Origin of the sequence: Kistimonas asteriae, assembly GCF_018263925.1 — a bacterium.
Taxonomy (GTDB): Bacteria; Pseudomonadota; Gammaproteobacteria; order Pseudomonadales; family Endozoicomonadaceae; genus Kistimonas; species Kistimonas asteriae.
The window spans coordinates 1-57,671 of sequence record NZ_JAEVHF010000006.1 but is presented as its reverse complement, the minus strand read 5'-3'; the positions used below and the strand labels follow the sequence as shown (position 1 = coordinate 57,671).

Below are 57,671 nucleotides of genomic sequence, written 5' to 3'. Positions count from 1 at the left end.
GTGCCGGTTCACGTTTCAGTACTCGCAGCGGTGTAATCCCGCCCAGTCGCAATAGGGGGGCAAGGGCAAAACCGAGCAGTACAATCATGCCGGTGGCCGCGCCCATGAGTATCGGCGAAATGCCGGCAACTGGCAGCCAGGCGGGCAGCAGGTCTTTCAATAGCAGTACAGTGCCTTCTGATAGAAGCCATCCCAACAGTAGTGCCGGGGGAATGGCAACTGGGAGGATCAGTAACAGCTGAAGAATGGCCATGGTCAGGATATCTGAACGACTGGCGCCAAGGCAGCGAAGTACAGCGACCGTATCATAACGACGTCGTGCAAAGCGGCGCGCCGCCATGGCGATGGCAATGCCTGCCAGCAATACGGCCAGTTGACTGGCCAGGGCCAGAAATCCCGTCACCCGGGTCAGGCTCCGGTTTAGTCCACGACTATTATCTTCTAAATCAAGCAGGCGGTAGTCCTTGGGAAGGTTTTCTGCCAACCAGCCCCGGAAGGGGGCGAGCGCGCTTTCCGGCCCGGCATACAGGTTGCGCCAGGCGACCCGGCTGCCGGGTTGTATCAGGTTGGTGTCATCCAGATCCGCGAGGTTAAACAGTAAGCGGGGAGAAAAACTGTAGAAGCCTTTGCCCCTATCGCTTTCCAGTGTAATGGCGCGGGTAATGCGGAGTTCTTTTTCGCCGAGGGTGACGGTATCACCGATGGCAATATTCAGCAGGGGGAAGAGTCGCGGTTCCAGCCAGGCTTCACCGGAGGCGGGAATCGCATGGGTGGCTTGATCCGGCCCGAAAGGTTGATCGGCGATACGCACCTGCCCACGCAGGGGATATCCGCTTTCCACCCCTTTGGCGGAGATCATCTGCAATTCATCGCCGGCAAGAATGACGCTCGGAAATTCAATGGTTCGGCTATGCCTGAGTCCTGTTTCCGAGGCTTTCTGGTCAATCATCGCATCGACGGGGCGTGAACCCTGAATAAGCAGGTCAGCACCCAGAACGGCAGCGACCTGTCGTCCAAGTCCCTTTTGCAGTCGATCACCGAATAGACCAATTGCAGTACTGACCGTCACTGCCAGCACCAGGGCGACTAATAGCAAATTTAGCTCGCCGCTGCGCAGATCCCGGTGCGTCTGCCGCCAGGCGGTGTTGAATAATGAAGCAAACGTCATGCGACGTCCTCCATCCTTCCACCGCTGAGCGTCAGCCTTCGCTGGCAGCGTTGCGCCAGGGTAAGGTCATGGGTCACCAGAACCAGCGTGGTGCCCTGTTCCTGGTTCATGGAAAAGAGCAGGTCAGAAATACGCGCACCGGTTTTCTGGTCAAGGTTGCCAGTCGGTTCATCGGCAAACAGGAGTTGTGGGCTGGCGACAAAGGCCCGGGCAATGGCGACGCGCTGCTGTTCTCCTCCGGACAGTTTGGCCGGGTAATGGGTCATCCGGTCTGCCAGGCCGACCCGCTCAAGCCAGTGTTCAGCGCTTGCCCGTGCATCAGGGTTACCGGTTAGCTCCAGCGGCAGCATGACATTCTCGAGCGCCGTCAGTGAAGGTAACAGGTGGAAACTTTGAAACACGAAGCCAGTCGTTTTTGCCCGGAGGGCGGCCCGTTGATCCTCATCCAGGTCTTTGAGCGATTGCCCTGCGAGCGTCACCGTACCGGTACTGGGTTGATCCAGCCCTGCCAGCAACCCGAGCAGTGTCGATTTGCCGGAACCTGATGTCCCGACAATGGCAACTGTTTCTCCTGTCTTGATTTCGAGGGACACGTCGGAGAGGATAGCCAGATGTCCGCCACCCGGATTATCAACCTGCTTGCACAGGGACTGGGCCCCAACCATGATGTCACTGACCTGTTTGTTATCACGCATTCGCCGATCCGGATTGTTATTGATCTGTTGTCTGGTATTGGCTGCGCAGGCTCACGCATCCGCGCTGCCAGACCAGAAAATACTGCTGGTCTTTGGCGACAGCCTGAGTGCTGCATATGGCATTGATTCTCGCAAGGGATGGGTCGCATTGCTACAGGAAAAACTGGCAGAGACGCATTCTGAGTGGCAGGTTGTAAATGCCAGTATCGGTGGTGAAACAACGTCGGGAGGGTTAAGCCGGTTACCCGAGGCACTGGAAACCCATACCCCTGATCTAGTGCTACTTCAACTTGGCGCCAACGATGGATTACGCGGTTTGCCGCTTAAGGGAATGAAGAACAATCTTTCCCAAATGATTGCATTGTCACAGCAGCAGAATGCAGACGTTCTTTTATTCGAGATGCGTATCCCACCTAATTACGGGCCAGTGTACAGCCGACGTTTTCAGGGTGCTTTCAGTGAGATTGCTGATCAGTATGATATCCGATTATTGCCGTTTTTCCTGGATGGTGTCGCGGGGCATGTCGAAAAAAATCAAGCTGATGGTATACACCCAAAGGCATCAGCACAGCATGAGCTATTGGAGAATGTATGGGCAGTACTTGCATCAGAATTGTAGCTGAATAATACGGCAGTCAAACGCGGCTTCGCATCGTTTACTCCTGTTGTTTAGAGTTAAATGTAATGCAATAAAATCATGGTTAATGGTCGTTTTATGAGATTCAGATGGCTGGGTTTACGAAGGTCAAAAATGCAGGCGCTTCTGCTGCCAGTATTGAGAATTGAGTGATGAGACCTCCATATGATGTTAGATCCTGATTCTGGAAAGCGACCTGCAATCAAACAAATCCGAACCGCATTTCAACAATGGGATCATGAATGGGTTGTATGGACATAATATTAGATCCTCAACCGGCATTTTCTGCCTGGCGGAAGCGCCCTTCATAATCAAACAGCTTTTCACGAATGCGCCAGAAGGCCTTCTTTTCCTTGTAGGCAATCACAAAATCCGGCTTTCGAAATTTCTTCTGTTGATCAATCACGGCCTGAACCGATGACGCACGGAACGTTTCTCCCCGGTTAATCAGTGCGTGTTTACCAAAGTGATGGTAGAACGCCCCTTGTTGAGCCGGGGTATCCAGCCGAAAGTGTTCCTGCAGCTCTGCACCGTCCTCATCGTAATAGGTAATGGTTATTCGTTCTTTCCCCTGACGATCGGCAGTGGATACCATCGTCATGCCGGCGCATCGAATGACCATGCAATGGTGCAGGTTCAGTGCTTCCCGCAGTTTTTTATCCGGATCAACCAGTGCCTTGCCGCAGTCATGGCATTTGCGGGCGGCGATATCATTTTCAGCCTGGCACTGGTCGCACTCCTTGAACCGGTAGCGGAAATCACAGCGTATCCGTTTGCCGCCGTATTCCTCAAAACCCTGACAACGTCGCCCATAGTGCTCAACCAGGTCGCCGTCGTTGTCGACCAGTCCCCAGAACTGATTATCGAAGCGACAGGCCGGGCAGGGAATCGTGACTGGCACTGCACGGGAATCCGGTCTGGCGGAACCAATTTCAGGGCTGAATAGGTCAAAATGATTACCGGCAAAATCCATGACCAGACAGTCTTCCTTACCGGGCGAAAGACGTAGCCCGCGGCCGATAATCTGCTGATAGAGGCTGACAGACTCCGTGGGACGAAGGATGGCAATAAGGTCAACATGGGGAGCGTCAAACCCGGTGGTCAATACAGCCACATTGACCAGGTATTTCAGTTGTTTGTCTTTGAATGCACTGATCCGTTTTTCGCGTTCTGCTCCGGGCGTATCGCCGAGTATCAGTGCCGCTTCATCGGGTGGCAGGTAACCGATAATTTCCCGCGCATGATCCGTCGTAGCCGCGAAGATCATCACACCCTGTCGGGTTTCCGCTTCCGCGATGACTTGCCTGGTGATCTGGGCGGTGGCGCGGCCTTTTCCCTGCAGGAGTTGATTGAGATCGGTTTCACGGTATCGGCCGAACGGATCCCTTGGAAGACGGCTGAAGTCGTAAAAAGCAACCGGGGCATCCAGAAGAGTGGCCGGCGTAAGAAAACCCTCCCGGATCATATGGGATAAGGGCAGTTCGAAAATACAGTCCTGAAACAGGCGTTCATCGTCGGTTCTGACTGCACCTTTGTGGTGATACTGATATAGCCAGCCGAGCTCCAGTCGATAGGGGGTGGCGGTCAGACCAAGAATGCGCAGCGTCGGGTTATGGGATTGCAGGTGCTGAATCACCTTGTGGTAGCTGCTGTCTTTTTCCAGGGAAACCCGGTGGCATTCATCGATGATGAGGAGGGTAAAGTGGCTGTCTGAAAAGGCGTCCAGGTTGCGGACGACCGACTGGACGCTGCCAAACACCACTTGCTCAACGGCATCCTTTTTCCCCAGGCCCGCGCTGAATATCGACGCCTTCACCCCATAACTTTCGTACTTGGCATGGTTCTGTTCCACCAGTTCGCGGACATGTGCAAGCACCAGCACCCGACCTCTGGCGATGCGGCCAAGTTCACTGATCACGAGACTTTTGCCAGCACCGGTTGGCAGCACAATGACCGCCGGTGCGCAGGTTTTGCGAAAGTGCTGGATAGTGTGGGTAACAGCGTCTTGCTGATAAGGGCGAAGTTGATAGGCCATGGCCGGATTATACCTGAGCCGAAAAGACGCACGCAGGGGGGATAATGAAATATTCCAGCTTTTAAGTAAGAAAATTCAGGAAATTTTTCTGTCATCAACCATACTCTCGGCCTTCAAACTGAAATGAAGACGATAAATAGACGATTTCAATGGATACAGGTAGCTGAAGGCTGCTGGACACAAGGGAACTGTCATCGCCGGATAGTAACCGGTCAATACAGCTGAAAGAGGCTGCCGTGATGACTCGCCAACTGGGTGCGTTTCAGATCTGCTTCTGGGTTGTTGCAACAATTCAGGGGCTGACGGTGTTTGTGCCGGCGGCCTCTCTGGGCGTATCGGTGTTCTGTTGGTGGCCTGTGATTGCCTTGCTGTTTCTGCTGCCTTACCTGGCGATTTTGTGTGAACTCGGTACGACCTGGCCCAGTGCCCAGGGCATCCATTACTGGGTGACACTGGCCTTCGGTTCCCGCTGGGGAGCCCGGTTCAGCTGGTACTACTGGTTGAATCTTCCAGCGTGGTATCCGTCAACCTTTCTCGTCTGTTCAGGGGTATTGGCAGAGCTGTTTTATCCGGAGCTGCCGTTGTGGGGGCATGTCACTGTTGCCATTGTATTGAGCTGGGTGTCTGTCTGGCTGGTAAATTGCGACCGTGACCTGACCCGTGTCCTGAATACCGTTGGCATGCTGACCCGGCTGATGATTGTTGTGACATTGATTGTTGGTGGAATCTATCATGCCGTTACCCAAGGGATGGCTAATCCGGTGAACTTGGAGACACTGTCCCCCCAGCTGGATAACGCCATTATGTATTTGCCAACCCTGGTGTTCTCTGTGATTGGCGCGGAGTTGATTGCCAACCTGATTTTCCGTGTCGGAAATCCCCGGCATGATCTCCCGATAGGGCTGTTTGGCGGCATGCTGTTTTTGCTGTTTCTGCATGCTGGCGGCACCTTTGCGGTGTTGTCGGCGGTTCCCCGTGATCAGCTTGGGCTGGTATCCGGACTGGTTCAGACGTTTCGGATTATTTGCGGCAGTAGTTTTGTGGGGCAACTTTTGACTTGCCTGCTCGGTCTGGCGACCGTGGTGACGTTTGTCTGTTATATGAGTCTTTGGGCTCTGGGAGGCTCGGAAGCTGCGGCTGCCGGTGCAGAAAATGGTGAAATGCCCGGCTTGTTTGCACGACGCAATCTGCATACCTGGCAGCCGGCTGGTGCGGTATTTCAGACAGGCTTGTGGTCGACGCTGCTGTTGATTATTTATGGTTTCATGGCGGATACGGCTGATGATTTGTTCTGGTCTATCTTTGCATTTTCCATGGTGCTGTACTTTTCAACGTATTATTTTATTTTTGCCGTATTTCTACGGTTACGTCGCACGCAGGCGGACACGTTTCGACCCTTCCGTGTACCTGGGGCATTCGCTGCATGGCTGTCAGTCTTGTCCGCCAGTACAGTCCTTGGCTTGAGTATTTTTCTGTTTATTTTTCCCGATATCTTTACGCTTGAAATTGACTGGTGGCACAGTCTTCCGATTCTTCTGGGCGTAGCCCTGGCTGTAGGGCTGCTTGAGTATTACGTACGCAGTCAACCTATCGGTAAACAGGATGACAACCGTCTGTAGAAATTAACGACTGCTGTCTATCATTAAGCAGTTGCCCGGGTTTTCCGGTACTGGCTTGGCGTCATGCCGGTCCAGCGTTTGAAGGCGCGACTGAAACTGCTCTGATCCACAAATCCCAAGGTAAACGTCAGTTCTCCAATACTCATGTTGGAGACTTCCAGATAGCCCAACGCCAGTTCATGGCGAATGGAATCCAGCAGCTCCTTGAAGGAATTACCTTCATCAGCCAGTTTGCGATGCAGGTTTCTGGCGCTCATGTTCAGCGAGGAGGCAATGTACTCCTGGTTAAGGTGCTCAGTGCCGAGCAGGCGCATGATCTCCTTGCGTACCCGAAGGCTGGTCGTTTCATTATTCATGCGCTGGAGGTATTCATTCAGGATCTGGTCATTCACCCGGGCCAGTTCAGAGTTGGCGCTGGGCAGGGGCGATTCAATGGCCGCTGCATCCAGAATGATTTCATTGTTTTCAGACGAGAACAGGATCGGGCAGGCAAAGAACTGATCGAATAGAAGGCGATCGTCTGGTTCAGGACGGCACAGGTGTATGCTCTGGATACAGTCATAATCGCCCGGCTCCAGAATATCGCGAATGACTTTCACGACAACGGCCATTAAGGCATCCACCGGTTGAAACGGGCGCTCGGGCTGTTCGCTGGAATGCATGCGGATGGCAACCTGTTGCTCGCCGTATTCAATGGAAATCATACCAATGGTTGATACCACACGGGCATAGCGCACCATGCGTTCAATACAGTCCTGCAGGGTGCTGCTGGCCTGCAGGGCAAACATCAATGCGTTGAGGTGAGTCGGAAAGATGGTTTCCGCCACCCGGATGCCAATCGCTTCATTGCCGGTTGCTGCAACCGCTTCCCGCCACAGGCGCCACATGGTGGTCACGGGGATACGGGCTTCCGGTTGACGCAGGTGCTCCTTGTCAATGCCGGCGGCTGCAAAGATGGCAGCGTTGTCTGCGCCTTCTTTCTGCAAGGCGCGTTCAATCGCCAGTGCCCAGCTGGCGAGAGTCGTTTGGGTCTCTGCGTTGTTGTTCATGTACGACCGGCTTGTGTCTGAAAAGATCAAAAACTTGGCCTGTGCGGGCCAGCAGGACAAATCGGGAAACGTTATCGTCGCTATTCTAAGGGAAGCGCGTTGTTTGGCCACAACGTTTTGTAACGCCTTCCCGCCATAACAATAAAGAAAATAGCGAGAGCCTTTCCATGAAGTACCCTTTCCGTACGCGAACGGGTCAGACGACGCTGCTTGCCCTTGCGATCAGTCTGAGCGCCGCACAATCCTCCCCGGTTAACGCACTGACTTTTGAACTGGCCGATGGTGACATCCAGGGCCGCCTGAATACGACGCTTTCCATTGGTACCAGCTACAGCACGGCAGCACCGGATAAGGATCTGATGCCAACGGCTTATGGTGGCCGGGCGGGCGGCATTAACAGCAACGATGGCCGCCAGAACTTCGACCGTGGTGATGCCATCTCCCGGATTTTCAAGGGATCCACTGAACTGTCACTGAGCTATGAAAACTATGGCGCCTTTGTCAGCGCCAAGTACTGGTATGACGATGTGCTGGAAAACGGTAAGGGGCGTTTCAAGGACTTTGACGACAGTGGTTTTGATTCGCTGGCGAAGTTCTCCGGTGTTGCGCTGATGGATGCCTACGTCTGGGGGGAATTCGAAGTGGCAGACCGGCCTCTGGATATCCGTTTCGGGCGACAGGTCTTGAGTTGGGGCGAAAGCACCTTTATCCAGGGCGGCATTAATGTCATTAACCCGATTGATGCCAATGCTATAACGCGTCCGGGGGTAGAGCTGAAAGAAGCACTACTGCCCGTCAATATGCTTAGTGCGTCATTCGGACTGACGGAAAACCTGTCGGCAGAAGCCTTCTATCAGCTGGAATGGCAAAGTACGGTGTTGCCCGGTTGCGGTACCTTTTTTTCGCAGTCTGATGCTATCCAGCCAGGGTGTGGACCGCTTTATGCGGTATCCGGTTTGACGGAAGAGCAGCAGGAAGATATGTCACTGGTTAATCCAGCCCTGCCTGATACCGCCAACATGGTGTTGCAGCGCCGAGCAGATGACACCCCCAGCGACAGTGGTCAGTGGGGGCTGGCGCTACGTTATTTTGCTGAGTGGCTGAATGACACGGAGTTTGGCCTTTACGTTATTAGCTACCACAGTCGTTTGCCTTATGTCGGTGCTATCACGGCGGACTATGATGACCGCCCCGGTAATGGTTTTTTCCTGAACGGTGTTACCAATAATCCTGCTTACTGCCCGCCCCCCGGCGCTCCCTGTAGTCCTTTTGCACAGGGACCGGAATACCTTGCGGCATTTCCTGAGGATATTCTCCTGTATGGCCTGAGTTTCAATACCAGCGGACCGTTCGGTATGTCGCTGTCCGGTGAGATTAGCCATCGCCCGGATATGCCGATTGCTATCAACGGACAGGATTTCCTCTACGCCACCGGTTTCCTGGATACCGAATCACCGATTGTGGATGAGATTTTCGACATTACGTTGCCGTCTGCGGGTTCAGGGCCAATTATTGCCCGTAACGAAGGGCTTTATGGGATGCGGGTAGACAGCTACCGCAAAAAGCCGGTCACCCAGATGCAGGTCACGATGATCCAGACCTTCAGCGATATCCTGGGCGGTGATCGTCTGAGTGTGGTTGCCGAGGTCGGCGCCATCCATGTGGGTGATCTGGAAGATGACAGTGAGATCAAATACGGCCGTTCCGCCCTGTTTGGTTCCGGCGAGGAAGGGGTGGCGATCGCCTGTCAGAACGACGACATGAATGCCGAATACTGCACGCTGGATGGCTTTACCACGGACTGGTCCTGGGGTTACCGGGTCAAGTCGAAGCTGATGTACAGCAATGTGTTCAAAGGCATCAATATCACGCCGGGTGTCGCCTTTAAACACGATGTCAGTGGTTACTCCTATGCGCCAGGCAGTCAGTTTGTTGAAGGACGCAAGGCCGTCACTGTATCTGTCAACCTGGATTACCTCGGTACTTACAACGCGGGTCTGAGTTACACAGATTTCTTTGGTGGCGAGTTCAATACCCAAACCGACCGCGACTTTCTTTCCATGACCGTTGGCATGAAGTTTTAACAGGTGGCTTGATGATGTTAGATAAAACCCGAAAGACCATGTGTAAACTCAGCGCTCTCAGCCTGATGCTCCTGGCGGTTAACGGCCATGCCAAGGTATCAGAACAGGAAGCACAGAAACTGGGGACTGAATTGACCTGGATGGGCGCTGAAAAAAGTGCCAATGCGGATGGATCAATACCGGCGTGGGAGGGTGGTTTTGAGCCAGACGATAAATCGGATTCGCTGGACAATCCTTTCGCAGAAGACGCCATTCTGTTCACTATTGATCAGAGCAATATTGAGCAATACCGAGACAAATTATCACCTGGCCAGCAGGCGCTGATTGCGAAATACCCGAACTTCAAGATCAATGTGTACCCGACCCGTCGCAGTGCTGCTTATCCACAGTCGATTTATGAAGCCACCCGGGAGAATGCGACACAGGTTGAATTAAACGACAAGAGCAGTGGATTAAAGGGAGGCTACGTTGAAGGCGTACCCTTCCCGGTACCGCAAAGTGCTGAGGAAGTTCTCTGGAACCATATCACCCGTTATCGCGGTGGGATGATTGATCGTGTTGTGCACCGGATGGCGCCCCAGGCCAATGGTGAATATGTGGCGTCCAAGATCTGGCAGACCATGGTGTTTAACAGCAACATCAAGAATGCGTCGTCTGATGAGAATATGCTGTTTTACTTCCTGGGTGAAACGCTGTCCCCGGCCCGTAATGCCGGCACCATGACGCTGGTGCACGAAACGCTGGATCAGCTGGTCGAGCCCCGTAAATCGTGGATTTATAACGTCGGTCAGCGTCGTGTGCGTCGTGCGCCGCAGGTTGCCTACGACTCTCCCCAGAACAATGCCGATGGTCAGGCTACGTCTGACAACATGGATATGTATAACGGTTCGCCGGACCGTTATGAGTGGAAGCTTGTTGGCAAGAAAGAGATTTATATTCCCTACAACAACTACCAGTTGCACGATAAAAGCCTGGGATACGACGAGATTGTCCAGCCCGGTCATCTGAACAGCGATCTGGTGCGTTATGAGCTGCATCGCGTCTGGGAAGTGGAAGGTGTGCTGAAAGACGGTGTTCGTCATAGTTATAAAAAACGCACCTTCTTCATTGATGAGGATACCTGGCAGATTGCTGTAGCCGATCATTACGACAACCGGGACGAACTCTGGCGTATCGCTCAGGCCTACCACATTAATTTCCACAATGACTCGGTGCCCTGGTATACGGCAGAGGCTGTGTATGACCTGACGTCGAACCGTTACCTGGTCAGTGGCCTGAGCAATGAAGTAAAAAGCGAATTTAAATTTGGCGGTGAAATGAACAAGCGGGAATTCAAACCGTCTTCCCTACGACGAAAGGCGGGTAAAAACTAACGCTTCGTATTGAAGCACGGTTCGGTCATAACATATCGGAAGAGGCTGAAAGAGATTGTCCTTGTAGCCCTGCGTAAGCGTCTCAGTCGTTCATATGACTGTGCAGGCAGGGCAAAAGGTCTGCATGCATCTATCACTCTTGCACTCCAACTCTGTTCTGTCATCCTTTCCTTAGCGTCAGTGGACACCACGTTAACAGGGGGATTCGATGGCGTAACTGAAAAAATGATTCTGGCAGGCTTATGCTTGTCGGCCAGTGTTAAATAATATGAAACTAGGAGGTTAGACTTATTTGAGATAAACAAGGGCTGATGCTCTGGTCAACTATAGACTGATGGCTGCGACTCACTTTCCAATCCACTTAATTGGAGAATCATAATGCCGTCGTTCATATCGCAAAATAGCGTTTTTTTTTCTATTGTTTTCTTTTTCTCTGCAATGGTTTCCAGCGTATTCGCGGCCAGCCATAGTGATAGCCTGGCGAAGGTTCATGGACTGACTGTTGAAGCCCGGATAGAGGCGCTTAATCAAATAAAACTTGTCAAACGTCAGGCGATGAAAACGGACTCGTTGTTTTTGGCTCAGGAGCCTGATTACAGTAAGAAACTGTTCGTTGATAGTGGCAGTTTTGTTGTGCTGTCTCAGCATGTTGAGCAACAGGCGACAAAAGATGTTATTAACTCAACACTGTTTGCTCAGTTAGCCGCTAGTCATGACTATGATAAAAACACCCAGTTGGCTCAATGGTATAAAAGATATACTGAGGTGATGAGCATTCAGGGCTGGGATATCAGCGATTTCGATGATAGTGCCCTGGCCTCGGTTTCTACGGATTTGAGTGTCAGTGAAGCGATTTTTGATGTTCTGAAAACAGCGCTCACTGACCCTTCTGATAAGGCGATGGTGAATGCTGCGATATCTGCCTTGAAGAAACTGGAAAAAGAAGGTCCTTTTATCTCTCTGTTCAACCATTCTGCGATTGGTGCGAATCGGGCCAACTTTCAGTCATCTTTCGTGACCACGGATCAGCATGGTTTGGTGAGTATGAACCTAGGCTATCTGGTTGTTGGATTTACAGATCTGAGTACGACGATTCTGTTTTTACGTGTTAAAGAGGGTGAATCGTGGATCAAAAGCCACAACGAAACGATCAAACTGGATTATGACGTCTTTAATCAGGTGCGTGATCAGGTCATCGAAAAGTTGGGAGATAACGCCCGATCTCAAGTGGCGGGCATTGACCTATAAACAGTAGAAAAATAAATGGCTGCGAGTCAAGAATGTATTCTCTGAATGCTTCATGGCAATCAGCAACCTCGTCACTGGCTTTGGCCTGAAGCTGTCCTGTCTTAAGCGCTGTATAAGCGACTATTCGTTTCAGGCTGGGTATCAAAGGTTGAACCCTGAACCTCTTTTGATGTTGTCATTGAGCAGTGGTTTAAGAGAAAAAGAGCGACTCACCAGTCGCTCTTTTTAGGTGTAACCCTTATCCTACTTTCTGAATACCCGGCAGGAACTTGTGCAGGGTATCCGGATTGCGGGTTTCTTCACCTGGCAGGTAAATGCGGTAGTTGATCCGGAACAGGCCTTCGTCCGGCGAGGGCAACCAGTTGCTTTCAACGCCTTCCGGCTTCTCGTGCTGGATGTAAATCGTCAGGGAACCATCGTCGTTATATTGCAGGTCTGTGTTACGGTCGCCAATGGAGTAGCGATCAATTTCATTATCAATCAGTTGGAAGTTGGTGCCGTACATAGTCAGGGACCAGAAACCCTTATCCTGCAGTTGGGGAATTTCATCCTTTTCAAAATGCAGTACATACTTCTGTGAACCATCCAGCAGGTTGGCATCGACATCTTCATAGGTGCTGAAGTAAACGCCTTCTTCTCGGCTGTGAACCAGCAGGCCTTCCAGTGCACCTTCTGCCCGGTTAATGAAGTGGTAGCCGTACTCGCCTTCGTGCAGGTTGTTCCAGCGGGTGGCATAAGGCGTACCCCGGTATTTCACTTTCCAGACCATGATGTTGTCCACATCATTCATGGCTCGCTTCAAACCGCGCTGGATGGCAGGATCCAATGCGTCACCGGCAAACGGTTTGCCCAGTTCGATGCCAATACTCTGGAACATGCCGACAGCATCACGCTGGTGTTCACGGGGTGGGTTTTCATTCAGCAGGTCGGCCATTTTTTCAAAGAAAGCCAGGTCGCCGTCGTAGGCTTTGCGTTCCATCTGTACGGGATTCACCTTGCCGAAGCCGTCTTCCTTACCCCAGTTGCTCAGGCTGGTGGTGAAGACCTGCTTCTGGATATCCATGACGTTGGCGATTTCTTCCGGACTGTCCTTGGCAAGGCCATAACGCAGTGCGATGACGGCGCTGTTGGTCGGCATACGACGCAGGCTCAGGCCTTCCGGTACCCCACCCTGCCAGTCCGGGCCGACGAACAGGAAATTGCCGCCTTTGCCACCCGTTGAACGGATGCCGATATAAGGCAGGTTTTCCAGGTAGGCGTCTGCAATCTGGGCGCTCCAGTAGCGGTCGAATACATCCGGGATGGTCACAACGACCGGCTCGTCTTTCAGCTCCAGCAGAACGCCACTATAAATAGTGTCGTTGTTGGGGGTGTAGGGCAGGGTATCATCAGACGTTGCCAGTTTGGTCATGTGGCCAAATTCATTGACGGGCGCACAGGGGCAGATCTTGCGGGACATAACGAAGTCCAGTTTGCGCTCGTTCAGCCGCAGGCGACGCTCACGGTCAAAGATTTTCAGTGGTAAGCCGTAAACGTAAGCCTGTACACCCAGGGAATAGGCCCAGTTCTCCTTGCTCTGGTCATCGCGCGCCTTGATTTCCTGCATGGTCATGCCGGCATCCGGATTCTTTTTCTGCAGGTTGGGGCCCTTGAGGGTCGCGTAACCGGCGGTCCCGAGAATGGCGGCTAAGGCCACCACGAGGAGTTTGCGCTTCATGAGAAAGTTATGTCCTTTTATTGGAATTATTAATGGCATTCAGCGCACTCAGGGTATCGCCGGTATTGTTTTATAGCCTGCCAGTGGCGGCCGAGTTTTGGCCTTTGGCGGACAGGTTTGTGAACGAGGCGGTGTGGGGATTCACTGGGTTATGAAGCAATGGGAATATCAGGAAGTAGAACGAAAAAAGCCCCGATGCTGATTAGCAACGGGGCTTTCCTGATATGGTGCCTAGGGGCGGAATCGAACCACCGACACGCGGATTTTCAATCCGCTGCTCTACCAACTGAGCTACCCAGGCACAAAACATGTGCAATCGACGCCAGCGTGGAGGTGTTTCCGTAAAGCGGAAGCATGGTGCCTAGGGGCGGAATCGAACCACCGACACGCGGATTTTCAATCCGCTGCTCTACCAACTGAGCTACCCAGGCATTGGCGTGAATGCGGCGGTATTAAACTGTTTTACGTTCTGGGAGTCAACACCCCCGGCGGGATTTTTTAGCAGGGATAAAATGCACAGGCGTGCACTTTATCCGCATGCAGTGTTCAGTCGTTCTTTTCCGGTACGAAACCTTCGGCCATGTCGTAGTCGTTGCCGGCAAAGAACTTGTCCATCTGTTCGCCCAGGTATTTGCGTGTCTGTGGGTCGAGCAGGTTCAGGTGCTTTTCGTTGATCAGGCGGGTCTGATGCTGGGTCCACTGCGTCCAGGCTTCACGGGAGATATTCTCGTAAATCCATTTGCCCTTTTCGCCGGGGTAAGGGGGGACATCCAGCCCGGGGGCGTCTTTCTTGAGTTTCACGCAGTGTACGGTACGGCTCATGGTTGGGCTCCTGAGTTAACGCTGGGAAGCATGATAATGGTATTTTTCAGAGAGTAGGAGTCAATTTTAGAGACAATGTCTGTTTTTATTTTGTGGATAGCGTGGCTGATGGCCAGATTATTCTCAAGGAGGACTTCTCAGGAATCTATGACGAAGATAACTTTATATTAATGAAGTGTGGCAGGAATCAAAGAATAAATATTTAACATAATTATATTTTACTCGATGCCTTTTATAAGCAAGGCACGGCATATTTGCCGTGCCTTGTTTTATAGTAAATCGAAATTTAGTATGTTTTTCTTATTAAACGTCCTCTACAGCTCTTCCTGAGATCTTCTGATTTCCAAAATCCATTTATCTTGTATCAAGGAAACAAATGAGAAAGCTTCCACATCGTTGAAGTATGACTTGCCTCTCTCTCCACAATCAAACGCATCCATACAGGCTCGGATGCCACCTGTGGTGGCTCCCCATATCAAACCTATTCCAAGATCGACAGGAGTCAAAACAACAGTTGCTAGTGAACGACAGCAATTTTTTAGAGAACAACCATCTTTGCATAGTAGAGTGAGAGTGTTACAGGGGCGTATGAATACTGACTTTACTAGTTCGCTGATTGGTGCAACAAGTGTACCTCCTAGACCGAAAAGGACAATTTTAGGAAGGCAGCAGCAGATTTTACGGAGCTTTATTGGGCAGCGGCTACTACTACCTTCTTCAGGGTACTCGTAAGGCGTAAATTCTTTTGTTTCAGTAACAGCGGCTCTCCTTTTCTCTTGAGCACTAGCTACTCGTTCTGCCTTCGTCATAGGATATCTATCAATGCACATTACATTAAAATCCATAATTTTTTCCTCTAGGTATATAAGTAAATGGTTTGCCATGCGCCTGCACGGCCTCTTCTCGTATTTTCTAAGACAGATAATTAATTAAATCGTTCCTGAGCAGTAATGACTGCAGATGAATTGTTTGTGCTGACGAGCTCTATAGTCACTAGGATGGCGGTTTTAGTTTTAATCGTTATTGTTTTTTGTGGGTGTGGTTTTAAAAGGTTTGAAAATAAAGAGTGAGGAATGGTTAGTTTTATATGCTTATGGTAAGCGTTACTGTACAAAAACTAACTGATCCGGTTTGGATTTTTTTAGTGTCGTGATGTTTTTCTTTTTGGTTTAATAAAGTAGTCCTGTTATTTTTTGATGTTTAAATATATATTCTTTTTAATATCAATATTGATCTTGTTGTTTTTTAAGATTGTATAAAATATGTCGTGCACATGTTTTGATGGTAATGCTCATGTTTGTTTATTTGATTTAATAGTTTTTCATGAAATGTTTTTTGTGTGGTCGTATAACAGCTTCGCGATATATACCTATATGCTATTGATGGCATAATTCTGGTTAAGGCTTGTATTTTCTAAAAGAGGACATTTTGGTCATGGTTTCTTATTCAGCATGCCGGTCGAGTAGTTGCTATTGTTATTGAGGACAATAATAGAGCAGATATTGTTAGTCTTACTGACTTTGTCGTTATTAAAACCCAGGTTATCGTTGATAACCCACTCATAGGCACGCTAATGCCATACTGGAGAATGAATAAATGGAAACTATTTTTCTGTGTCAGGGTCTTAATAGGGACTAAGGATATTTTATCCTTTTTGATTTCTCAGATTATCAATAGGCTTTTTGAAAGAGGTTAATAATATGGAACGCGCTGATTCTTCCAGTTCTCTTCAGGCAGGTATGCAAGGGCCTTTAAGTGGTCCGGGAAAAGACTCTGCTAGGGGATACCCCCACAGAACAACCGACTCCGAACCTCACTTAAGTGGTAGTGGTGGATATAAGCTGCCTACAGAGCCCAAGCCTTTGTGTGGTCGTGTTGTTACTTATATATGCATTCCGGTCGTTTTCCTTGTTGGCACCGTGGTTACTCCAATTATTGAGCTGGGCCTGGCATTCAATGGTCTTATGGGGTCAGTATGTGTGTCATTAATCTTCTGCTGTTGTGCTCCATGCGTTATGATACCTGCAATTTTTGTTTTTGTCGTTGATGTTGTTGGTGGTGTAGGACATGGCTTGGCCACAGGAGGGTATCGATTAGTCAAGAAAACGCTTGATCCTGACAACTATAGTTATTTTGATGGGAGTTACCCGTCTCTTACTGAAAAATATCAAAAAGCATGTAAAGAATGTTCTGATGAAATGAAGGGGCATAGCTATAGCTAACATTGTGATGGTGGCTGTTAAGACATAGCTTATGTAATAAGTAATGGTTGATTTAGCCGCTGATTTATAAAGTTGATTGCTTTTAATTCATCTATTGTTTATTTTTGCAATGGTATGACGATTATACTTTAATCGTAGTTATAAAAGAACGCGTTTTTTAATTGGATGTCTTAGCGTTTTCTTAAATGTGTATAATGTTTTTATACTATTATTGATTCTTTGGTTCTCTATGGATACAGGAATTTGATTCTGCCTTGCTGATGCAAGGCAGAAATCTTGTTATCCAGAAAAAATAATGAGTTCTCTTATGCTCATCAGCGAGCATCACAAGCTGTGCGCGAGTTTTCGAAGTAGTTTTGTGACTGGTGCAGCCAGTCCTAATTTCCCAGGATTGTCGATAGAAACCCAACATGTTGAATCCACAGGCTGGATCGTTTTCGTTTCCATAGCTGTGAATGCTTTTACTGGCGTTATATCCAGATGGTAATGACTGAAGGTGTGCCGAAAGGGTGTCCATGCTTCAATACCATAAAGTTCAGTACCGGCAATAGCTTCTGCCGTTTCATCCAGAGAATCATCTGTTCTCAGTTCAGGAAAGCTCCAGAGTCCACCCCAGATGCCCTGTGACGGTCTTTTATGTAACAGGACTTCACCTACATGATTCACGACCATCAGCATGCGAACCTGACGTTCCGGCAGGGTTTTCTTGGGCTTTTTCCCCGGATAGGCGCTGGTGTCGCCAATGGCATGGGCCATACAGCTTTCCTGCAGGGGGCAGAGGTGGCAGGTGGGGCGCGTACGGGTACAGATCATCGCACCCAGATCCATCATTGCCTGGGTGTACTGGGGAAGTCGCTTATCAGGGGTATGATGCTCGGCGATATCCCAGAGTTTATTGGCAACGGCACTTTGTCCTGGCCAACCCTCAATGGCGTGATGTCGGGCCAGCACTCGTTTAACATTGCCGTCCAGAATCGGGGCGCGAATACCCATGCTGATACTGGCAATGGCACCAGCCGTAGAACGGCCAATCCCTGGCAATTCTGACAGTTGCTCGACAGTTTGGGGAAATTCACCGTGAAAGCATTCAACCACCTGGCAGGCAGCCTTATGCAGATTCCTTGCTCGGCTGTAGTAACCCAGCCCACTCCAGAGGTGCAGGACATCATCCACCGGTGCCGAGGCGAGAGCGTGAACATCCGGAAACTGTTCCATGAATGTTTCAAAATAGGGAATGACCGTTTTCACCTGGGTCTGCTGCAGCATGATTTCGCTGATCCAGACCCGGTATGGGGTGATGTTCTGCTGCCAGGGCAGGTGTTTGCGGCCGTGCTGGTCGTACCAGTCAAGGACACGCTGGCTGAAGTTTCCGGCGGTTTGGCTCATTAATTTGGCATTCAAGGTAAAGGTTGATTCTCTCTTTTTTGTTATCTGTGGGCACTATGCGCTTATGGCTGCCATGGGAACAGTCGGGGTATTACCAGTGCTGACAGTATCCATCCACAGCAAAAGCTGTGGATGGATGTGGATAACTTTTGTTGTATCTAACTCTTTCTATTGAAAGAGATTTTTTAATTTATCCCCAAGTTCTTCACCTAGTTGGTCACCGAATTTATTGCGGAGCTTGTCGTCCAGTTTCTGCTGTAATTTCCCTTTCAACTCCCGCTCTGCCACGGTGGCAGCCAGCTCACCAAGGCGCTGTTCATCGATGCCACACAGATCACTGTCTCCGATTTTTCCGCTGCAGCGAATCGGCCAGGTGAGGTCGGCATACTTTTCATTGATGCGGCAGGCGGGCTCATCTTCTTCGGCTGTACTGCCGGTTACTGTGACACCCATGGTGTAATCCAGGCTTTGTTTAACCAGATTAATTGTGCCACCGCCACAGAGGTTGAGCTGATCCATTGCCGCGCAGAGATTGTTGTTGGTCGCTACCCCATCGCTGATATTGAGCGTGCCCTTTAGGGACGTGAACTGAGTTTCGTCAGGCCAGTCAGCCTTGCTGATGGGTTTTTTCCGTATTTTGGCGATACCGCTGCAGACCGTCTTGTTGAGGTTGACGCCGTGCAGTGCGCCGTTATCGACATGGAACTCTATCACGCCATTGAGGTGCTGGATCAGCTCAGGTTCCGTAAGGCCGCGGGTCAGTAGCCGAATGCTGGCATTCGTCTTTCCTGTGACCGCCTGGAGGTCGGGAACGGCTTCAGACAGTGCGTGGAGATCAATGTCTTGTATCGTGCTTCTTGTGGAAAGCTGTGGTATGCCATTGACATCGATTTTGGCCTTACCATCGATGACGCCGTCATAGAAACCGGCATTGAGCTTACTGACTGACAGTACGCCATTATTGGCTTTGACTGCCAGGGTGGGTTTGTCAAACCGGAAGCCTTTGACTGTCAGGGCTGACAGTGACAGCTTTCCCTCAAGGTTGAGTGGCTTCAGCAGGTCAACCGGGATAACGGGGGCATTGGAGGCGTTTTTGACGGTGGATTTTTCTGTCGTCGGTTGATCCTGCGTACTCGTAGAGATCTCTGTCGAAGGTTCGGCTGGCACCAGGGGCAGATAATCATCCAGTTGCAGGTCTGAGCCTTTCAAGGTGAAGCGCAGCGCTTTACTGCTGATGTCAGTCACCGCCAGCTTACCGCTCATTGTGAAATCGTCCAGCACCAGATTGACGTCCTGCAGGCTGGCGCGGTTATCGGCAGTGTTTACCGTGGTTGTCAGGCTGACCTTGGTCAGTGCTTTTGGGTTGCCCATTTCGGGTAAGGGCATACCCAGTTGCTGCAGAAAACGTTGAAAATTGACCGGTTCCAGGGTCAGGTTTCCATCTAGCTGACCATCATTTCCTTCCAGTGTGGCAGTAATGGTGAGCTTTACTGGCTCCTTATGCTGTTCCGGGGTGATGGTCAGGTCGATTTGATCAGCTTTGAATGTGTTGTTTCTGAGGTTCAGCATTAATGCTGTTTCCAGGGACACCGCTGCATGCAGTGGCGGTTCACTGCTTTGCAGTGAAAATCCTGCTTTCAGGTTAAACGGCTGGCCTGCCTGTATGGCATCCGTCTGCAGGTGGGCGTTGTGGATCAACAGTGATTGTCCGGTCTGTTGATCCTGGTAATTCAGGTTGATCTGGCTGATATCCACGCTGGCGATGTTAAGGCTCAGCGTTTTCTTTGATGATGAGGGTTCAGTCTGGGTCGGTTCACTGGCCGTTGCCGCTGTGCTTGCGCTGCCTTCGGGCTCAATCCAGTTCGGTTTTCCCTGGGTATCGCGCGAGAGGTTAAGGGTCAGCCCATCCAGAACCAGCGCCTGCATATCCACACGCTGATTAAGAATCAGCGGGAGCAGCGCAACATGGATATCCGCCTGTTTCAGTGTTGCCAGTGGCTGGTTGTGGATATCGTCAACCTGGATATCCGCCACACTCAGGCCCAGCCGCGGGAAGAGAGACCAGTTGATCGTGCCGTTAAGATGTAAATCGTAACCGGTATTTTCAGAGACTGCAGATCGAAGCTGCTCCCGGTAATCATTCGGGTTGATGACGACGGGCAACAGCACCGCAGCCAGAATGACCAGTACGATCAGGCTGACAACAATACCTGTCAGCCACTTGAACAGTGTCTTCATTGCAAGTGTTCCCTGGGATCTTGTCCCTCTAACAGTGATTCAACATATCCGGCCAGTGCCAGAGAGGCGGTGAGTCCTGGTGACTCAATGCCGAAAAGATTGATCAGCCCCGGCAGACCGTGGGTTTCCTGACCCTGGATCATGAAATCCCGGGACGCTTCACCGGCCTGTTGCAGTTTGGGGCGTATGCCGCTGTAGGCCGGCTGCAGTGCGCCGTCTGGCAGGGCCGGCCAGTAACGGCGTATGGCAGCATACCAGCTTTCCGGAGCCTCGGCAGGCACCTGGTAATCGACCTTATCAATATACGCCGTGTCGGGGCCGAAGCGGGTATTGCCTGCCATATCCAGCGTGGCGTGGATGCCTAGCCCTGTGGTGTTGCGCTCTGGCACAGGGTAAACGAGATGGTGAAAGGGCTGCTGGCTGCCTTGCAGGGAATAATAGTGTCCCTTGCAGAAATAGAGAGGAGGAATGGGAACGCTACCAGGTATATCTGCTGCAACCTGCTGGGCGCTGAGCCCGGCAGCATTGATCAGAGTACGACTCTGGAACTGGTAAGTTTCACCATTGGTCATGGCCGTTACGAGAAAACCATCCTCTTTGTTGTAGCAGGTCACTGACAGAACGCGAGTCCCTGTCACTAGTTCAGCTTCATTCTGTGTAGCTTCCATAAACAGGGTCTGCATATAGGTATGACTGTCGACGATCCCGGTGGAGGGGGAAAACAGCGCGGCAATACCGGTGACTACTGGTTCCTTCTCCTTCAGTTCTTCCGGGGACAACCACTGGAGATCCCTGACACCATTGGCTGTTGCCTGAACATGGATGCGTTCAAGCTGGTCGATCTCTTCTGCAGCGGTGGCAACAATCAATTTACCGGTACGGCGACAGGGAATGCGGTGCTGGTCGCAATAGTCATAAAGCAATGCTTTGCCACGTACACAGAGGGAAGCTTTTAGCGATCCTGAAGGATAGTAGATACCGGCGTGGATCACCTCGCTGTTACGGCTGCTGGTCTCTTCACCGATGTGGTCATGCTGTTCCAACACAAACACAGACTTCCCCGGTCGGGCCAGTTGCCTGGCAATGGCCAAGCCAATAACACCCGCGCCGATAATGACGGTATCAACTTTCTCCATGATGCTGTTTTAGCCGGTTATCCATAGTTTCCCGGTTGTGATCCTAACACCTGATCCCGGTTGTTGCAGGGTATTTGGCGGCTGTTCTGACGGTTCCTGTCTACACTCAAGGACGCTGCTGAAGCGTTGGTTACTGCTGTCTTGATCTCTACACCCTCTCGCCCTGTTTTTTCCGGAGAAGTCCCGTGTGTAAAGTTGAAGGTTTGCGCGTTTTCCGCCGACTGGCTGGATTCTGTCTGATACTGGGAATGGCCTGTGCGGTTCAGGCAGAAGATTATTCAGAAGATACCCGGAAGTATGATCATCTGTGGATGAACTGGCACCTGTACCGGGGCATTGACCAGCGAGGTGGTCCCTACAAGTTTGATGACACCTACTTTGAAATTGAGTTCGGCGGTCGTTCCGGGATCGTCGCGATTTACGGGTATGTGGATATCCTCGATATCCTGGGCAGTTCCCACAGCGACAAGAATAAACAGGACAACTTCTTTGCCAAGGTGTCACCAAGACTCTCTCTGGATGGTCTGTTCAGGGAAGACCTGGCTATTGGCCCTATTGTGGAGTGGTATCTGTCGTTCACGCTTAATGCCATGGATGGGGATAAGTATGAGCTGGATGCGAACGACAAGGTTATCGATAAAAACGGCGGTGGACAGAACCTCTGGGTCGGTTTTGGTGCCGATGTGATGGTGCCATGGCTGGGCAAGACCGGCGTGGATTTCTACAAACGCTATGTATACGACAACTATGGCGCTTCCAATGAACGGTCATGGGATGGCTACGTTCTGCATGCCAACTGGTTCAAGCCGCTCAAGATGCTGGATGGCGATCGGATGATTGCGTTTCAGGGTTACTTTGACTGGGAGTTCGACAGCAAAATTCCGAAGAAAGAGAATGCTTTTGAGAAAGCCTATCGGACGGATGATTCCTTTCAGGCTTATCTGGGTCTCTGGTATCACGACAAACATTGGGGAGCGGGCTATGGCGCCAAGCTCTACCACCATATGACCCAGTGGAAGAATGGTGAAGTTCTTGATGGTAAGAAAACCGATTCCAACGGTGTAGGGCACTACTTCAATGTTTTCTATCGGTTCTAGGAACCGACAGCGTTGCGAAGGCTGGCGACGGAGCGGGTCCAGGGGTTCAGCTTGTTAGCCAGTTCCCTCACGCCGGGTTTTTGCAATGCCTGTTGTGCGGCCCGGCTATTGGGATACTGTCCCTGAACCAGCACATACCAGTCACGGTCATTACGGCGGAAGCGGACGGTGACAGCATCGTTCAATTCCGGATAACGGTATTGCAGGTCTGCCAGAACATTCGGTTTATTGGCTGCCAGCCATTGAATGGTATAAGTGCCGTCAGGTGCCTGCATAAGGCGCTGGATCGAGTCATCTATGGGAATGCTCATGTGTGAGAACACTGCCTGAGGCAGGGGACGACTGTTCCTGATGCTGGCCATAGGGCGGGTGACCGGGCGCAGGTCGTTGGCCAGCATTGCCATGCGCGGTTGGCGCAGGGCGTCCATGGCGGTCAGGTTATCCCGGTAGCGACCTTGTACCAAGGCATAGCTGCTGCCGCCCCGGCGTGGAATCTCAATCGCATCCGCACCGGAAAGCTGAGGATAACGTGCCTGAATCTCACGGATTTCACCGGCAGTCTGGGCAATCGCCCACTGAATGGTGTAGTCCCCCTGGGGTAAGGCTGCCGGTGCGTGTCCTACATCTGGTGCGGTATGAGTCGTGTTGGGCATGACCAGATCCAGCTTGTGGATACCAGCCAGGGATCGTGTCCAGGGATTCAGTGCACGGGCGATGTGTTTCCAGGGTTCCTGATTCAGTAACTGGCTGGCACTGTGTTTATTCGGGTAGATGCCGGTTAGAAGAATGTGCCATGTCTGGCCCTGTCGGCGGAAACGTACAACACTCGCATCCCGTAATGCCGGGAAGCGTTGCTGCAGACGCATGATCTTGGCCGGCTGTGTGGTCGCAAGCCATTGGATGGTCAGATGATTCCTGGGTGCTTTGAGAAATTGATTCAGTGTTGCAGACCCGGTTGCTTCCGACTGCTGATTGAAACTGACTGGTTGCACGGCGCCGCCGCTATAGGAATTGGAGGCGTAGGTGTTGTGCGTCGATAGCTGGGTGTTCGTCTGGCTATTACCCGTGAAACGATTGTAGGCATCAGTCGCTGGCTGCTTGTAGCGGTCATTAGCCGGTTGCTGCGGTGCGTTGGACTGATAGGGTGACCGTATCGGATCCGGTTCAGCAGTTTTCTGCCGGAAACGCTCAATGGAATTGACTGGCGTTGACGGTGGTTCCGGTTTTCTTTTGGCTTCTGTCGCAGGCTGTTTTGCCTCTGGCGCGCTGGAGGCCAGCTTGAAAATGTCATTAGGGGATATGGGCGGCGGCCGGTTGAACTGCTGCATCCGCGAATAGGCATTCTCAGGCTTTTGCTTGGGAATATCCTCTGCCGCTGCCTGGGGCCATGCTGGCTCGGTGCTGTATTTCGGCAGCGACGGCGCTAACCGTTCGTCTGCCCGGTAGCGATAAGGTTGCTGCGCTACCTGTTGTTGAGAGGTTTGCTGGGGAGCTGGTGCCTGGCGTGGTGCGGGTGCGTAGGTTGCTACCGGCTGTCCCGTCAGAGACCAGCTTGTCTGCCCATGGGATACGGCGTTACCTGGCTGAGCCTGCATGGATGGCTGATAGTTGCCTGCAGATTGCGGTGGTGCCAGTGTTGAACGGTCATCGGTTTTGTAATTGTAATAGGGTTGCTGTGGCTGCTGCTGTTCAGCCATTCCCGGAATGTTGACGTTCCTTGGATCACTGCGACGCTGCGGCGCTGATGCCAGAGGATGATTTGTCTTGGGAGGCAGGGTGTTGTGAGGTGCATAACGCCAACGGTCAGGCGGCATGTCCATGCCGTAGGGCATGCGACGCTGAGGTTGACTCGCCACACTCGGTCGTACAGCCCGTGCCTCCCGTTCTGCGGGTGTCACTTCAACATCCGGCAGGGGGGGGAGTGGCTGGGATATTGTCCGAGCGGTTGCATAGGCCGGTGCTGCTGCGGGCTCAGGCATCGGTTCGGGTGTCGGGACATATCCCTGGGGAACCGGCGGCTGCCCGGTAGCCTGCCTGACCAGCAGTTGTCCGCCAACGCCGATAGGCTTGGGAGGTGATGCTGGCTGAGGTTGAGCAATTTGTGCTGGTTGTGGTGCAGGCGCTACTGGTTGGGACTGTGACTGAGTCAGTTGCTTCGCAACCGTATAAGGATTCCTGGTGATAGGTGCGGATTGCACCATGCCGGGTGGCAGCAGAGAATCCGGTGACGTGATTGTTTTTTGCGGAAACGCCGGTCCGGGCTGCAGTCCGGAAAGAATACCTGAGGTATCGGAATCGTTATCCCGTGCGGACAGAGCCAGTTCATGCTCGTGATCATCTGACTTTGTCAGGGACGAGCGGGCTGTTGCCTTGTCCAGCCACTGATCTGCGGATAAATCCTGTGCGCCGGATTTGGCCGCTTGCTTCTGTTCTTCGTAGGTTTCCCGTGAATTGTCGACCAGGTTATGAAGTAGCCGGGTATCGTCCAGGTGGCTGACGGCTTCAGGTTCTTCAGCCTCTTTCCAGGATGAACGCTTCTTGGCCCGTTTCAGCCATTGTGAAAGAAGGATGGAATTCTGGACTTCATCTTCTGAGATATCACCGGCTGAAGGCGCGGGTAGATCCGGCTCAGGTACCAGATTCTGATCTTCCGGCCAGGAGGATGCTGTGGTCAGACGATCCACCCAGTCCTGTTCGGCCAGGCTGCGCATGGGATGTTCTTCGTATTTTTTCAGCGCCAGAATCTTTTCGGTCGGATCGACAGCCGGATGCCGGGGGTTGGTTTCTTTCAGAGTCAGGTTGGCGAGTGAATTGGCAATCTCTGAGCGGAGTTCTTTCACTTCCGCCAGTGTCAGGGTATAGGGTTGCCCGGGGCCTGGGCTGCAGCGCCAGTCCTCATTGATGGTGGACATACACTGCCAGGCGGCGGTGTAGCCAACGGGGGATGACAGGGCTAAAACAGGCGAAACGTATCCACTGCCGCCTACGGCAGCCACCACACTGATGCTCAGCAGTGTTGGTAACGGGAACGTGCGTCCTTTCATTGTGTTATTCCGGTGTCGACTCTTTTAAGTTATCTGATTGGTGGGTGATTGCAAGCCTGCGCCAGCCCAGCTGCGATGGTGCTTCAAGGGTGTTATGCACAGGAAGTAACAAAAACCACTTTATATGCAGTGTTTTTCTTGTCACACACTATGCTTGCCTGATTTGTAAAAATTTGAGGCTGGGTAAATGGCGTATGGTGAATTGCAGGTGAAAGGGCGTGTACTGACGTCCGAACTGGTAAAGCTGATGGCGACTCTGTCGTCAGAACTTGAAGCTGCGCCGGCTTCTCGGGAGTTATTTCATATTACCGAGGAACTGCATTACCAGACGTTGAAGCTGGAGCGTCTGGCGCGGGAGTTGTTGACGCTCAGTGATGTCACTGGGCGATCCTGTCGTCAGGCCCATGACGAGAATCTGGATGAAATCATGGGCTGCTGGTAGACGACGGTTAAAGTTGTGCCTTTAACCAGGCTGGTAGTGCGGATGGTTGCAGGTCTTTGGGTACTGCACAGTGCAGGGCGCGGTTTTGTTCGTCGGCTATCTGGTTCAGTACGTCCATGATCCGTTTTCCCACGCCCCGGTTACGGGTTACTTTTCTAACGCACAAATAGCTGGTGGTCAGGGCCTGCGTAGTTTCTTTTACGGCGACGGCGCCAAGCAGTCGGTCATTAAAACGGGCTCCATACAGTTGTGTGCTGGCATCCGGACGCAGGGTTGTGAGTAGGGCTGCAATGTCTTCAATATTGCAGGATTCTGGTAATAGTCCGTCAGGTGCATCCTGGTAAATCTTCTGCAGGTCATTCAGGTCGCTGGGCGTTGGTTGTATCGGGAGGACTTCGAGCAGAATGGGCATGAGGCAGTACCTGAAAACACGATGTATGAAAGGAGAGAGGGATAATACGGCCAGCGCGGCTGATCGCAAGTCTGCATTGGCGACAAGGAATTCGTGTCACGCCCTGCGCAAGACTATATAATGCCCCCACCAGAATAACTCAAACGCCCCAGAGGCCTGTTGCTGATGGCTGATTTTTACCGTGACAGCCGGCGACAGTTATCCCAAACGGAGCAGATTATGGCTGACCGCAAGGCCACCGTTGAGCGCAATACGCTTGAAACCCGCATCCGGGCAGAAATCAACCTGGATGGAGACGGGCAGGCTGCTTTCGATACCGGTATTCCCTTCCTGGAACACATGCTCGACCAGATTGCCCGGCATGGTCTGATTGATCTCAATGTCCGGTGTGAAGGCGACACGCACATTGATGACCACCATTCCGTCGAAGATATCGGCATTACCCTTGGACAGGCATTTGCCAAAGCCGTAGGCGATAAAAAAGGCATCAACCGTTATGGCCATGCCTATGTGCCGCTGGATGAAGCGCTGTCCCGCGTAGTAATTGACTTCTCCGGTCGTCCTGGTCTGGAATTTAACGTCGATTATACCCGCGCTATTGTGGGCGGTTTCGATGTGGATCTGTTTCGTGAATTTTTCCAGGGTTTCGTTAATCATGCCCAGGTCACGCTGCATGTGGACAACCTGCGAGGCATGAACACCCATCACCAGATTGAGACGGTCTTCAAGGCGTTCGGTCGAGCCCTGCGCATGGCGTTAACAGCCGATCCTCGTATGGCGGACCAGATGCCGTCGACCAAAGGCTGCCTGTAATACCGTATAAGGCAAACGGTTATCAATGGAGAGCGCATGAAGACAGTAGCGGTCATTGATTATGGCATGGGTAACCTGCATTCGGCGGCCAAGGCACTCGAGCATGTGGCGCCGGACAGCATGCGGGTGGAAGTGACTGCCTCGCCGGATGTGATTCTCGAAGCTGACCGGGTGGTGCTTCCCGGTGTCGGCGCCATTCGCGATTGTATGGCGGAAATTCGCCGGCAGGGTGTCGACAAACTGGTGCAGCAGGTGGTGCAGAACCGGCCTCTGCTGGGTATCTGTGTCGGTATGCAGGTGTTGCTGGAGCACAGCGAAGAGAATGGCGGCGTCGAGGGCATTGGCCTGATACCGGGCAATGTGAAGTTCTTCGGTCGTGATCTTCAGGAAAACGGCGAGAAACTGAAAGTGCCGCATATGGGCTGGAGCCAGGTGAGTCAGGCTCAGGATCATCCACTCTGGTCCGGTATTGCTGATGACAGCCGCTTCTACTTTGTCCACAGCTATTATGTCACGGCGGATAACACTGGCGATGTGGCCGGCCACTGCCATTATGGTCAGACCTTTGATGCAGTGCTGGCGCGGGATAACCTGTTTGCCGTCCAGTTCCATCCGGAAAAAAGTGCAGACGACGGGCTTTCCCTGCTGGGTAACTTCCTGCGCTGGAATCCGTAAATCTGAATGAATACGCGTTGCGCAACGCTGTGTTGTTGAGATACCAAAAGAAGTATCAGGGAGTTAATCACGTTCCATGCTTATCATACCTGCGATAGACCTCAAGGACGGCGCCTGTGTTCGCCTGCGTCAGGGACTGATGGACGATTCCACCGTATTTTCCGATGACCCCGTCGCTATGGCCCAGCGCTGGGTTGAGGCGGGTTGTCGACGGCTGCATCTGGTGGACCTTAATGGCGCCTTTGCCGGAGAGCCGGTTAACGGTGAAGTGGTGCGTGCGATTGCAGCCTGTTATCCGGAGCTACCCATCCAGATTGGTGGTGGCATCCGTACACTGGAAACCATTGATGCTTACCTGAAAGCGGGCGTCAGTTACGTGATTATTGGCACAAAAGCCGTGCGTGAACCGGCGTTTGTGGCGGAAGCCTGCAAGGCATTTCCCGGCCATATCATTGTTGGTCTGGATGCCAAAGATGGCTGGGTGGCAACCGATGGCTGGGCAGAGGTCTCGGATATCAATGTCATCGATCTGGCTCGCCAGTTTGAAGGCGATGGTGTTTCCAGCATTGTTTATACCGATATCGCCCGTGATGGCATGATGCAAGGTGTCAACGTGGAAGCGACGCTGCGTTTGGCGCAATGTGTGAACATTCCCATAGTGGCCTCCGGCGGTATCACCAATATGGATGACATCCGTGCCCTGAAAGCGGTTTCAGACCAAGGCATTCTGGGGGCGATTACCGGTCGCGCGATTTATGAAGGTACGCTGGATGTCGCGGAGGCTCAGGCATTCTGTGACCAACCTGATCAGGTCTGTGTTCAGTCGGCAGGAGAGTAAGTCATGGGTTTGGCCAAACGCATTATTCCCTGTCTGGATGTGGATAACGGCCGCGTCGTCAAAGGCGTGCAGTTTGTGGATATCCGGGATGCCGGCGACCCGGTGGAAGTCGCCCGCCGTTACAACGAACAGGGCGCTGACGAGATTACGTTCCTGGATATCACCGCCAGCCATGAAGATCGGGACACCACGGTGCATACGGTGGAGCGGATGGCCAGCGAGGTCTTTATTCCGCTGACAGTTGGTGGCGGTATCCGTGAACTGGACGATATTCGCACCATGCTCAATGCGGGAGCGGATAAGGTCAGCATTAACACAGCTGCTGTTTTTAACCCGGATTTTGTTCGTGCGGCATCTGACAAATTTGGCGCCCAATGCATTGTAGTCGCCATTGATGCCAAGAAGGTCAGCCAGGCTGGAGAGCCTGATCGGTGGGAGATCTTTACCCACGGCGGCCGGAAACCCACCGGGCTGGATGCTATTGAATGGGCACGAAAGATGGAAGATTATGGTGCCGGTGAAATCCTGCTGACCAGTATGGATCAGGATGGCGTCAAGAATGGGTATGACCTTGGCATCACTCGGGCAATCAGTGATGCGCTTACCATTCCTGTGATTGCTTCAGGCGGTGCCGGCACACTGGATCATCTGGTGGACGGGATCAAGGAAGGACGGGCCGATGCGGTACTGGCTGCCAGTATCTTTCACTTTGGTCAGCACACGATTCCGGAAGCCAAGCAGTATATGGCAGAACGAGGTATTGAGATGCGGCTTTAAAGCCGCATCTCATGTTTTCCTAATTAGCGAAGGTATATACAGTACCACTGATATTGAATGAGCCGCTGGCATTCACTTTCATCAGGTATTGCTGAGACGGGTCGCCCACGAAAATGTTGTTATCTGGCAGATAAACAGGTTGATCTTCTCCCACTCGCAGCGTGATCGTTTCTGTACCGTTATTGTCAGCAAGTCCCGATACGTTGTTCCAGACGCGGTTTCCATTGACATCAACACATTCCTCATTGTTGGCTCCTGCGCAGCGATACCGGCTGTAATCATCATTCAATACCCAGAGGAATTCATCTTCCTTGGCGCTAGCCCAATTATCGGAATCATAGGCTTCATAGCGAAGGGTTATGACCTGGCTGTCATAACTATTTACCGTCAGCTTGATATAGTCATTATTGGTAGCATTGGGATTAAAACGGTCACACAACCCCGCACCGATGATGCCTGAATTGTAACATCCCTGGGTACCATCGGAGCCGTAGCTCCAGTCTACGCTAGTGGTTCCCGGCGCCAGGGTTGTGACGCTTATGGGCTGTCCAGAACCATCGCGTCGGAACGTTTCATCCAGTGTCACTGCATTACCGGCTTCAGCACCTGAGATGGAAACTGTAAAGTTTCCGCCAAAGTCTCTGGCTATATAGTTCATGGGAACCAGGTAATAGGTATGCACTGGGTCTGTAGGGATTACGGAAGCTTTCAGGTCACCTTTTAGGCCACTGGCAGAGCCATTCGTGGCATCCAGCGTGTAAGACATGGAGGTGATATTGAGCGGTGTTTGAAAACTGAGCGCTAGTGCGTGGGTATCGCTCGGCGTTCCGCCATTGCCGGCCAGATCATCGACCACATCCAGACCAATATTGACATTCTCTAATGAAACACTGATATCTGCCATGACCAGATCGTGGGACATTCCCTCATGACGGTAACGCAGTTCGTCCGCTGACATTGACCATTGATCTGAGGCCAATGTAATGCCTGCACGGCCATCAATGGATTGCAGTTCATCATCCAGCATAGGCGTAAGATCAGCCCAGACGGCGTTGGTCAGGCAGGTAAGGAACAGAAGCAGGTGATGTTTTTTCATGGTTTGGCTCCTGTCAGTAAAGAACGTCGCGGCTGGTAAAGCGCAGCATCTGGATATCAATCCCTTCTATCTCAATGACATTGGGACCGATATCGTAAGTCATACCACCGGTCTCCAGTGTTCGTGACGGATTGGTCAGACCGTCGGTCGAGAAAACGACTGCTTCCACCTGATTGGTATCTTTATTGACCTTACTGAGCTGGATTTCCTTGATCTTGATACTGCCAAGCGTTGCTCGGTACTCTTCTGCAGTATATTTCTCACCGGTTTCCGGGTTGGTGTATTTCTGGGTTGCCAGTTCCTGTGTCAGTGGTGCGATCTCAAACTGCAGGCTGGGAACCACCGTAGTCTGCACAGGTGCACCGGCGCTATCGCGGTACTGGATTTCGCCCAGTCGATAATACTGATTATTCAGCTTTTCCAGTGTGGGTCCATCCAGTACAGAACGAGCGACATTGCCACCAGTCACATTCTTTTTGGTTGGGTTTTTCAGGGTGGGTGAACTGACTCTGATCTGTGTTTTGGCCTGTTCAATGGTTCTGACCGTCAGGGGCTGGTATTGGTTGCCAAGTTCGAGGTTTCGGATTTCAATGCCCGTCACGGCCGCGATACCGGGCGCAACCGGGATGATTTTACCGCCTGCATCGGTAGCGACTTGGGGACACGCGGCATTGTTTTCCTGAATACAGACACGTTCGATGTCTCCACCAATGGTAATGGCCATGCCTGGTCCCTGGTTCTCCGTACCCCAGAGTTCAATTTTGCTGTCTTGAAAGGTGAGGCCGTTGAAAGCCAGGTTAATGGGGTGCGGACTCTGATAGCTACCCGTTTCCTCATAGAAACCATCGACAAAGGTGTAATCAATCTGGGCATTCATATCGATGGCATCGGCGGTATTGGGCAGTTGCAATCTGACAATGTCGGTAGGTTGGCCTCCATTCGCGGGCAGTGCTTCTTCGACCACATCAAGCTGTATCGGATCATCAGCATTGCCGACTGAAAAGGTGCCACCGCCCTTGCCGGTAATATCCAGGTCGCTCAGAGTGAGATTGTTGTAATCACTGAAATCCACCGATATACGACTGTTGGCATCACTTTCCAGCGCCATGTTTTGAATCACCAATCCGACCCCGGCACCGGATATGTCGGACATCTGGCTATCATCCATGGGGCGAAGGTCAGCACTGGTCAGGCTGGGGGCGATCAGGAAGCTGATGAGCAGTGGTGTGGTCTTCATCATATTCAAGTCCAGCCTGTTAATACTGATGCACGGCGCTGTTATAAACGGCATCCGCAATTGGGTTCCCTTCAAAATAGTTATCAGGGTGCTCGTACAGCTCGGTGAAGGCTTTCAAGCCAGTGTCTGTTGCAATGTCATACTGCATATTGACCCAGAAGCCGGATTGCGCAGTTGGCGATGTTCCGCTTCCCGGAATGATCTCCGGATAATCAACAGCAATGGATGACAGTGACATGAAAAGCTTGCTGGCGTTATCCAGCAGGTTGTATTCCACTGGTCGCAGCTGGGCTTCAGTGCCGGCCAGGGTCAGAATGGTGTTACAGTCACTTTGATTTGTGACACAGGTAGTTTGGTCTTTGTTGATATTGCCGCCTGTTCTGACGCCAGAGAAATCGAAGTTTATTTTTGACTGGAGGTTAATGCCAATGGCGGAGGCCAGTACATTAACCAGTGGTTGTACGGTGCCACTGATTGTATCAATGGTATTACCCATAACCCCGCTGGCATTGTGTTGCCCTATACGGAAGCCGACCAGGACCCTCTCGCCTTCGAATTCATCCCAGACAAATTCAATATACGGATCTTCCATAACAACCGGGATAACGTTGCCGTCTTCATCCACGGTTCCCAGAGAGATATTACGCAGCTGGGCATCTGCTTCCTTACCCGCTTCCCGGTCAAAACCGGCCAGCAGATCTTCAAAATTCACAGCGCCATCCGGGTAAGTGGTGGAGGCGGTCTTATAGTTACCATCACCACAGTCGCCACAATCATCTCGGTCGTAACGCATGACTGTTGCGCGGTCTATGTTGGCGTTAACTTCCAGTACACCACCCAAAGAGATACGGGTGAAATCCAGCGTGGAGCCGTCGGACTGGGTGTGGTCATTAAATTCTTGAATTTTGATCATGGCCTGCCCGGTAGACAGGGCCAGCTCATCATCATTAAGCGGCGTCAACTGGGCGACAGCGACTTGGGTAAGACAACCGCAGAATCCTGCCAGCAGTCTGGCAAGCGGCGTTCCGAAAAGACGGCGCATGGGAAATCCTGATTATTATTTTTATTGTTGTACTAACGTTCCGATTATGCCGCCTTCTCAGGTCATGTAAAGAGGGTGTCCGAAATTAACCGGTACTAATGTTCCATGTGTGGGATGGGAAGAAAGTCGAGAGGAATGATCAGGCTTCCTCAACTTCCCGTTGCCCCAGCAGATTAGCGCACTGCTGGTTGATCAGGTTTTCAACTGCTTCATCCACACCGGTGACCTGCCAGATTCCGCTTTCGTGCGTCGTCTCCTCAGTGGTCACACCCGCTGTTTGAATCATCGTTTGATCCACGAGCAGTTGCTCATCGTCGTCCAGACTGGCAAGTAGCAGCGCTTTACTGGCCGCAGAGTCCGCCAGTGCGGGGTGGGTATCACCAGGCGTTAGGGGCTCGGCGATGGTGATGCCCGTACCACTTTCCAGACGCGCCACGGCGTGTTCCGGCTGGTGGCCGAGCAGGGTGCGGACAAGCAGGGCGCAACAGACGGCATTAAATGCATAATCGCTGTTTTCCGCTTCATGGAAACTGATAAAGGCATTGCCTTCCGCAGAGTATGCGAGTTTGCCCCCATAAAGCTGAGCAGCTTTAGCGACCAAAGGAATTTGCTGTCGAATCAGCCGGTGCAGCTCCATAGCGGGCAGGCACTGGCGCAGCTTGCCGAAGTTGCGGAACCGGACCGCCAGCAGGGCAGTTTCACCCAAGGCTTCAGGTGGAAGTGGCTCTAGCGCCGGTACCGGGCTGTTGGCCGGTTCCAGCGGTTTTTCGGGTTGAGGTGTCGGCACTGCACCACGGGTAATCAGTAACTCCAGCTGTTTGATCAGACGTCGAGGCTCATCTTTAACACTCTCGTCACAGGCTTTTTCGCCATCACAGAGACCCTCCAGCTGGTGGATGGCTCGCTGCATGAGCCGGGTTCGGTTACGGCTGTAGTTCACAATCAGCACCACACCGCTCATTAGCAACAGGGCGGTCAGCGCCAGGATGATGATGGTGGCGTCCGTTGCCGGCTGGGTCAGTCGCTCTTCATCAAGCTGAATGCGGACATACCCGGCAATGACTTCCTGATAATTGATCGGTTCGGAATAGGTGATATAGCGGTCATTCAGATCGACATCATCCTTCTCTGCAATCGCGAGACGGTTGTTGTCGATGCTGTAGATGGCTGCCCGTGCCACATAGGGTTTTTTGACCAGGTCGTTGAGCAGCACGGTCAGGCTGAGCCGGTCACCGGTAACCAGCATGTCGGTGGCAAAACGGGCGGTCTGTTGTGCCAGTGCGGAGCCTAGCAGGTCCGCATGGTGATGGCTGGCGCTGTTGATTTCCCGGGTGGCTACGGCGGTGAACAGGGTCAGGCTGGTCAGCACCAGTACCATGAACAGAGTAATGAGTTGTTGGCTCAGGGATAGTCCGGACAGGCTGACAACCTGACGGAAACGACGGCTGAGGCGGGTAAACAATGAAGAATCGCTGGTTTGACTCACGGAGGTCTGCGCTTGTTACGGGTTATCTGTTAATACTGTCTGTGTCTGCAGGTGTTGTGCAAACACTATTTTCTTTCAGGAACGTTTCATTCCACTCATGCCGGCGATTTTGCCTGACGCCCGGTGGATTTGCATGCGCAAGCAACCGCAGGGACTGGTAGAATGCCGCCATAACAATTTCCGATGGTACCTCTGAGGGGCAGGGTGTGAGCAGAATTATCCTCTTCAATGTCACCGGGCAGGACAAGCCGGGGCTGACCTCCGGCATCACGTCGATCATGGCCGAACATGGCCTGGAAATCCTCGATATTGGCCAGTCCGTGATTCATGACACCCTGACCTGGGGCATCCTGGTGCGGTTGCTGGATGAAGATGCCAGTGATCCCGTCCTCAAGGAACTGCTGTTTCACTTCCACAAAATGGACCTGCAGGTGCGTTATCAACCGGTCACCGAATCCCAGTATGAGGATTGGGTGCAGGCGCAGGGCAAGGATCGTTACATCGTTACCCTGTTGTCGCGTTGCGTGACAGCGGAGCAAGTGGCGCGGGTCTCAGGCATAACCGCAGCACATGGCCTCAACATCGACCGCATAACCCGCCTTTCAGGCCGTGTACCGTTGGATCAAAATAGTGCGGATGCCCGCGCCTGTGTGGAATTTTCCGTCCGAGGAACGCCGGAAGATTTGCAGCGGGTACGGGCGGATTTCCTGCAGTTGTCGTCTGAAATGGATGTCGATATCGGCTTCCAGGAAGACACTATCTACCGGCGTACCCGACGACTGGTGGTGTTTGATATGGACTCCACTCTCATCGAGGCGGAAGTCATTGATGAGTTGGCAATCGAAGCCGGTGTTGGCGAAGAGGTGGCTGCCATCACGGAAGCCGCCATGCGTGGAGAGCTGGATTTTGCCGGAAGTTTCCGCAAGCGCCTGGCCCTGCTGAAAGGGCTGGATGAAGCGGTTCTGGAGACAGTTGCAGCACGGCTCAAGCTAACAGAAGGCGCGGAGCGTCTGATTGGTTCCCTGAAACAACTGGGTTACAAGACGGCCATCGTCTCCGGTGGCTTTACCTATTTCGCTGAATATCTGCAGCAGCGTCTGGGCATTGATTATATCCATGCCAATACCCTGGAGATTGTCGATGGCAAGGTGACGGGTGAGGCGAAGGGACGGATCGTGGATGCCAGCCGCAAGGCCGAACTCCTGCGTGAGCTGGCAGAAAAGGAACAGTGTCGTCTGGAGCAGGTCATTGCCGTCGGCGATGGCGCCAATGACCTGGAGATGCTTGCCGCCGCAGGCTTAGGTGTGGCATTCCGTGCCAAGCCGTTGGTGAAGCAGTCGGCCCGGCAATCCATTTCCACGCTGGGACTCGATGGTATTCTTTATCTGCTTGGCTGGCGTGATACGGACCTGGATGCATTGCATCACTGAATCCTGTCTTTGGAGGCCGGGCTTTCCCGTCCGGCCCCGCGAATGAAGGGTTATTTTTCCTTTTCCACCAGATGGACCGTTTCAATAATCCCACCGTCAAACCGGATAAACTGATCGGGTGTGCCAAACCGGAAAATACCGGAGGAATACATGACGTTGTTATTGAAATTAAAAATCAGCGTCGTGTAATCAGGGTGGGATGGCTCCAGCCAGCTGACGACATAAAACCGGTCACCGATCTTCCGTGACCGGTAGGGCAAATCCTTGTTCCCGTTACCCTTTCTCGGCCCGGCAATCCATTCATATCGCAGCATGCCGTCGTAGAGTTCAAGCTGTATCCCGCTACCGTTCTGGTAGTAATACTCGACAGACGTTCCATCCAACAGGTGCATGGGCTTGATGGCGTCTGCTTCTTGCCGAGCCTTTTCCAGTGAAGTAGACATACTATTCTCTTTTGCTGCTGAGTGGTTCAGTGGCAAACAACCCAGCATGAATAGCGCGAACAATGTCTTGCAGGTTTTCATGCTGTTTCTCACAGAAGGTGGTGATGACGTTCAGGCGAGTTGCTCAAAGGCCATGAGCAGGGCAATCAGAATGAAGGCGCTGCCGCAGCACTGGTTAAAAATACGACCATGAGCGTTGAGCCAGGGACGTAACCAGTGAGCAATTCTCGCCAATGTATATTCGACCATGAACTCACAGGCTGCAAATGTCAGGATCATGATCGGCAGCTGTGAAAACAGTGGGCGGGTTGGATCAATAAACTGCGGAATAAAAGCAGCAAACACAAGGATGACTTTCGGATTTGCCAGTGCTGTCAATGACCCCTGCCGAAAGAGTATTCTTCGGCTGACCCGGTCACTGGCTTGGTTTTCCTGGCATTCTGGCGCAGCTGTTTTCCACAGCTTAAGGCCGAGCCAGGTCAGGTAGAGTGCACCTGCTGTCTTCATAATCATCAGCAAACTGCCATGTGTTTGCATAATCGCACCAACGCCAAGAACAGAGATCGCCATTAAAAGAATAAAACCGCAGGTACCACCAAGCACTGTAAACAGTGCCTGACGATGGCCATATATCAAACCGTGGGACAAGGCAAGTAAGCCATTGGGACCGGGAGCCAGAGCCAGACCAATCATCGCCAGAGCAAACAAAAACCAGGTTTCTAACGCCACGAAAACATCTCACATCATTGAATCAAAGAATCACGAGTATACTGACTCCCGATTCTGACTAGACGGTCTGTTCTGGTCGTATGCTGGTAATTTCAGGACAACTCGGGATGTTGGATGACGACGCCTAAACCACCGCTTGAAGCAGGTTTTCTGCTCTTACCGCTGCCGGGATTTTCGTTACTGGCACTGGGCGGCTTTGTCGATAAGTTGCGCTTTTCTGCGGATGAAGAAGACCATAGCCAGCAGCGTTATTGTTGTTGGCAACTGGTCGGGCTGGAGGCCTGTGCTGTTAACGCCAGCAGTGGGGTACCGGTTGAGGTTGAGACGCTGATGGCACCTGAGGGTTTCACGGGCTATGACTATCTTGTGATATTTGGTCCCCGTACAACCCAAGCGGCCCAGGCTATGGCACCGTCTTACCAAACACTGCTAAGGCAGGCTGCTCGGCGTGGATTGACACTGGTGGCAGTGGATAACGCCAGTTTCCTGCTAGCACAGTGCGGTTTGCTTAAGGGCTATCAGGTGGTGGTGCATTGGCGGCACTTAGCGGAATACAAAAATGCTTTCCCCAATAGCCGTATAAGGGAGAGAGACCTCTACTGTATTGATGGCAAACGGGCTACCTGTGCAGGTGGCTGTGCCACGGTTGATTTAGCCGTTGAGCTATTGGCTCGTCACAGTGGTCGTGAACTGGCGCTGAAGGGGCTGGCGGATATGCTGGTGGATGAAAGCCGGGGTTCGCACCATGCGCTGCGTTCACTGAGTGAAGCGCCTGGCCAGAGTCGTCTGGTCGGACGTGCTATTGCATTGATGCGACAGAATTTGGCAAAAACGCTTTCCATTGAACAACTTTCTCATCAACTAGGGGTGAGCCGACGGCAGCTGGATCGTTTATTTGTGGATAACCTGGGCCGTAGTGCTCGGCAGCACTGGTATGGGATGCGCATGCAGCATTGCCATTGGCGTCTGTTAAACAGCACCCACCCTATTGGTCTGCTCGGATTGGAGATCGGCATTCACGACAGCAGTTACCTGAGTAAACAGTTCAAGCGGTATTTTGGTGTTACGCCGCAGCAGTTGAGATCACAGGCTAGAAACCAAAAAGATCGTGGGCGTAAAGCGATAGGAGAGGTTTTCCTGACACCAGAAATGCCAGGAGAATAGGTAAGAAAAGAAGAGCATTTTTATCGGGTTACTGCTCGAAATCGTAATGCATGTCCGGTTCTGGCGCCTGAATATAGTAACCCTGCACATAACCCACACTCATCTGCCACAGGCAGGACAGTTCGCTGGCCGACTCAACGCGGGGCATTACTACGGTAATATCATTATCGGACAACGTGTTGACCAGATCCTGCAGCTGATTTTTGCTCTTTTCGTCCGTCGTGATATCAGCAATGTAGCTGGCATCGATTTTTACGCGATCAACAGCGATATGTGAAAGCGTGGCAAGCGGTTTGTCCGCCAGGCCAAAGTGGGAAATGCAGAGTTCGAAGCCATTTTCTTTTAATGCACTGAACACCGGTTCCGCTTTTTTCAGGTATTTTACCAACTCACTTTCTGATATCTGGATGGTAAGACTATTGGCAGTCAAATTGACTGCCTTAAGGGCAATGTTCAGCCATGATGGCAATGTCTGGTCGCGTACCGACTCTCCGCTGATATTCACAAATAGTCGTGTTTCTGGATGTGTCTTGCGCTTTTCTGCCAGCTGTTTGATGGCCTGCAGAATCACCCAGCGATCCACTTTTCGGGCCAGTCCGGCTTTCTGACAGGCTTCCAGGAACTCTGCCGTGGTGATGCTATCTTCCTCATCGTTATTGTTCAGCCGGACATACACTTCATACTGCTCTTCCGGATGCTCCAGGTTAACGGTAGGCTGGTACAGCAGTGTAAAACCGTTGTTTTCCATAGCGTTCTGGGCCATGGCGACAATGTTGCCTTCCCGCGCTTTGCGTTCCAGTTCTTCCTTCGGATCGTGTAATGCCGTCTGGTTACCACCGGCCTTACGGGCCTTGATGCAGGCGTATTCTGCCTGGGTCAGCAGGTACTCGATATCCTGTTGCTGACCGTTGACCGGCATGAGGCCGATCGACAATGTGGATTGCAGTGTTTGTCCGGATACCTCAGAAAGATGCCGTTCAACCGCCGCCAGCAGGGTTGTGGTCAGATTATCCAGCGTGTCTTCGTCATCCCCATAAATCAGTGCGAGGAAGATATCATCCCCGTAACGAGCCAGTAGCTGTGGTTCCCGAATATATCCCTGCATGACCTTGGCGACATCCGCCAGTAGCAGGTCTGCATCGGCAATACCGCGGGAGCGCTTGACGTCATTGAAGGTATCCAGACGAATATCCAGCAATGTACTATTACTCTTACCTTGCACTGCCAGCTCAACCGCGCCAGCCAGTTGCTCGGCGAAATACTGCCGGTTAAAGAGCCCGGTGGTCAGGTCTTTGTGGCTGAGTTCCTGCAGGCGCGCTTCCAGTTCCGGGTCTACCCGGTCCATACGGATGACAATCTGGGTGCAGGGCTCGCCTTCATAGCTGGCGGCGGAGAGTGTCATCCGGGCCTTGAAGGTGTTGTCATCACTGCGCATGCCCTGAAATGTAAGCTCTCCGACGTCATTGCCCTGATGAAAATCCTTCAGGAACTGCCGGAACGCCGCCTGGTCTTCGCCATGAATCAGGTCGATGGCGGGGATGCAGATCATTTCATCAGGATCATCACAGGCAAACAGGGTGAGGTAGGCAGGATTCGCATAGATATGCATACCATCGTGGACGTAGGCGATGGCGTCCTTGGAACTTTCCAGCAGCAGTTCACAGCGCTTTTCAGTTTCCGACAGCACAGACTCCGCCTGTTGGCGACGACGACGGTCGTTCAGGTGAGCGACTTCCCGCAGTGACGCCAGCAGCAGGTGTACATCTCGACCGGCAGGAATGGCATCCATGGCGCCGGCCTGCAGCCAGGCTTCGACGGTCTCCGGTTCACTGTTTCCTACGCGAATGATCGAGGGAATATCCCGCTTCAGGTGCCGGATGCGGTCCAGTACCTGACGGGCGTTCAGGGTGTCGGTCTCTTCTGCGGCTATCAGCAAATCCCAGGTCTGGCTGGTGAGTGAATCATCAAGATCCTCCGGCGAGGTGATGCGATGCATACGAATCGCATGGCCGGCATTTCGAAACAGGTTGACCTGTTGTTCGGCATCATTCTGGGATTGCTCAAGCAGGAGCAGGCGAATGGTCTGATTATTATCTGCCATGGGTACCGCTATGCATTGTTATTGCCCGTTATCTTAAAGGATTAGTGCGGTGGTACAAGGGCATGACTGTGTTTCAGGTCAGGTTTCAAAGGGATGTCCAGATACTGCTGAAGTCATCATCCGCCCCTGAGGCGGCCTTCTGTGCCTGTGACTGTTCTGCCAGTTGTTCAAACGTCCGGTAGGTGAAATGGCTGTAACTGCCGGTGGTCTGCAGGCAGTCGATCAGTCTTGCGCGCAGAAGCTGGTGGCCATTATTCAATATGATCTTATTGCCGGGTTTGAATGCGACCCGGGGCAGGATCAGGCTCTCGGTATTGTGGGTGGTGCGGAAGGCCGGCAGCAGGAAACAGCGCATGAAGGCGCTCTGTTCCCGCGTTTTGCTGAGCAGTGAAACGGCACCGGGCCGCGCGCCGGGTGTCAGTAACTGGATACCCAACAGCACCGTACTGTCATCGGTACGCTTCAGCCAGCGGATGCTGGCCAGTGTCCATTGCTGACTGGTTTTGTCATGCACTGCAATCAGTTCCCCACTCTGGATCTGGGGGGGAATCACACCGGTCAAACGCAGGCAGTAGCCTTCCGGGCTAATGTTCTCCAGCGATGCCTGATGGATCGTATGTTCTCGGGTTTTGGCTTTCTGCGATGTCGAAGATGCACCTGAAAACAGGATGGTATCGCTTTTGGTGATGGGGGATTCACCGCAGATACCGGTGCCGTTATCCACATGGGACCACACATCCCGATCCACCGTGGCCATGGCTGTCTGGTTTTTCAGAATAGCGGTATAACCCATGGTACGGGTGAGGAAGCGGTCAAACGGCATCTGGTTGCTGAGGTAATAATGGCAGGCGGTAAACCCGGTCACAAACGACAGCCGGCCCTCGGTTTGTTGTCGGTTGTACTTGCGGTTGGTCTTGTGACTCCAGGCGGACAGCAGGTGACGGGTAAGGTGTTCCGGCAGTGGTGGTGTCAGCGTGCTGTCGGCAGGGTTGGGTTCTGCCAGTGAATCTGTCAGCAGGTTAATCAGACTCCCAGTGTCGAGTCCGCGCAGGTTCGTGTCACGGGCGGTTTCGTTGTCCGTCGGGTAGTCCGGTCCATGGTTGGCTGTGATATCTACCACGAAAGGTGTTTCTATTACGCTGTCATCAATAATGCTTGCTGCGCCTGACCAGCGTTTCAACGTATCCGAGAGTTGCTGCAGTTCCATCTGGCGAAGCATATTTGGCCGTGAGCGGGCCATCAGCAGGGCGCGCTTGTAAACATCTTCAATCGACATCTCGGGAGACTTGGGCGCTTCCGGCTCATGGATTTTGATGGACAGTAACTGATACTGGTCCGCCAGCCGGTACAGTGTGTGTAACTCCAGCCAGAAGTGTCTCGGCAGTTGTGAATAAAGCTGGTAAGCGGTCAGCATGTGGTCGCAGCTTTCCGACAGCGCACGGTGCAGCGCCAGTGGCAGACGGCGCTGTCGATGAGGGTTTGGTCGCCTTGTGGATAACCTGTTGGCTTTTTGTTGCTTCTCTGTGTGTGTTGCGAGGATAACCTGTTTGTAACCGCAGAGAAGGTGATTCCTGAGCGCTTGGGATAAATTGGCAATTTTCTGTTCGCGCGGATCCAGCGTCACGGTTTTTTGGAGAAAGTGTTTGCCCAGTGCCTGGCAGGTGTAATGCACACAGGGGCGCATCTGCTCAAGGATGTCGAGGCGCAGGGTAGAGGAGAGCCGGGTCAGGTTCAGGTCCTGCAATGCCAGGTAGAGCTGGCGGGCGGTCTCGCCCAGGTTGGCCTTGGGCAGCTGACTCAGCCAGTAACGGATGGCAGGCATTTCCGCTGCGCAAAATTGCAGCGTATCTTGCGTGTGCGCGGGAACATTGAGCGCCAGATTCTGCACTGACGTATCCATGAGCCCCTCTCCATGCTGGGTGCCGGATGGCGTGAATTCGTATTCTTATCTGTCCATGGTAATGAAAGTGTGACGCAGTTGTCATCCGGAAACCGTTGTCAGAGGCTGAGCCGGTTTCCGGTACGGTGCTTGCTGATCAGTGTTCGTATAGCGGAGAGAGGGTAATCTTGCAGGGGGCACCGGCCTTTTCACGGGCCAGACGAGGCACCAGGTAGCCGGAACAACGACGGCTCATCTCGCCCAGCAGGCGGCGGACGTGGGTTTCGTCCCGATCGAAGTGAGCGGCGCCCTGCACTTTGTCGAATAAGTGCAGGTAATAAGGCAGCACGCCGTTGTCGAACAATGTTTCGTTCAGTTCGACCATCGCCTCCACATTATCGTTGATGCCGCGAAGCACCACGGTCTGGCTGAGCAGGGTAACACCGGCATTGCGCAGGCTATTCAGGCTGTGGCAGACATCCGCGTCAATCTCACGGGCGTGGTTGCAATGCACGACAAGGATTGGCTGCAGACGGGTGCCAGTGAACCAGCTGAGCATCTCCTCGGTAATCCGCTGGGGTACCACGATCGGTAACCGTGTATGGATACGCAGCCGTTTGACGTGGGGAATCTCGGCTATGGCTTCGGTGAGCCAGCGCAGGCGGGCATCGTTCACGGCCAGTGGGTCGCCACCGCTGAAAATCACTTCCGTGAGCGAGGTGTCCGCAGCGATGTAATCGAGCGCTTCCTGCCATTCGGCCCGATTCATTTTATTGTCGTCGTAGGGAAAGTGACGGCGGAAACAGAACCGGCAGTTGACGGCACAGGCGCTGCCCAGCATCAGCAACAGGCGGTTGCGATATTTGTGAAGGATACCTTTTTTGGCATTCTTCGGTGCTTCTCCCAGTGGGTCAGCGGAATAGCCCGGGGTTTTGATCAGTTCATCCGCGACCGGCAGCACTTGTTTCAGCAGTGGGTCGTCAGGGTTACCTTTCTGCATGCGGGCGATATAGGGCAGCGGTACGCGCAGGCGGAAGGATTCGCTGGCTTTTTGTGCGGCGGGCAGCAGGGCGGGATCCAGTTCCAGCAGGCGCAGGAGCGCGGCGGGATCGGTAATCGCGTCGCTGAGAATGTGCTGCCAGGCTGGCCGGTGGGCCGGTGCGACAGGTTCGGTAGTCAGATTGTGTGCGGATCGCGTGATCATAGGCGACGTTCAGGTTCCCGCAGTTTGGCAGTGTAAGAACAATAGCGTGTTGCAGCCGGTGACTGAAACTTCCTGGCGGAAAGTCTGTCAGCGGCAAGGCCGGTTCCCTCGGTAGACCGCCCTTTATACAGGGCTTAGCTCGGTTGGACAATCCGCAGCAGGACGGATTTTGTGAGGTGATAGCGAAGAAGCTTAACTGTATACGATTGTACCCATTTCATGCGTCATTAATTTGTGCAACATAGGCTATGGTCATGATAAGGCCGATAACAATTGACCCGAAAATCAGTATAAGGTGTTTAATTTGCTCGATATCTCCGTTTCTTACCCTTTCTATGATGGCATGAGCGTCTGCGCGTGCATTATTGATTGGCCATCTCTCAACGTCAGCAGCTCTGTTTATTTCAGCATTATTGTTTGGGTTTAATCGTGGTATCATCGGTGCTAGAACTAAATTATCAAATGTTCTACCAACTGTTCGTATTACAGCTGTAGCATAATCAGCCAGTCCCATATTGTTAGCTTGGAATTGATTTCTTTCAGCTTGGTAATTAATTACTAATTCATGGCCTACATCAAAAATTGCGAGTCTATACATGTTTAGGACTGCTAACGCTGGTAGTAACTGTACTAAATATAGTAAATGTTCTATAGGAAATAACGGTAATGGCAGTAATGCCGGTGCGAACAGAATAATTGGGCGATTCCACATCAAGCGTAATGGAAGCCATCTATCTTCAAGGACTCTATTAAATATGTCTCTTATTTCATCCAGACGATTAATTTGTGGATCACCGAAAGGCAAGTGTTGATGAATAGCTGGACGGGGTTCTATGCCAATAAGATGAGGTTGTTCAATTAGTTGGATAAAAATAGCCAATAGGTTTTGGAAAAAATCTCTTGGACGATGGTTTCTTGGATGGTGTCTTATATGTGGGAGAAGTATTGTCAATTCTTCAGTGACTATTTCTTTTGTACATAAAGGACATTCTTTTTTGGATCCTGGGGTTTTAAGCCAACTTTCCAGACAGTTTTTACAGTAAGAGTGATGGCAGCTCAAAACGATTGCTGTTGAAAAGTTTTCTAGAGATAAACGACAGATAGGGCATTCCTCATTTCTTGATCGATTGATGAATGCATAAAAAAGATCGTTCTCAAGATAGTATTCAAATACGGACCAGCTGATTATTAGCCAGTTAGGGTTTGCTCTTATCGATGCCTGAATAAGAGCGTTTCTGATATCTATTTTCCTATCGTGTAAAGCTTTTTTTTGTTGGATGGAGAAATTTTCAAGACGGTTGTCTATTTCAAGGTTTACGTAGCATTGAGGACATCGGATTGTGAATGCCAGTAAGGTTAAATCTTGATTACTTTCTAATTTGTGCCCGCAAGGTAATTCCCAAGGGCTTTTAGCCGTTGGAAAAATGCTGGCTGCTGTTGATATGGATGAGCTAGGGTAGGTGATTAACATTTTTGACTTCCTTTTTCTACGTACGTTATATAAAACAAGAAATTATTTACGATTTAATTGAGGGCATATGCAACTACGAAGTTTCCGGAGTGTATTGGCGATATATAAGTCTGACAGCTAACTAATCACATAATTCGTGGGGTTCTAACATATGTGTCAGCTCCACTGTCGCGATCTGCGTAATGAGCTTTCCGAAGCAGGTGGCATGCTTGCCATATAGCTGTTTCTTGAAAAACATCATGACTTGTCACGATCCAGCGTTAGATTCTGTCGTCCTGGCAGCATTTTTTACACTATCGTTCCATCTCTGAGTTTACGGGAGTAAACTGGATAAGGCTGTATTCAAAAACAGGGATTATAGAAATGAAATTTTTCCCGATAATGAGTTTCAGGCAGGTAGTTGTCTCAGGAGCCTGTCTTTTTGTCTCCGGCTGTGTAAGTTTAACCCCGGTAACCTACCGTTCATCCATTGCTACCATTAACCACGAAACGGTACAGATCACATCTTCGTTCAATGAGATGCTTGCCAATCATTTGAGCGTCAAACTTAACGGAACCCTGGTGATCGATCAGTCGATTGGTAATCCTTTATTCCCTGAATATGAGGGTAATAATGAGAAATACATGCGTCAGCCTATAGTGTTTAAACCAGTTTCCGGAGAGTGGCAGACAAAAACAGTCATTGCAGAATGTGGACTGGGCACACCGAGCAGTACGTTACTAAGACCCGTTTGTCTGATCAAAGTTGACGGCAAGGACGTTGCCGACTTCTCGTTCTAGAGGATAATTGGCATTGGTCAGAACCAAAAAAAGAGAGGTTCTGGATATATCTTATCCTGCTGAAGCTCACGTCTCCGGTTTCTGATCGTTCAGAACACGGAGACGTGTATGGCATGCCCTGTAAAGGCAAGATAGGTAAGCGCATAGTTAAATATTTGGCGATTAATCAGCCGCGTTAGTTATCCCCTTTCCCCTCCACATTCAATTGTCAGCCACAAAGGTTTTTGTTGGTGCCTATTCACAGCACGCTTTAGCTTGACCTGTCTATAGCTTCATAGTTTAAGGTGCCTCATATTCACCGGGCACATTGCCGCAGACCGGAGCCTACGAATGTACTTTATTGCTGAACTTGCGGAACGTGTCAGCCTTTCCCGCAGTACCTTGCTCTACTACGAAAAACAGGGGCTGATAGCAGGGAAACGGCAGGCTAACGGATACCGTATCTATAGCGAAAAAGACGCCCAGCGGCTGCGGTTGATACAGAAACTGCAGGCCGGTGGGCTGACGCTGAAAGAGTGCAAGGCCTGCCTCAATAGCCGGGTGGATCGTTCTTTATTGCTAAAACGCCTGAAGCAGTTAGATGACGAGATTGCCCAAAAACAACAGTCCCGACAGTTGCTGGCTGCGATGCTCGGTGAAGGAGAACTCAAGGCGTGGCATCAATCCCTGGACGAGGTCGCACCGGATGCGCACCTGGAGTGGTTAATGAATCAGGGCTTCACGCAAAAGGAAGCGCTCAGGCTCAAATGGTTATCAAAAGACATGAACACACACGAACAGTATATGAACGACTTTATGCAGGTATTCGAAGCACTGGACCGATGGGGACCGGGCTCGGAGAAGGATACATTGGAAGCCCTTGCCAGGGTACCGTTTGAACCTGCACGCATTCTGGACATTGGCTGCGGCAAGGGGATCGCAACAACGTTACTTGCTGCACATACGTCAGCACATATTACCGCTGTCGACAATGATGAGCCTGCTCTGGCACGTCTTGTTGAAAGAGTCCAGGACGACGGCATGGCTGACAGCATTGAAACGATTTGCGTCAGTATGACCGATTTGTCGTTTGATGAGGCCAGCTTTGATCTTATCTGGGCAGAAGGTAGTGCATATATCATGGGTGTCGCCAACGCGTTTACTCAGTGGCAAAAGTTCCTTGAACCACAGGGGGTGCTGGTGCTAAGCGATCTTGTGTGGCTTAACGGTGCTCCGAGTCAGGAGGCTTTGACGTTCTGGCAACAGGAATATCCGGATATGACGACAGTCGCAAGGCGTGTTGAGCAGGCTAATGAGGCGGGTTATACGGTAATCGATACCTTTAGTCTCAGCGATGAATCCTGGCAGAGCTACATCAAACCGCTTGAGGCGCGTGTTAATGCGCTTAGATCGACCATACCAGAGTCAGCTGCATTGAGAAATATCGAAACGGAGCTGAACATCTATCGGCACCATTTGGGTGAATTTGGATACCAGATGTTCGTACTGAGAAAGGCTATAACCTAACAGCAATAACTGAGATCTGATCTGACACAGTCCGACGCATTATCGTATGCAGTGTCAGATCAGGCTCGAACTCTTTCCGTATCCCTTCGGAGTCTTTTGTGAGTTTGTTGTTAAGAAAACCTCATCAGCCAAGTTTTCTGGCGCATTTTTCTTTACTATTACATTGAGCGTTCATGAACATCGTTCAGCTGTTTATCGATTGATTGCGCTTTATTCATGCCTTAGAAAACCTATTATTCAAAGTATCCCTGAGGTTTTGAATGGGATTGTCAGTGAGTAGCGGATAGCCGAATTTTCAATAACCTTGTCCCGCTTTGCCTGGGTTAGTTATCATCGTTACAACGCAGGGGGCTCATACGGCGCTAACAACGACACATGACGTGCATAGGCAACAGGGAGAGTGTTATTGATGAATGTGGTCATTCTGTACTCAGCAGGTCATCTGGGTAGCGCAGTGATCATGAACAAGTTGTTGAGCATGCCGGGCGTTAACATTGTTGGCGTCGTCAAAGCTCAGCCGTTAACCCTGTCTCTTCGTGGTCGTGCGCGTGTCATCAACCACTTGAAAAAGGTAGGGTGGAAATTCGCCTGGTTACTCCTTTGGCAACGCTGTATCCAGATACTGGGTTACCTCATTACCATGGTGTTTCCCTTCTTGCGTAAACGATTAAAGCCCGCCTGGAAAATTGCGGTGGATCATAATATTCCCGTGTTCCATTGCGGTAATATCAATGACGTGGCCTGCCAGCAATTCATCAGAAAATTGCAACCTGACTTGCTGATTTCCGCCTATTTTTCGCAAATACTTAAACAGGACATAATCTCTCTGCCTAAAATCGGTGTGCTTAATGTTCACCCTGGCTGGCTGCCTGTCTACAAAGGGGCGATGGCTTATTTCTGGGTGTTAAATAATGGCAGTGACCGGGGCGGTGTGACTATTCACTGGATTGATGAAGGAGTAGATACTGGGGAAATTCTGGCTCGCAAGTCGTTCAGGTTAAACGCCCATGCTACTCAGGAAAGTGTTTTGATGTTTACCGCCGTGATTGGCGCCAGGCTGCTGAGTCGGGTGCTGAAACGGTTGATGGCAGGGCAAGATCCACGCCTGCATATCGTCCATACTCATGACGAGGATGACATCTACTACCCCATGCCGGGTGAAAGAGCATTTGAGTCGTATTTCAGGCAGCGTCGTTTTTTCAGAATACGGGATGTATTGTCTGTGCTGGTGATGAAGAAATATCGATAAACGTTGAAGGAAATCTGTGAAACTTGAAATATATCGTAAGAAAAGAGGATACCCATAACATCACTGCTGATTGATATGGATTAAGCAGCGCTTGATGCTTAAGAACCGGATGTACTATAGCTCCTGCTCATTACTTTTTTTTCGTCTTTTCTATATGTGTGTTTATTGTTCCAGATCAACATCAGTGTGATGTTCTCCCATCCGGCCTTGTGTTTTATCAAATGAATGTAATAACTACAGACATACAAAGATACAAACATAACGACTGATTGCTTAAGCTTTATTGATAATGTGGGAAGTCAGTGAGTCATAGGCATTAGGAGTGTCTTTACCTGTGAGTAATATTCGGAGGTTGACGACATGGTTAAGGCTAAAGCGTGGTTTTGCTTTTTTTTATTTTCCAGTTTCTTTCACCCCGTGTTTGCCTGTGGGCAGGTTAGAGGATACACCCCATTAATGAGTTGGACAGAGGAACAATATGGCACAACGGTTCCCAAGTTTGATGAAGAGCACAAGAACCTGTTTAGATTCGTTAATCAGTTGCATCGGAGCATTGTAGAAAACCAGGAAAGAAGTATTGTGAAACACAATCTTGATGCGCTGGTCAGCTATGTGGTGGAGCACTTTAGATCTGAAGAAGAAATGATGCAGGCTAAAGGATTTGAGGGCTATGAAGCCCATAAGCGTTCCCACGATAAATTTGTCGAAACCTGTGTCAATTTGCAGGAACAGTTTGCCGCAGGTCAGGACGACATTACGCTTGAGACTATGCAGTACATCAAGAACTGGCTTGATAGCCATATCCCAAATACGGATCGTCAGTATGGGCCTTTTCTTATGGGAATCTGAATGAAGCAGGATGTCCATTGCACCCGGTGGCTTCAATTGACTTATATTTCCCCGGCATCTCGACGTTCAGAGCCGGGGAAACGGTGTGATTCTTTGTAATAGTGAAGTGAACCTTACTCTCTGTCACGGTGTACGGAGTATTGATGAGTAACCTATCGCTTTCAGCCAATCTGGCACATTTCATTCAGCGTAAAACTGGCGACTAACCCTTCGACTTCTTCCATATACGCTTTCAGGTGATCGCTGTTCATATGGCGTTGCAATAAAGCGCGTGATTCCCAGTTCTCATAGAAAATAAACACTTCCGGGGTTTCATTGTCCTGATGCAGATCATATTGCAGGCAACCGGCTTCCTGGCGGGTGGGTTCGATGAGCTTTAAGAGAGCTGCTTTTACCCGATCGACCTTTCCCTGCCGGGCTTCAATGCGAGCGATAATGGTTAAGGGCTTGTTCATGATGAATCCTCGGATATTTGGTTAATATGCAACATTGAATCAGCAGTGATTAGCTCAGTCATGTCCCATGCTCTGCCCTCTAACGATAGGGGAGATATCCGCCATCATTAGACAGTAGAGCAGTAGTTATCCTGGCGATCTTAAAAACCTTCAAGCACAACTTTTCCGACAGTCTGGTGACTTTCAATATGTGTGTGAGCCATCTTGAGATTGGTGGCATTGATGGCACCGTAATGATTACCCATCGTCGTTTTTAGCAGGCCGTCATCAATGAGACTGGCGATGCTATTCAGGAGATCATGCTGCTTTTGCATATCCCACGTCTGGAACATTGAGCGGGTATACATGAATTCCCAGTGCAGGGAGAGGGATTTGGTTTTCAGTTTCATGATATCAATGCCGCTTTCCGGATCATCGATCAGTGCCAGCTTGCCCTGTGGTGCCAGTGTCTCGACCAGCTGCTCAAAATGCTGATCCGTATGGGTGAGGCTGATGACATGGCTGACATCTTCAATCCCTAAAGCCTTGAGTTGTGGCAGCAATGGCTGGGAATGATCAATGACATGGTTGGCGCCCAGTTCACGGACCCAGGCCTGGCTTTCCGGACGAGACGCGGTGCCAATCACGATGGCATGGGTTATTTTGGCAGCCAGTTGGGTGAGAATGGAGCCAACACCACCGGCGGCGCCCATAATTAAAATGCGAGGCTGTGGAGCGCCATCATTAACGTGTTCACCCTGACCATTGTTGTTTGGTAGAAGTGGGGTAAAGCCAAGACGGTCAAACAGCAGCTCCCAGGCTGTGATACTCGTTAACGGCATTGCAGCGGCTTCTGAGCTGGATAAGGTTTTGGGCTTCACACCAACAATGCGCTCATCCACCAACTGATACTCGGCGTTGGAACCGGGTCGGGTCAGATCGCCGGCATACCATACTTCGTCGCCTTCCTTGAACAGTTCGACCTGGTCACCGGTCGCAACCACTTCACCGACGGCATCCCAGCCCAGGACTTTGAATTGCCCTTCTTCCGGGGAGACGGCGGCCCGTATTTTGGTGTCTACCGGATTGACCGATACGGCTTTGACTTTTACTAGCAGATCACGCCCCGATGCCTGAGGTGTTGGTAATTCAATGTCGATTAGTGCATCGCTCTGATCAATGGACTGGGCTTTTAAATATCCGATGGCTTTCATGTTGGGTTCTTCCTGTCAGCTGTGAGTGATTAGGCAGAATAGACTGCGGTGTAAAACTATTATTGGGCACCGGATGAATGGTATAAACGCGGCAATGTTTTAAACATATTCAAAATATTTTTGAGAATGAATACCGGCGATCTTGCCCTTTTTGTCCACACTGCTGACAGTGGCAGTATCACACGTGCCGCTGAGCTGCTGGATATGAGTACTACGGCAGCCAGTGCAGCCCTGAAGCGCCTTGAAAAGCAACTGGGTACACCGTTGTTTATCCGTTCTACACGACAGCTACGGATTACTGCAGAAGGCGAGCGTTTCCTGGTTTATTGCCGCGAAGCACTGACCAGCCTTGAGGCAGGCAGAGCGTCCATGCATGCACTGGAAGGAAAAGTGGCGGGTGAACTGCGGGTCTCTGCACCATCGGACCTGGGGCGTAACCTGCTGTTAGACTGGATTGACGAGATCATGGAGGAGCATCCTGATTTATCAATCAACGTCCTGCTAGGGGATTCAATTGCGGATTTCTACCTGGATCGGGTGGATCTGGCAATCCGGTATGGTAGTCAGCCGGATTCGTCCATGGTGGCCTTCAAGCTGGCAACCATTGAACGGATCGTGTGTGCTTCCCCGACCTATCTGGCAAGGTTTGGTATGCCTGCAGAACCTAATGATCTGTTAAAACATAACTGTTTGCTTTTTCAGCTTAACAACCGTCTGAATGATGTTTGGGAATTTACCGGTAGGCAAAAAGGCAGGGTGGAACATTTTAAAGTCAGAGTGTCCAGTAACCGCTGCGCCAATGATGGGGATGTTGTACGACGGTGGACTATTGCGGGAAAAGGTATTTCCTTCAAGTCACGACTCGATATATCTGAAGACCTTCGTGCTGGTCGGGTCGTGAGAATATTGCCGGAGTATCAGTCATCAGGTGTGGATTTGAACCTTATTTGTCCGACCCGTAAACAGATAACGCCTGCAGTGCTGTTGCTGCGGGACAGGCTCAGGGTAAAGTTTGCTGAATGGTTGAGGGTATAACCGGTTTGGATCTGAAGGGTGAGAAGGCCAGGTAAGCATTTACCTTGAAATCGGTATGCAATGTTTTGCGGCCTCCGCATCAAAAACAACTCTCGGTTTAAAGTGCTTCATAAGGTAGGGCATGCTGGCTTTAACGCTCAGGATTCACATCTTTTTTCATGGTATAGGATGCCAATATTTTCCCAAGATTCTCAGGTTTGGCGTTGTAAACGGTATTTGAATAGAAAGCCATTGATACAATAAAAACAACAATGAGTAATAAACATGACATTTCAATCACTGCAGCGCCACGGTTCTTTTTCATCATTGATGTAGTCATAGATCTCCTTCTTAACGTTATTGGTGAGAATGAAACAACTTGGTAGTGATTTTTTGAATGTTAAAAATGTTAAGTTGAAAAATAAGCTTTTTAAATTAAAAGTTTCTTTCTTTTAATTAATGTTTATAAGTTACTGGGGCTGTATGAAAAAGTCAATAAAAACAATGCTTGGCAGGTGTTTTTTATAGACATAAAGTGAAATTAAAAAAGTAATTAGATATAATATAAATTATATATCGCGAATTGCTCTAATAGTTTATAAACAATTAATATCTATACCTCTTTGCTATATTTCTTTTTTTAAAGAAATGGCCGGCATTTAACGTAGGGTTGGTGTACAAGTTAAGTTAATACCAATCATATCTGTGCGATAGAATGCCTTCAGCATTGTTGCGTGACTAATAATTAACATCCAGCATGAATGCAACGCCCAATAAAGACATCTGCAGTCTGATAATCATCTTTTGTTGTTGCCATCTCCGGTTTGATACCTGGATGGATGGGATTCCGGCCATGATAACGGTGATGCTTTCGGGGCTAATTGTATGGTCAAAGTTGAGTACGTCAGGTGCTCCATCATCACAACATGAGGATTGCGTCAGTGTTTCGATGTTTGCATTACCACATTTGGCCGGGTGTCTTATGCACCATGTCGTGGGATCATCTCAATATTTGGATGGACAAACGTCTGTCGAGCCTCTTCAGAGAAAAGTACATCCGGTGTGTAGTGCGTCAGCATGATGTCTGTATCGAGCACCTCCGGGTTTTGCTCAATGAATGAAAGGGACGAATCTGTCCGTTCGGTGTTATGCATGAAATGATGAACAGCCAGTAACCAAGCCTGAGTCAGCGTTTCATGGTACTTCGATGAAGGGACACCATTGTGGCGTATAAAGCGATTCAATGCCTCGCGCATCATTGAAGCCGCCATTTCGATCGTATTCTCAACCAGATAAATGTAGGCCAGTCGGAGATGCGACTTGTGATCAAAGTCAGAAACTGGGAATACACAGGTTTCGAACTGTGTTTTGAAATTTGAGTCTTCTTCAGATAATAAGTGTCGCATTGTGTTGTCCATTCTTGTATCAGTTTATTTTGAGTGAGCCAGTGGTAAAAAGTTTCAGTGCTTTATCATGGTTTGTGATAGTTTTTTTTGGCGAATAGAGTGTCGTCTGCGTGTAATACCATACAGGCACTACACGCAACATCTTAATTATTGTTTCGACCAGGCTCGGATATCAGCAATTTCATCGTTATCGATTTTCAGCGATTCCAGGAATTCCTGGTGTGCATCGGGTTCCATTTTTTCAAATTGTTGATGCCAGTTCTTCATATCGTCTTCACTGAAGCCGGCGGCCTGCATGATTTCTACCCAGCGTTCTTTGTTGACCATGGTTTGCTCCAATAAATCGGGTTGTTCCAGTAGTATGACAATCGCTTTCTGCTGCTGACGCAGTGTCTGGATCTCTTTCTCAAGCGCCGTAAACTGGTCACGCAGAAGACGCTCTTGTGACAGGTCGTCCTCACGGTTCAGCAGTGATGCTATGTTCCTGATGGGTACCCCAAAAGAGCGGTACGCAATAATGGCTTCCAGTCGTTTGATCTCTTCCTCGCCATACCAGCGGTAACCGTTCTCTGACCGTTGGCGGGGGCGCAGCAGTCCTGCACGCTCATAGTAAAGCAGTGTGGTGCGTGAAATATCGTACTTTCTGGCCAACTGAGTAACAGTGAGCATATGACGTCCTTCGTGAGCACAAGAGCCATTCTCAGCCCTGCACTTGTAGACGGGTCAACAGGGAATTATGGAATTTTCATAACTATTTTCACGAACCTGTATGGATAACGGAAGGCTTCATTCATCGAAGGTTCGCTTGGCTTCACGATCGGTTGGTTTGGGGCCAGACTATTACGGTTTACCTCGTGATAACTGAGAGGCTAACTCTATAGTGGGAAGGACTGGTTGTTTATTCATCTATCCTGTTAAGGCGTTACCGTGAAGTCAGTCTGCTTGATTAAAAGCAGAGAGGAGTTCGATTGTGAGCGATACAGTAGAACGCATGCGCACGACGCTGGACACCAAGCTGGGTGCTGTCATGGAGCAACTGAAAACGACAAAGAATAATCTTGAAGCAGCATCAGGTGCCATTGATGAGGGGATTCATTCCAAACTGGAAGACGCCAGGGTAAAGGTTCAGGCAAAAAAACAGGAAGCTGATGTGGCCAGGGAGCGTCTCAAAACGTTGATCGAGGTACAGACAGGCGATATCAAAGCACAGGTTGCGCAGTGGAAGGCAAATCATGAACACGACAAGCTCGTCAAGCACGCAGATCGTGCTGAAGATTATGCAGGCGTGTGCATTGAACTGGCCATGGCTGCTGCGGTAGAAGCAGAAGAAGCTGTTCTTCAGGCTATAGCTGCACGAATGGATGTAGAGAGTGCTTCGTAACAGGTTTCTCACACTTGAATACAAAATCATTTCTCTGGTTTCTGAGCGTCTTAGAAACCGGAGAAATAGAATAATATACCGATGAATAAGAATGTTGCTGAATAAATGACATGTTCATTTCTAGTGTCGTGTAGCCAGCCGTTTCTCCCGCTAATAGAGGAGCCCATCGTGAGTGACAGGGGACAAATATAAGTCGTGATTTCCGGAGGTCATGATGTTAAAGCGATTAATGGTTGTCATTGTGCTGTTGTTTTCTGGCCTGATTCAGGCTGTGGAGTACCCAAAACCTCAGACTCCATCGGAACTTCATACTTTGTTTGGCAACTATTTTTCCATAAAAGATCTGATAGGTATCGGCTCACTGTTTGATGAAAAAGCGGTTTATGTCGTTGACGAACAGGGTTCCCTGCTGGAAGGCAGAGAGGCAATTATTCAAGAAATAAAGCGCTATATGGATGCGGGGGCTGCGCTTGAAACCGTATCTGCGTCTATCCATATTAATGACGAAACTGCACTGATTAAATCGATCTGGAGGATAAGCGGCAGCGAGGTTACCGGTACGGCGCTGGAAGTGATGATCTACAAGGACGGTGGCTGGCTCTATTTGATAGATAATCCCAATGGGTTCTAGGTGAGAAGGGGGTTGAAGAATCTCTTTTAGTACGAAAAAGTGCTATAGCTTTTTTTTCGCAACATGATGCTTTTCATAAAATACATGCGCTCAAAGGTATCTGGAGTGTTCGGTATGTGACTGTGGGTCGCTCTGTCTGTATAGATTTACCACTTCTCCTCGGTAGCGGCAGGGATAAAAATTCACGGATGAGTATTGAGTCTATATAATTGTGGATTTTTTAGGGTGTAATCCTGATGGCTAATTATAGTACCAACGAATTCCGCTCCGGCCTGAAGGTGATGCTTGAGGGTGATCCCTGCGTCATTCTGGAGAACGAATTCGTTAAGCCAGGCAAGGGCCAGGCGTTCAACCGGGTGCGTCTGCGCAACCTGATGACCAACCGAGTCTGGGAACGTACCTTCAAGTCTGGTGAATCCCTCGAGGCGGCAGACGTCATCGATCTGGACATGGAATATCTCTACACCGACGGTGAGTTCTACCACTTCATGATGACCGATGGCTCCTTCGAGCAGCACGCTGCCAGCAAGGAAGCCGTAGGCGATACCATCAGCTGGCTGAAAGAGCAGGAAGTTTACACAGTTACCCTTTATAACGGTTCTCCCCTGTCTGTAGCGCCGCCGAACTTTGTGTTCCTGGAAGTCATCCAGACTGATCCGGGCCTGAAAGGTGATACCGCTACCGGCGCGACCAAGCCCGCGACCCTCAGCACTGGCGCTGTGGTCAAGGTGCCTCTGTTCATCACTGAAGGTGAAGTGCTGAAGATTGATACCCGTACCGGTGAATACGTCGGTCGTGTGAAGTAATCTGTCCGGCCCGGACTGGTGTCCGGGCCTGTCCCGCCTTTTTTCTTGCCAGAAATCCGCTATCTTCTCCTGACCTTTCCTTTAACTGACTAGTATTGAGGCTGCCATGGCTGTAGAGCATGACGACTGGAAACCGTCTGCATCGTTTTCTGAATTGCGTCGGCGTGGCGAGTTGTTGCGGGGCATCCGGGAGTATTTTCATGCCGAACAGGTGTTGGAAGTGGAAACACCGATGCTTTCCTGTGCAGCCACGGTAGATCCACATATCGACAGTTTCAGTGCAGAATTTTGCCCCGTAGGAACCAGTGCACGGCAGACGGTTTATCTCCATACGTCACCGGAATTTCCAATGAAACGGCTGCTGGCAGCAGGTTCAGAGGATATTTATTACCTGGGGCGGGTATTTCGTAACGGTGAAGCCGGCGGTCGCCATAATCCGGAATTCACTATGCTGGAGTGGTATCGGCTGGGTATTGATCACCATGCCTTAATGGATGATGTCTCCGCACTTCTTGCTTCTGTAACACCTTTCCGGGAAGTCGGTCGCTACAGTTATCAGCAGCTGTTTGAACAGCATTTTGAGATTAATCCTCATACGGCCAGTGATCAGGCACTCGAAAAACTCGTTCATGAAAAGGTGGATGCCTCACTTCAGGGGCTGGCACGTAACGATTGGCTGGATCTTTTGTTTTCAACAGTTATCGAGCCCGAGCTGGGCGGATGTGAGAATGGCCAGCTTGAAGGCGTCTATGTTTATGATTTCCCGGCTTCTATGTCAGCGCTGTCCCGCATTATGACTGATCAAGCGGGTCAGCAGGTGGCTGCGCGGTTTGAACTCTTTATTAATGGTGTTGAGTTGGCCAATGGCTACCATGAGCTGGCGGATGGTGAGGAACAGGATGCGCGTTTCTGTAATGATCAGGAAGAAAGGAAATCGCTGGGTCGTCCGGTCTATCCCTACGATCAACGCATGGTCAATGCCTTAAAAGAAGGTTTTCCGGATTGTGCCGGTGTGGCCATGGGGATCGACCGGCTACATATGTTGATGGCGGAGACCCGGCAGATTGCGGATGTTCTGGCATTTGATTTTCATCGCGCCTGAAATAGGCGCTGGTTGGAAGATAGGTGTATTTACACACTAGGCGGGAGGCGCCAGCACTCTATAATGCGCCTCCTGTTGCGGTCAGCTTCTTAGCGACCCGGTCGTCAAACGCAGGATTATCCACAGGATGAAACGAGCGATTGACACAAGGCCGAAACGCTGTAGAATGCGCCGCCTGTCAACGAGCTTCGCTCTCCGGTTCACCGGACGAAACAAGCGCTTGACACTGAAGTCCGCCACTGTAGAATGGCGGCCTCGCTGAAGCGGGCAAGGTTCTTCGGAACGCAGCCTGGACATCTTCAACGAGCCGTTCTTTAACAAATTATCAAGCAATTCGTGTGGGCGCTTGCTCGGATGAGAAACGTTATTTCTTCGGAAATAACCAAAGATTTTCATCATGAGTAAGCACCACTTGTTAATTCATTACGAATGATAGGTAGTTCTTGCGAACTGATGAGCCAGATTTGATGCCTTAAGCATCAGTTAGATT

The 57,671-nt window shown here is 50.9% G+C and carries 50 protein-coding genes and 2 tRNA genes (1 of these 52 running past the window's edge); 23 read left to right on the top strand and 29 right to left on the bottom strand.

Annotation, left to right across the window (positions count from 1 at the left end):
- Together KHS78_RS08545 and KHS78_RS08540 are read right to left on the bottom strand one after the other, a co-directional pair.
- Window positions 1–1,168 carry the 5' end (the start) of an ABC transporter permease gene (locus KHS78_RS08545; protein WP_211827281.1) on the bottom strand. Its footprint begins 1,334 nt before the window's first position, so only the first 1,168 of its 2,502 coding nucleotides appear in the window; its start codon is at window positions 1,166–1,168; the stop codon falls past the left edge of the window.
- A complete protein-coding gene (locus KHS78_RS08540; protein WP_246506247.1) occupies window positions 1,165–1,863 on the bottom strand; it encodes an ABC transporter ATP-binding protein in 699 nt (232 codons plus the stop codon). The genes KHS78_RS08545 and KHS78_RS08540 overlap by 4 nt, the downstream gene beginning before the upstream one ends.
- On the opposite strand from KHS78_RS08540, the gene KHS78_RS08535 reads away from it, so the two are divergent.
- Window positions 1,832–2,482 carry an arylesterase gene (locus KHS78_RS08535; protein ID WP_246506246.1) on the top strand — a complete coding sequence of 217 codons (651 nt, stop codon included), beginning with the start codon at window positions 1,832–1,834 and terminating at the stop codon, window positions 2,480–2,482. The two genes, KHS78_RS08540 and KHS78_RS08535, sit on opposite strands and share 32 nt — an antisense overlap.
- Before the next feature lie 289 nt (window positions 2,483–2,771).
- Here the strand turns inward: KHS78_RS08535 and radD are convergent, their stop codons facing one another.
- Window positions 2,772–4,535 (bottom strand): DNA repair helicase RadD, encoded by a 1,764-nt coding sequence (radD, locus tag KHS78_RS08530; protein WP_211827279.1) that lies wholly within the window; start codon window positions 4,533–4,535, stop codon window positions 2,772–2,774.
- 239 nt (window positions 4,536–4,774) lie between these two features.
- Between radD and KHS78_RS08525 the strand changes: the two genes are divergently transcribed.
- Window positions 4,775–6,154 carry an APC family permease gene (locus KHS78_RS08525; RefSeq protein ID WP_211827277.1) on the top strand — a complete coding sequence of 460 codons (1,380 nt, stop codon included), beginning with the start codon at window positions 4,775–4,777 and terminating at the stop codon, window positions 6,152–6,154.
- A 23-nt stretch (window positions 6,155–6,177) separates the two neighbouring features.
- On the opposite strand, the gene KHS78_RS08520 is transcribed toward KHS78_RS08525, so the two are convergent.
- Complete coding sequence (locus KHS78_RS08520; protein ID WP_211827275.1) at window positions 6,178–7,203, bottom strand: AraC family transcriptional regulator; 1,026 nt, start codon at window positions 7,201–7,203, stop codon at window positions 6,178–6,180.
- Window positions 7,204–7,370: 167 nt separating this feature from the next.
- Between KHS78_RS08520 and KHS78_RS08515 the strand changes: the two genes are divergently transcribed.
- From KHS78_RS08515 to KHS78_RS08505, 3 genes are all read left to right on the top strand, one after another.
- Window positions 7,371–9,287 (top strand): DUF1302 domain-containing protein, encoded by a 1,917-nt coding sequence (locus KHS78_RS08515; protein WP_211827273.1) that lies wholly within the window; start codon window positions 7,371–7,373, stop codon window positions 9,285–9,287.
- Window positions 9,288–9,298: 11 nt separating this feature from the next.
- Window positions 9,299–10,660: a DUF1329 domain-containing protein gene (locus KHS78_RS08510; protein ID WP_211827272.1), complete on the top strand. Its 1,362-nt coding sequence runs from the start codon at window positions 9,299–9,301 to the stop codon at window positions 10,658–10,660.
- Window positions 10,661–11,038: 378 nt separating this feature from the next.
- The gene (locus tag KHS78_RS08505) at window positions 11,039–11,908 is read left to right on the top strand and encodes a hypothetical protein (protein WP_211827270.1); all 870 of its coding nucleotides are present in this window, start codon (window positions 11,039–11,041) and stop codon (window positions 11,906–11,908) included.
- 238 nt (window positions 11,909–12,146) lie between these two features.
- On the opposite strand, the gene KHS78_RS08500 is transcribed toward KHS78_RS08505, so the two are convergent.
- The 5 genes from KHS78_RS08500 to KHS78_RS08480 form a co-directional block, all read right to left on the bottom strand.
- Window positions 12,147–13,625, bottom strand: a complete 1,479-nt coding sequence (locus KHS78_RS08500) for a DUF1254 domain-containing protein (protein WP_211827268.1) — start codon at window positions 13,623–13,625, stop codon at window positions 12,147–12,149.
- 225 nt (window positions 13,626–13,850) lie between these two features.
- A tRNA-Phe gene (locus KHS78_RS08495) sits at window positions 13,851–13,926 on the bottom strand.
- 54 nt (window positions 13,927–13,980) lie between these two features.
- A tRNA-Phe gene (locus tag KHS78_RS08490) sits at window positions 13,981–14,056 on the bottom strand.
- A gap of 115 nt (window positions 14,057–14,171) precedes the next feature.
- Window positions 14,172–14,447 (bottom strand): oxidative damage protection protein, encoded by a 276-nt coding sequence (locus tag KHS78_RS08485; RefSeq protein ID WP_211827266.1) that lies wholly within the window; start codon window positions 14,445–14,447, stop codon window positions 14,172–14,174.
- A 314-nt stretch (window positions 14,448–14,761) separates the two neighbouring features.
- Window positions 14,762–15,292, bottom strand: a complete 531-nt coding sequence (locus KHS78_RS08480) for a hypothetical protein (protein ID WP_211827264.1) — start codon at window positions 15,290–15,292, stop codon at window positions 14,762–14,764.
- An 855-nt stretch (window positions 15,293–16,147) separates the two neighbouring features.
- Here KHS78_RS08480 and KHS78_RS08475 point away from each other — a divergent pair.
- Window positions 16,148–16,669 (top strand): hypothetical protein, encoded by a 522-nt coding sequence (locus KHS78_RS08475; protein ID WP_211827262.1) that lies wholly within the window; start codon window positions 16,148–16,150, stop codon window positions 16,667–16,669.
- A gap of 324 nt (window positions 16,670–16,993) precedes the next feature.
- On the opposite strand, the gene mutY is transcribed toward KHS78_RS08475, so the two are convergent.
- The 3 genes from mutY to KHS78_RS08460 form a co-directional block, all read right to left on the bottom strand.
- Window positions 16,994–18,055 carry an A/G-specific adenine glycosylase gene (mutY, locus tag KHS78_RS08470; protein WP_211827260.1) on the bottom strand — a complete coding sequence of 354 codons (1,062 nt, stop codon included), beginning with the start codon at window positions 18,053–18,055 and terminating at the stop codon, window positions 16,994–16,996.
- A gap of 168 nt (window positions 18,056–18,223) precedes the next feature.
- Window positions 18,224–20,293 (bottom strand): AsmA family protein, encoded by a 2,070-nt coding sequence (locus tag KHS78_RS08465; protein ID WP_211827258.1) that lies wholly within the window; start codon window positions 20,291–20,293, stop codon window positions 18,224–18,226.
- Window positions 20,290–21,429, bottom strand: a complete 1,140-nt coding sequence (locus KHS78_RS08460) for an NAD(P)/FAD-dependent oxidoreductase (protein WP_211827256.1) — start codon at window positions 21,427–21,429, stop codon at window positions 20,290–20,292. Before KHS78_RS08460 ends, KHS78_RS08465 begins: the two co-directional genes overlap by 4 nt.
- Window positions 21,430–21,614: 185 nt before the next feature.
- On the opposite strand from KHS78_RS08460, the gene KHS78_RS08455 reads away from it, so the two are divergent.
- Window positions 21,615–22,526, top strand: a complete 912-nt coding sequence (locus KHS78_RS08455) for a nucleoside-specific channel-forming Tsx family protein (protein WP_343216891.1) — start codon at window positions 21,615–21,617, stop codon at window positions 22,524–22,526.
- On the opposite strand, the gene KHS78_RS08450 is transcribed toward KHS78_RS08455, so the two are convergent.
- Window positions 22,523–25,570 carry a hypothetical protein gene (locus KHS78_RS08450; RefSeq protein ID WP_211827254.1) on the bottom strand — a complete coding sequence of 1,016 codons (3,048 nt, stop codon included), beginning with the start codon at window positions 25,568–25,570 and terminating at the stop codon, window positions 22,523–22,525. The two genes, KHS78_RS08455 and KHS78_RS08450, sit on opposite strands and share 4 nt — an antisense overlap.
- A 187-nt stretch (window positions 25,571–25,757) precedes the next feature.
- On the opposite strand from KHS78_RS08450, the gene KHS78_RS08445 reads away from it, so the two are divergent.
- Window positions 25,758–26,012: a hypothetical protein gene (locus tag KHS78_RS08445; protein ID WP_211827252.1), complete on the top strand. Its 255-nt coding sequence runs from the start codon at window positions 25,758–25,760 to the stop codon at window positions 26,010–26,012.
- A gap of 7 nt (window positions 26,013–26,019) precedes the next feature.
- On the opposite strand, the gene KHS78_RS08440 is transcribed toward KHS78_RS08445, so the two are convergent.
- Entirely contained in the window at window positions 26,020–26,424 is a 405-nt protein-coding gene (locus KHS78_RS08440) for an acetyl-CoA sensor PanZ family protein (protein ID WP_211827250.1), read from the bottom strand.
- Between the two features lie 219 nt (window positions 26,425–26,643).
- On the opposite strand from KHS78_RS08440, the gene hisB reads away from it, so the two are divergent.
- The 4 genes from hisB (at window position 26,644) to hisF (ending at window position 29,527) form a co-directional block, all read left to right on the top strand.
- Entirely contained in the window at window positions 26,644–27,237 is a 594-nt protein-coding gene (gene hisB, locus KHS78_RS08435; protein WP_211827639.1) for an imidazoleglycerol-phosphate dehydratase HisB, read from the top strand.
- Window positions 27,238–27,273: 36 nt separating this feature from the next.
- Entirely contained in the window at window positions 27,274–27,912 is a 639-nt protein-coding gene (hisH, locus tag KHS78_RS08430) for an imidazole glycerol phosphate synthase subunit HisH (protein WP_211827241.1), read from the top strand.
- A gap of 76 nt (window positions 27,913–27,988) precedes the next feature.
- Window positions 27,989–28,750: a 1-(5-phosphoribosyl)-5-[(5-phosphoribosylamino)methylideneamino]imidazole-4-carboxamide isomerase gene (hisA, locus tag KHS78_RS08425; protein WP_211827239.1), complete on the top strand. Its 762-nt coding sequence runs from the start codon at window positions 27,989–27,991 to the stop codon at window positions 28,748–28,750.
- Window positions 28,751–28,753: 3 nt separating this feature from the next.
- Window positions 28,754–29,527 (top strand): imidazole glycerol phosphate synthase subunit HisF, encoded by a 774-nt coding sequence (gene hisF / locus KHS78_RS08420; protein ID WP_211827237.1) that lies wholly within the window; start codon window positions 28,754–28,756, stop codon window positions 29,525–29,527.
- A gap of 19 nt (window positions 29,528–29,546) precedes the next feature.
- Here the strand turns inward: hisF and KHS78_RS08415 are convergent, their stop codons facing one another.
- The 4 genes from KHS78_RS08415 to KHS78_RS08400 form a co-directional block, all read right to left on the bottom strand.
- Window positions 29,547–30,623, bottom strand: coding sequence for a DUF6160 family protein (locus KHS78_RS08415; protein ID WP_211827228.1), 1,077 nt, complete (start codon window positions 30,621–30,623; stop codon window positions 29,547–29,549).
- A 13-nt stretch (window positions 30,624–30,636) separates the two neighbouring features.
- The gene (locus KHS78_RS08410; RefSeq protein ID WP_211827226.1) at window positions 30,637–31,863 is read right to left on the bottom strand and encodes a DUF6160 family protein; all 1,227 of its coding nucleotides are present in this window, start codon (window positions 31,861–31,863) and stop codon (window positions 30,637–30,639) included.
- Between the two features lie 16 nt (window positions 31,864–31,879).
- Window positions 31,880–32,902 carry a hypothetical protein gene (locus KHS78_RS08405; protein WP_211827224.1) on the bottom strand — a complete coding sequence of 341 codons (1,023 nt, stop codon included), beginning with the start codon at window positions 32,900–32,902 and terminating at the stop codon, window positions 31,880–31,882.
- A gap of 139 nt (window positions 32,903–33,041) precedes the next feature.
- Window positions 33,042–34,388, bottom strand: a complete 1,347-nt coding sequence (locus KHS78_RS08400; protein WP_211827223.1) for a hypothetical protein — start codon at window positions 34,386–34,388, stop codon at window positions 33,042–33,044.
- A 206-nt stretch (window positions 34,389–34,594) separates the two neighbouring features.
- Between KHS78_RS08400 and serB the strand changes: the two genes are divergently transcribed.
- Entirely contained in the window at window positions 34,595–35,818 is a 1,224-nt protein-coding gene (gene serB / locus KHS78_RS08395; RefSeq protein ID WP_211827221.1) for a phosphoserine phosphatase SerB, read from the top strand.
- Between the two features lie 50 nt (window positions 35,819–35,868).
- Here serB and KHS78_RS08390 read toward each other — a convergent pair whose 3' ends face one another.
- Window positions 35,869–36,261, bottom strand: a complete 393-nt coding sequence (locus tag KHS78_RS08390) for a MoaF-related domain-containing protein (RefSeq protein WP_211827219.1) — start codon at window positions 36,259–36,261, stop codon at window positions 35,869–35,871.
- 111 nt (window positions 36,262–36,372) lie between these two features.
- Complete coding sequence (locus tag KHS78_RS08385) at window positions 36,373–36,990, bottom strand: LysE family translocator (protein ID WP_211827217.1); 618 nt, start codon at window positions 36,988–36,990, stop codon at window positions 36,373–36,375.
- A gap of 114 nt (window positions 36,991–37,104) precedes the next feature.
- Here KHS78_RS08385 and KHS78_RS08380 point away from each other — a divergent pair, with 114 nt between their 5' ends.
- Complete coding sequence (locus KHS78_RS08380; RefSeq protein WP_211827215.1) at window positions 37,105–38,154, top strand: GlxA family transcriptional regulator; 1,050 nt, start codon at window positions 37,105–37,107, stop codon at window positions 38,152–38,154.
- Between the two features lie 28 nt (window positions 38,155–38,182).
- On the opposite strand, the gene KHS78_RS08375 is transcribed toward KHS78_RS08380, so the two are convergent.
- The 4 genes from KHS78_RS08375 to KHS78_RS08360 form a co-directional block, all read right to left on the bottom strand.
- Window positions 38,183–40,255 (bottom strand): EAL domain-containing response regulator, encoded by a 2,073-nt coding sequence (locus KHS78_RS08375; RefSeq protein ID WP_211827213.1) that lies wholly within the window; start codon window positions 40,253–40,255, stop codon window positions 38,183–38,185.
- Between the two features lie 85 nt (window positions 40,256–40,340).
- A complete protein-coding gene (locus KHS78_RS08370; RefSeq protein ID WP_211827211.1) occupies window positions 40,341–42,155 on the bottom strand; it encodes a hypothetical protein in 1,815 nt (604 codons plus the stop codon).
- A 136-nt stretch (window positions 42,156–42,291) separates the two neighbouring features.
- Window positions 42,292–43,338 carry an EF-P beta-lysylation protein EpmB gene (gene epmB / locus KHS78_RS08365; RefSeq protein WP_211827209.1) on the bottom strand — a complete coding sequence of 349 codons (1,047 nt, stop codon included), beginning with the start codon at window positions 43,336–43,338 and terminating at the stop codon, window positions 42,292–42,294.
- Window positions 43,339–43,555: 217 nt separating this feature from the next.
- Window positions 43,556–44,809 carry an RING finger domain-containing protein gene (locus KHS78_RS08360; protein ID WP_211827207.1) on the bottom strand — a complete coding sequence of 418 codons (1,254 nt, stop codon included), beginning with the start codon at window positions 44,807–44,809 and terminating at the stop codon, window positions 43,556–43,558.
- A gap of 363 nt (window positions 44,810–45,172) precedes the next feature.
- Here KHS78_RS08360 and KHS78_RS08355 point away from each other — a divergent pair, with 363 nt between their 5' ends.
- From KHS78_RS08355 to KHS78_RS08340, 4 genes are all read left to right on the top strand, one after another.
- Window positions 45,173–45,589: a hypothetical protein gene (locus KHS78_RS08355; RefSeq protein ID WP_211827205.1), complete on the top strand. Its 417-nt coding sequence runs from the start codon at window positions 45,173–45,175 to the stop codon at window positions 45,587–45,589.
- A gap of 330 nt (window positions 45,590–45,919) precedes the next feature.
- Entirely contained in the window at window positions 45,920–47,095 is a 1,176-nt protein-coding gene (locus tag KHS78_RS08350) for a MerR family transcriptional regulator (RefSeq protein ID WP_211827204.1), read from the top strand.
- Window positions 47,096–47,504: 409 nt separating this feature from the next.
- The gene (locus tag KHS78_RS08345; protein ID WP_211827202.1) at window positions 47,505–48,344 is read left to right on the top strand and encodes a methionyl-tRNA formyltransferase; all 840 of its coding nucleotides are present in this window, start codon (window positions 47,505–47,507) and stop codon (window positions 48,342–48,344) included.
- Window positions 48,345–48,704: 360 nt separating this feature from the next.
- Complete coding sequence (locus tag KHS78_RS08340; protein WP_211827200.1) at window positions 48,705–49,193, top strand: bacteriohemerythrin; 489 nt, start codon at window positions 48,705–48,707, stop codon at window positions 49,191–49,193.
- A 161-nt stretch (window positions 49,194–49,354) separates the two neighbouring features.
- Here KHS78_RS08340 and KHS78_RS08335 read toward each other — a convergent pair whose 3' ends face one another.
- Window positions 49,355–49,648: a putative quinol monooxygenase gene (locus KHS78_RS08335; protein WP_211827197.1), complete on the bottom strand. Its 294-nt coding sequence runs from the start codon at window positions 49,646–49,648 to the stop codon at window positions 49,355–49,357.
- 140 nt (window positions 49,649–49,788) lie between these two features.
- On the bottom strand, window positions 49,789–50,841 hold the full coding sequence (locus KHS78_RS08330; protein ID WP_211827196.1) for a zinc-binding alcohol dehydrogenase family protein: 1,053 nt from the start codon (window positions 50,839–50,841) through the stop codon (window positions 49,789–49,791).
- Window positions 50,842–50,967: 126 nt separating this feature from the next.
- Here KHS78_RS08330 and KHS78_RS08325 point away from each other — a divergent pair, with 126 nt between their 5' ends.
- Complete coding sequence (locus tag KHS78_RS08325; protein WP_211827194.1) at window positions 50,968–51,876, top strand: LysR family transcriptional regulator; 909 nt, start codon at window positions 50,968–50,970, stop codon at window positions 51,874–51,876.
- Between the two features lie 130 nt (window positions 51,877–52,006).
- On the opposite strand, the gene KHS78_RS08320 is transcribed toward KHS78_RS08325, so the two are convergent.
- From KHS78_RS08320 to KHS78_RS08310, 3 genes are all read right to left on the bottom strand, one after another.
- Window positions 52,007–52,195, bottom strand: coding sequence for a hypothetical protein (locus tag KHS78_RS08320; RefSeq protein WP_211827192.1), 189 nt, complete (start codon window positions 52,193–52,195; stop codon window positions 52,007–52,009).
- A gap of 640 nt (window positions 52,196–52,835) precedes the next feature.
- The gene (locus KHS78_RS08315; protein ID WP_211827190.1) at window positions 52,836–53,261 is read right to left on the bottom strand and encodes a hypothetical protein; all 426 of its coding nucleotides are present in this window, start codon (window positions 53,259–53,261) and stop codon (window positions 52,836–52,838) included.
- Window positions 53,262–53,408: 147 nt separating this feature from the next.
- The gene (locus tag KHS78_RS08310; RefSeq protein ID WP_211827188.1) at window positions 53,409–53,930 is read right to left on the bottom strand and encodes a MerR family transcriptional regulator; all 522 of its coding nucleotides are present in this window, start codon (window positions 53,928–53,930) and stop codon (window positions 53,409–53,411) included.
- Between the two features lie 301 nt (window positions 53,931–54,231).
- Between KHS78_RS08310 and KHS78_RS08305 the strand changes: the two genes are divergently transcribed.
- The 4 genes from KHS78_RS08305 to epmA all read left to right on the top strand — a co-directional run bounded on the left by KHS78_RS08305 (window position 54,232) and on the right by epmA (window position 57,181).
- Window positions 54,232–54,642 (top strand): hypothetical protein, encoded by a 411-nt coding sequence (locus KHS78_RS08305; RefSeq protein WP_211827186.1) that lies wholly within the window; start codon window positions 54,232–54,234, stop codon window positions 54,640–54,642.
- A gap of 211 nt (window positions 54,643–54,853) precedes the next feature.
- Window positions 54,854–55,273: a YybH family protein gene (locus KHS78_RS08300; RefSeq protein WP_211827184.1), complete on the top strand. Its 420-nt coding sequence runs from the start codon at window positions 54,854–54,856 to the stop codon at window positions 55,271–55,273.
- A 236-nt stretch (window positions 55,274–55,509) separates the two neighbouring features.
- A complete protein-coding gene (gene efp, locus KHS78_RS08295) occupies window positions 55,510–56,079 on the top strand; it encodes an elongation factor P (RefSeq protein ID WP_211827182.1) in 570 nt (189 codons plus the stop codon).
- Window positions 56,080–56,185: 106 nt separating this feature from the next.
- Window positions 56,186–57,181 carry an EF-P lysine aminoacylase EpmA gene (gene epmA, locus KHS78_RS08290; protein WP_211827174.1) on the top strand — a complete coding sequence of 332 codons (996 nt, stop codon included), beginning with the start codon at window positions 56,186–56,188 and terminating at the stop codon, window positions 57,179–57,181.
- Window positions 57,182–57,671: the final 490 nt, after the last annotated feature.

Bases quoted from the DNA above. Each gene is read 5' to 3' on its own strand.
- KHS78_RS08535 (WP_246506246.1), top strand. From the start codon at position 1,832: ATGATGTCACTGACCTGTTTGTTATCACGCATTCGCCGATCCGGATTG.
- KHS78_RS08540 (WP_246506247.1), bottom strand. From the start codon at position 1,863: ATGCGTGATAACAAACAGGTCAGTGACATCATGGTTGGGGCCCAGTCC.
- radD (WP_211827279.1), bottom strand. From the start codon at position 4,535: ATGGCCTATCAACTTCGCCCTTATCAGCAAGACGCTGTTACCCACACT.
- KHS78_RS08525 (WP_211827277.1), top strand. From the start codon at position 4,775: ATGACTCGCCAACTGGGTGCGTTTCAGATCTGCTTCTGGGTTGTTGCA.
- KHS78_RS08520 (WP_211827275.1), bottom strand. From the start codon at position 7,203: ATGAACAACAACGCAGAGACCCAAACGACTCTCGCCAGCTGGGCACTG.
- KHS78_RS08515 (WP_211827273.1), top strand. From the start codon at position 7,371: ATGAAGTACCCTTTCCGTACGCGAACGGGTCAGACGACGCTGCTTGCC.
- KHS78_RS08510 (WP_211827272.1), top strand. From the start codon at position 9,299: ATGATGTTAGATAAAACCCGAAAGACCATGTGTAAACTCAGCGCTCTC.
- KHS78_RS08505 (WP_211827270.1), top strand. From the start codon at position 11,039: ATGCCGTCGTTCATATCGCAAAATAGCGTTTTTTTTTCTATTGTTTTC.
- KHS78_RS08500 (WP_211827268.1), bottom strand. From the start codon at position 13,625: ATGAAGCGCAAACTCCTCGTGGTGGCCTTAGCCGCCATTCTCGGGACC.
- KHS78_RS08485 (WP_211827266.1), bottom strand. From the start codon at position 14,447: ATGAGCCGTACCGTACACTGCGTGAAACTCAAGAAAGACGCCCCCGGG.
- KHS78_RS08480 (WP_211827264.1), bottom strand. From the start codon at position 15,292: ATGGATTTTAATGTAATGTGCATTGATAGATATCCTATGACGAAGGCA.
- KHS78_RS08475 (WP_211827262.1), top strand. From the start codon at position 16,148: ATGGAACGCGCTGATTCTTCCAGTTCTCTTCAGGCAGGTATGCAAGGG.
- mutY (WP_211827260.1), bottom strand. From the start codon at position 18,055: ATGAGCCAAACCGCCGGAAACTTCAGCCAGCGTGTCCTTGACTGGTAC.
- KHS78_RS08465 (WP_211827258.1), bottom strand. From the start codon at position 20,293: ATGAAGACACTGTTCAAGTGGCTGACAGGTATTGTTGTCAGCCTGATC.
- KHS78_RS08460 (WP_211827256.1), bottom strand. From the start codon at position 21,429: ATGGAGAAAGTTGATACCGTCATTATCGGCGCGGGTGTTATTGGCTTG.
- KHS78_RS08450 (WP_211827254.1), bottom strand. From the start codon at position 25,570: ATGAAAGGACGCACGTTCCCGTTACCAACACTGCTGAGCATCAGTGTG.
- KHS78_RS08445 (WP_211827252.1), top strand. From the start codon at position 25,758: ATGGCGTATGGTGAATTGCAGGTGAAAGGGCGTGTACTGACGTCCGAA.
- KHS78_RS08440 (WP_211827250.1), bottom strand. From the start codon at position 26,424: ATGCCCATTCTGCTCGAAGTCCTCCCGATACAACCAACGCCCAGCGAC.
- hisB (WP_211827639.1), top strand. From the start codon at position 26,644: ATGGCTGACCGCAAGGCCACCGTTGAGCGCAATACGCTTGAAACCCGC.
- hisH (WP_211827241.1), top strand. From the start codon at position 27,274: ATGAAGACAGTAGCGGTCATTGATTATGGCATGGGTAACCTGCATTCG.
- hisA (WP_211827239.1), top strand. From the start codon at position 27,989: ATGCTTATCATACCTGCGATAGACCTCAAGGACGGCGCCTGTGTTCGC.
- hisF (WP_211827237.1), top strand. From the start codon at position 28,754: ATGGGTTTGGCCAAACGCATTATTCCCTGTCTGGATGTGGATAACGGC.
- KHS78_RS08415 (WP_211827228.1), bottom strand. From the start codon at position 30,623: ATGAAAAAACATCACCTGCTTCTGTTCCTTACCTGCCTGACCAACGCC.
- KHS78_RS08410 (WP_211827226.1), bottom strand. From the start codon at position 31,863: ATGATGAAGACCACACCACTGCTCATCAGCTTCCTGATCGCCCCCAGC.
- KHS78_RS08405 (WP_211827224.1), bottom strand. From the start codon at position 32,902: ATGCGCCGTCTTTTCGGAACGCCGCTTGCCAGACTGCTGGCAGGATTC.
- KHS78_RS08390 (WP_211827219.1), bottom strand. From the start codon at position 36,261: ATGTCTACTTCACTGGAAAAGGCTCGGCAAGAAGCAGACGCCATCAAG.
- KHS78_RS08380 (WP_211827215.1), top strand. From the start codon at position 37,105: ATGACGACGCCTAAACCACCGCTTGAAGCAGGTTTTCTGCTCTTACCG.
- KHS78_RS08375 (WP_211827213.1), bottom strand. From the start codon at position 40,255: ATGGCAGATAATAATCAGACCATTCGCCTGCTCCTGCTTGAGCAATCC.
- KHS78_RS08370 (WP_211827211.1), bottom strand. From the start codon at position 42,155: ATGGATACGTCAGTGCAGAATCTGGCGCTCAATGTTCCCGCGCACACG.
- epmB (WP_211827209.1), bottom strand. From the start codon at position 43,338: ATGATCACGCGATCCGCACACAATCTGACTACCGAACCTGTCGCACCG.
- KHS78_RS08360 (WP_211827207.1), bottom strand. From the start codon at position 44,809: ATGTTAATCACCTACCCTAGCTCATCCATATCAACAGCAGCCAGCATT.
- KHS78_RS08355 (WP_211827205.1), top strand. From the start codon at position 45,173: ATGAAATTTTTCCCGATAATGAGTTTCAGGCAGGTAGTTGTCTCAGGA.
- KHS78_RS08350 (WP_211827204.1), top strand. From the start codon at position 45,920: ATGTACTTTATTGCTGAACTTGCGGAACGTGTCAGCCTTTCCCGCAGT.
- KHS78_RS08345 (WP_211827202.1), top strand. From the start codon at position 47,505: ATGAATGTGGTCATTCTGTACTCAGCAGGTCATCTGGGTAGCGCAGTG.
- KHS78_RS08340 (WP_211827200.1), top strand. From the start codon at position 48,705: ATGGTTAAGGCTAAAGCGTGGTTTTGCTTTTTTTTATTTTCCAGTTTC.
- KHS78_RS08335 (WP_211827197.1), bottom strand. From the start codon at position 49,648: ATGAACAAGCCCTTAACCATTATCGCTCGCATTGAAGCCCGGCAGGGA.
- KHS78_RS08330 (WP_211827196.1), bottom strand. From the start codon at position 50,841: ATGAAAGCCATCGGATATTTAAAAGCCCAGTCCATTGATCAGAGCGAT.
- KHS78_RS08325 (WP_211827194.1), top strand. From the start codon at position 50,968: ATGAATACCGGCGATCTTGCCCTTTTTGTCCACACTGCTGACAGTGGC.
- KHS78_RS08320 (WP_211827192.1), bottom strand. From the start codon at position 52,195: ATGACTACATCAATGATGAAAAAGAACCGTGGCGCTGCAGTGATTGAA.
- KHS78_RS08315 (WP_211827190.1), bottom strand. From the start codon at position 53,261: ATGCGACACTTATTATCTGAAGAAGACTCAAATTTCAAAACACAGTTC.
- KHS78_RS08310 (WP_211827188.1), bottom strand. From the start codon at position 53,930: ATGCTCACTGTTACTCAGTTGGCCAGAAAGTACGATATTTCACGCACC.
- KHS78_RS08300 (WP_211827184.1), top strand. From the start codon at position 54,854: ATGATGTTAAAGCGATTAATGGTTGTCATTGTGCTGTTGTTTTCTGGC.
- efp (WP_211827182.1), top strand. From the start codon at position 55,510: ATGGCTAATTATAGTACCAACGAATTCCGCTCCGGCCTGAAGGTGATG.
- epmA (WP_211827174.1), top strand. From the start codon at position 56,186: ATGGCTGTAGAGCATGACGACTGGAAACCGTCTGCATCGTTTTCTGAA.